Origin of the sequence: Pseudomonas sp. R1-15 (assembly GCF_051132085.1) — a bacterium.
Classification (GTDB): Bacteria; Pseudomonadota; Gammaproteobacteria; order Pseudomonadales; family Pseudomonadaceae; genus Aquipseudomonas.
This window is the reverse complement of record NZ_CP071660.1, coordinates 1,907,672-1,964,739: the sequence shown is the minus strand read 5'-3', so window position 1 is coordinate 1,964,739 and position 57,068 is coordinate 1,907,672. Positions and strand designations below refer to the sequence as shown.

Below are 57,068 nucleotides of genomic sequence, written 5' to 3'. Positions count from 1 at the left end.
TCGGTCCGCAACCCAAGCTGAACCGCCAGCATGGCACTGGCGCCGCCCATGGAGTGGCCGATCACCGCTTGCAACGGCGGCAACTCGGCTGCGGCTTCGAGCATCGCCCTGGCGAACAGCAGCACATTGGCCTCGCGACCCGGCGAGCGACCATGAGCCGGCCCATCCAGCGCCACCACCGTATAACCGGCCTCCACCAGCGCGTTGATCAGTGCCGCGAATTGCGTCGGGCGCCCTTCCCAGCCGTGCATCAGCAGCACCGCCGGTCCTTTGCCCCAGCGCAACGCAGACAGGCCGAAGCGCAAGGTGATGCGCTCGGACGAGGCCAGCAATGGCAGCTCCCAGTCCCGCGGCGGCAGGGCCCGAGGACTCATGAACACCCTGCGCATTTGTTTCGCTACCAGGCGCGGGGCTATCCGGCCAAGCGTGCCATTGACACCACGAATCCAGCTCAACCTGTCCATGCTCATCTCCAGGGCTTGCGCCTTAGCTCAGCGCACCGCCGACTTGGCGGCGCGCAGCAAACGATCCGATAACTCGCCCGGGCCCAACGCCCGGGCCAGGGCCAGGCCGCCGACCATCAAGGCGATGTCGGCCAGGGCTTTGTCCGCATCCTCGGGGCTGGCGGCCAACTGCGCGACCATCAGCTCGATATGCTCACTGAGAACCTCACGAAACGCGTCCGGCAGTCGCCCGAGCTCGCCGACCGAGGCCGGGATCGGGCACGCCTGCTCGGTGGAATCACGATGTTTGCGCGACAGGTAAAACGCCGCGACCAACGCGCGCCGCTCTTCGCCTGTCAGCTCGGCATCCATGTCGGCTATCAGGCCACGGCGGCGATTGAGCAGTTGCTTGAACGCCTCCAGCATCAAGGCGTCCTTGCTTTCGAAGTGGGCATAAAAACCGCCCACCGTCAGCCCTGCCGCGCCCATCACCTCGCCCACGCTCGGCTCGGCCGGCCCGCGCTGGATCAGCGCATCGCTGGCGGCCTTGAGAATGCGTTCACGGGTTTGTGCTTTTTTATCGCTCATCGTTGCCTCCGAATATTACGATTGAAATATTATTCCCATAATAATTTTCCGCAAGCGAAATCTTCACCGCTGGTCGGAAGTATTCATCGAGGATAAGGGAATTGGCTGAACGCCAGACAAACAAAAGGGCCATTCAAGAATTGAATGACCCTTATAAAATCCCGCAGAGCGGGTAATCGTGGCGTCCCCTAGGGGACTCGAACCCCTGTTACCGCCGTGAAAGGGCGGTGTCCTAGGCCACTAGACGAAGGGGACACAAACCTTCTGAACATGATCAGCGCTGAGGACTGATCGCTTCAAGGCCGGTGTGGCCAGACCTCGAAGTGTAAATTGGTGGAGCTAGACGGGATCGAACCGTCGACCTCTTGCATGCCATGCAAGCGCTCTCCCAGCTGAGCTATAGCCCCGGATTTTCGCCTCGCGGCGGAGCGACATCCTGTTGCAACATCGCTTCTGTAAAACTGGCGTCCCCTAGGGGACTCGAACCCCTGTTACCGCCGTGAAAGGGCGGTGTCCTAGGCCACTAGACGAAGGGGACGCAAACCCTTCTAACATCTGATCAACGCTGAGTGTTGATCGCTTCAAGGCCGGTGTGGCCAGGCCTTGAAGTTGTAAATTGGTGGAGCTAGACGGGATCGAACCGTCGACCTCTTGCATGCCATGCAAGCGCTCTCCCAGCTGAGCTATAGCCCCTCATCGCTGAGGACGGGGCGAATCTTAAGGGCGTATCCGAGGGCTGTCAAATTTATTTTCAACAAAATTGAAAATTTTTTGCCGGGATAACAATCACTTACCGACAAACCCCGGAAAACCGGGGTATGCCTTGTTCCATCGACCGCTCAGGCAATCGCGCCCAGCAGTTTTTCCCACTCCTTGTTTTCCTTCTTCGACACGCCACCGAGCAGATCAATGGCCTGGCGCAGACGGAAACGGGTCAGGTCCGGCCCGAGGATTTCCATCGCATCGAGCACCGACACCGAGCTCGCCTGGCCGGTGATCGCGGCAAACATCAGCGGCATCGCATCGCGCAATTTCAGCTCCAGGTGTTCAACCACCGCCTGGATGGTCGCGGTGATGCTGTCCTTTTCCCACTGGCGCAGGCTTTCCAGCTTCCACAGGATCAATTGCATCAACTGCCGCACCTGATCGCCAGAGAGTTTCTTCGATTCGAACAGTTTCACATCCGGGGTCACGCCGCCGGCAAAAAAGAACCCGGCCAATGGCGCGATCTGGCTGAAGGTCTCTACCCTACCCTGCACGTGCGGGGCGATCTTCATCATGTACTCGGGGTTGAACGCCCACTTCTGCACCCGCGCGGCAAACTCTTCCACCGGCAGGTCGCGCAGCCACTGGCCGTTGAGCCAGGACAGCTTCTCGACGTCGAAAATCGGCCCGCCCAGGGAGACGCGGGACAGGTCGAAGTGCTCGACCATCTCCTCCAGCGAGAACTTCTCGCGCTCGTCCGGCATCGACCAGCCCATGCGGCCCAGGTAGTTGAGCATCGCCTCGGGCATGAAGCCCATGCGCTCGTAGAAGGTCACCGAGGTCGGATTCTTGCGCTTGGACAGCTTGCTCTTGTCCGGGTTACGCAGCAGCGGCATGTAGCACAACTGCGGTTGCTCCCACCCGAAGTACTCATAGAGCAGGATCAGTTTCGGTGCCGAGGGCAGCCATTCTTCGCCGCGCAGCACATGGGTGATGCCCATCAGATGGTCGTCGACCACGTTGGCCAGGAAGTACGTCGGCAGGCCGTCGGTCTTCATCAGCACTTGCATGTCCATGCGGTCCCACCGGATCTCGACATCGCCACGCAACATGTCCGGCACCACGCAGACGCCCTCGCTCGGCACCTTCATGCGGATCACATGAGGCTCGCCCGCGGCCAGGCGACGGGCGACTTCTTCCTTCGACAGCAGCAGCGCACGGCCGTCGTAGCGCGGGGTCTCGCCCCGGGCGATTTGCTCGGCGCGCATCTGGTCCAATTCTTCGGCGGTGCAGAAGCAAGGAAACGCGTGGCCCATGTCCACCAACTGCTGGCAGTACTGCTTGTAGATCTCGCCACGCTCGCTCTGGCGGTACGGACCGTGCGGCCCGCCGACGTCCGGACCTTCGCTCCAGTCGATGCCGAGCCAGCGCAGGGCGTCGAATATCTGCTGTTCCGACTCGCGGGTCGAACGCAATTGATCGGTGTCCTCGATCCGCAGGATGAACTCACCGCCGTGCTGCTTGGCAAAGCAATAGTTGAACAAGGCGATGTAAGCGGTGCCGACATGGGGATCGCCAGTAGGCGAAGGCGCGATGCGGGTACGGACGGTGGTCATGGCATGTCTCGGAAAGAATATAAAAGCGAAGATGAAACAGGGGGCGAATGGTAACAGGCGATGGTGGGCGGGCTCCAGTGAGCGCAGGATTTGTGTGGCCAACATTAAGACTGAGCTGCCCCATTCGCGAGCAGGCTCGCTCCCACAATGGACCGCATCCAGTCCAGACGACTTGGTTTCCTGTGGGAGCGAGCCTGCTCGCGAAGAGGCCTGTGAGGACACCTCAATACTCAGACAGTCAGCAACCGCTCACGCAACTTGCCGATCTCGTCACGCAACTGCGCCGCCGCCTCGAATTCCAGGTCCCGAGCCAACTGGTACATCTTCTCTTCCAACTGCCGGATACGCTTGGTGATTTCGCTCGGTGAGCGCAGTTCGGCCTCGTAGCGGGCGCTCTCTTCGGCGGCCTTGGCCATGCCCTTGCGCTTCTTGCTGCGCGAACCGGGCACGGTGGCGCCTTCCATGATGTCGGCGACATCCTTGAACACGCCCTTGGGCGTGATGCCATTGGCCAGGTTGAAAGCGATCTGCTTGTCGCGACGGCGCTCGGTCTCGCCGATGGCGCGCTCCATCGAGCCGGTGATGCGATCGGCATACAGGATCGCCCGGCCGTTGAGGTTACGCGCCGCGCGACCGATGGTCTGGATCAACGAGCGCTCGGAACGCAGGAAACCTTCCTTGTCCGCGTCGAGAATCGCCACCAGCGACACCTCGGGCATGTCCAGGCCTTCACGCAGCAGGTTGATCCCCACCAGTACATCGAAGGTGCCCAGGCGCAGGTCGCGGATGATCTCGACCCGTTCCACCGTATCGATATCCGAGTGCAGGTAACGCACCCGCACGCCGTGGTCGGCGAGGTAGTCGGTGAGGTCTTCGGCCATGCGCTTGGTCAGCGTGGTCACCAGCACCCGCTCCTCCACCGCCACGCGCTTGGTGATCTCCGAGAGCAGGTCATCGACCTGAGTCAGCGCCGGGCGCACCTCGACCTGCGGGTCCACCAGCCCGGTCGGCCGCACCACTTGCTCGACCACCCGCCCGGCATGCTCGGCTTCGTAGTTGCCGGGCGTGGCCGAGACGAAAATCGTCTGCGGGCTCACGCCTTCCCATTCGTCGAAGCGCATCGGCCGGTTATCCAGCGCCGAGGGCAGGCGGAAGCCATATTCCACCAGGGTTTCCTTGCGCGAACGGTCGCCTTTGTACATGGCGCCGACCTGAGGCACGCTGACGTGGGATTCGTCGATCACCAGCAGGGCATCGGCCGGCAAATAGTCATACAACGTGGGCGGCGGCGCACCCGCCGGACGACCCGACAGGTAGCGCGAGTAGTTCTCGATGCCGTTGCAGTATCCCAGCTCCAGGATCATTTCCAGGTCGAACCGGGTCCGCTGCTCCAGACGCTGGGCTTCCACCAGTTTGTTGTTCGAACGCAGGTATTCCAGGCGCTCCTGCAATTCGGCCTTGATGCCCTCGATGGCGCCCAACAGGGTTTCCCGCGGCGTCACGTAGTGGCTCTTGGGGTAGAACGTGAAGCGTGGCAGCTTGCGGATCACTTCGCCGGTCAGCGGATCGAATGCCGAGATGCTCTCCACTTCGTCATCGAACAGCTCGATACGAATCGCTTCCAGGTCCGATTCGGCCGGGTAGATGTCGATCACGTCGCCGCGCACCCGAAACGTCGCCCGAGCAAAGTCCATGTCGTTGCGCGTGTATTGCAGGTCCGCCAGGCGCCGGAGCAAGGCGCGCTGGTCGAGCTTGTCGCCACGATCCACGTGGAGGACCATTTTCAGATAGGTTTCCGGGCTGCCCAGACCGTAGATGCACGACACCGTGGTGACGATGATCGCGTCCTTGCGCTCAAGCAACGCCTTGGTCGCCGACAGCCGCATCTGTTCGATGTGGTCGTTGATCGAGGCGTCCTTCTCGATGAAGGTGTCCGACGAGGGCACATAAGCCTCGGGCTGGTAGTAGTCGTAGTAGGAGACGAAATACTCGACGGCGTTGTTCGGGAAAAACGCCTTGAACTCACCATACAATTGCGCCGCCAGGGTCTTGTTCGGCGCCAGCACCAGGGTCGGCCGCTGCACCTGGGCGATCACGTTGGCGATACTGAACGTCTTGCCCGAGCCGGTCACACCGAGCAAGGTCTGGTGCGCCAGCCCGGCCTCGATGCCTTCCACCATCAGGCGGATGGCTTCCGGCTGGTCGCCGGCGGGCTGGAAGCGAGTGACTAGCTGGAATTCAGACATGACATAACCCCTGGGTTCACTCCCGTCGGCCAGGCGACAGGAACGAGAAAGACCGAAACGACTGACGTCGCCCGAGGAAAAAGCTGGAATGCACACAATGTGGAGGTGATTGCCTTCGCTTTCAAGACGAACGTCCTACACGCCTTGCAGACTTTGACGCTGCGAAGGGACTAACGGTCGAAAAAAATCGAAAATACTTACGCTAAACGCCGAATAGCCTGTCGCCCTGTCCGGTGATGGCCTCTATACTAGCTCCCCGTTTGTGCACCGCTCTAGTGCATTCGGCTGGAGCGCGACACGTCCTCTCACCCTCCATTCAGAGCCGCGCAATAATGAGCCTGTTTTCCGCTGTCGAATTGGCACCACGCGACCCCATCCTGGGCCTCAACGAAGCTTTCAACGCCGACCCCCGTACCAATAAGGTCAACCTGGGCGTGGGTGTTTACTGCAACGAGGAAGGGCGCATTCCGTTGCTGCGCGCCGTGGTCGAAGCCGAGACGATTCGCGTGGCTCAGCACGTTTCCCGCGGTTACCTGCCGATCGACGGCATTGCCGCCTATGACCAGGCAGTCCAGACCCTGCTGTTCGGCAAGGATTCCCCGCTGATCGCATCGGGCCGCGTCATCACCACCCAGGCTGTGGGCGGCACGGGCGCACTGAAGATCGGTGCCGATTTCCTCAAGCAATTGCTGCCGGACGCGGTCGTGGCCATCAGCGACCCAAGCTGGGAAAACCACCGCGCGCTGTTCGAAACCGCCGGTTTCCCGGTGCAGAACTATCGTTACTACGACGCCGCTACCCACGACGTGAACCGCAGCGGCCTGCTGGAAGACCTCAACGCCCTGCCCGACCGTTCGATCGTCGTGCTGCATGCCTGCTGCCACAACCCGACCGGCGTGGACCTGAGCCCGGAAGACTGGAAAAACGTCCTGGCCGTGGTCAAGGCCAAGAACCACGTGCCGTTCCTGGACATGGCCTACCAGGGCTTCGGCAAAGGCATCGACGAAGACGCGGCGGCCGTGCGCCTGTTCGCCGAGTCGGGCCTGACCTTCTTCGCCTCCAGCTCGTTCTCCAAGTCGTTCTCCCTGTACGGCGAGCGTGTCGGCGCGCTGTCGATTGTCAGCGAGTCGAAGGAAGAAAGCACCCGCGTGCTGTCCCAGGTCAAGCGCGTGATCCGCACCAACTACTCCAACCCGCCGACCCACGGCGCCAGTATCGTCGCCGCCGTGCTCAACAGCCCTGAGCTGCGCGCACAGTGGGAAGAAGAGCTGGCCGAAATGCGCCTGCGCATTCGTGGCATGCGTGAGCAGATGGTCGACATGCTGGCCAAGGCCGCGCCGCATCACGACTTCAGCTTCGTCGCCCGCCAGAGCGGGATGTTCTCCTACTCCGGCCTGACCGTTGAACAAGTGACCCGCCTGCGCAACGAGTTCGGCATCTATGCACTGGACACCGGCCGCATCTGCGTGGCCGCGTTGAACCAGAACAACATCGATGCGGTGACCAAGGCCATCGTCCAGGTGATCTGACGCTCGATGAAATGAAAAACGGGAAGCCTTCGAGCTTCCCGTTTTTTTTCGGTTGAATCCGCCCCCCGTGGCGAGGGAGCTTGCTCCCGCTGGGCTGCAGAGCAGCCCCAAAATCAGCCACCGCGGGATATCAGCCTGGTTGGTTGGAACAGCCTGGGGCTGCTTCGCAACCCAGCGGGAGCAAGCTCCCTCGCCACACAAGCGGGCCAGAAAAGGCAGGCCACAAAGCAGCGAACGAAATGCTCGTCAAGCCTACAGCTCCGTCGCCCGCTGGCTCGCCGCATCGTCGTAGATGACATACAACGACTCGGCGACCTGGCTCTTGATCGCCTTGGTACTCTCGAGCCCCAGGACAAAACCCTCGGCCTTGCCACCGGCGCGGTTCAGTTCTTCGGGGGTGCTGGCCTGGGTGATGGCGTCGTACAGTTTTTCAGCGTGAGGCCCCACGCCCTTGGGCAGACTGATCTGGGCGGTGCTCACAGGAACACCTCGGCGCAATCGATTGTGTGAAGTGGTAACAGATGGTTCATGGCGCGTCCCTTGATGTCGGCGAATGGCCGGCAGCGCATCCTGCCACTTCCGGGCGTCCATGGTAGCCCTCTCTCGCCGTCGCGGTAACTGCCAATCGTTGATGGGTCACCGATGGGCTTCAGGCCGCTCCGCCCACAATAGAAGCTTGACTTCTCTTTTCCAATCAGTAACATACGCGCCATTCCGCGATAGCTCAGTTGGTAGAGCAAGTGACTGTTAATCACTGGGTCCCTGGTTCGAGTCCAGGTCGTGGAGCCAGACAGCAATAATCAAAGCCCCTGAATCGAAAGATCCAGGGGCTTTTTTGTGGGCGCTTTTCAGCCAAACGGCGACTGATCGCCGCATACCGCCTGGCTGAGGTCGCTACCGGAACAATAATCTGGCGCCAACCAGGCACTATGGTCTGAATCCTGCTTTATTTTTCGACGACTCAAGCTGTCACGAGCGTGTCATGGCAGTGCCGCAAACTGTCAACGTCCGCCGCCGCAGCTCATAACAACAAGGACGAAGCCATGCCCACACAAAATCCCCACCGCATCGTCGGCCTGTGCACTTCCAGCAAGGTCTACAACGTACTGACCGAGCTCAAGCACCTGGAAGGCCACCGCAGCGCCAAGTTCCTTTCCCTGCTCGCGGAAAACCTGGTTCGCAAGGGCCTGCTCAATGAACAGGAAGTGGTGCACATGCTCGACCTGGTGGTCGATTGAGCGGCATCGATTCCTACTATTGAAGCGGTTGATTTTTCCCCATCCCGCATGAGACGTAAGGTAACCCCATCGACTGATGGAGGTTTCCCATGCCCAAGGTTCAAATCATGTCTGTCATTGGCAGCGCCGTCCCCGCCCCACTTCGGGAGCGCGGACTGTTGGCTTGCTGGTATCTGGTGCAGGACGGCGTCACCGTCAGCGGCCCGCTGACTTCCCTACCCGCCGCCCAGGCCTTGTCGCAACGTATCGGTCCCTACCTGTTGAGTGCCTAGGGCAACTGCACCCGCGGCTTGCCCTCGACGAACAGCGCCCAGCAGGACATGAACAGCGCGGCGATCAGTGGCCCGATGACAAAACCATTGAGGCCGAATACGGCCAGCCCGCCGAGCGTCGAGACCAAGACCATGTAGTCAGGCATCTTGGTGTCCTTGCCGACGAGGATCGGGCGCAGGAAGTTGTCCACCAGGCCGATCACGAAGACCCCGAACAGCGCCAGCACCACGCCCTGCCAGATCGCCCCCGACAGCAGGAAATACACCGCCACTGGCACCCAGACAATGCCCGCCCCCACCGCCGGCAGCAGCGACAGGAAAGCCATCAGCACCGCCCACGGCAACACCGTCGGGATACCCAGGATCCAGAAAATCAGGCCGCCCAGGGCGCCCTGAGTGATCGCCACCAACAGGTTACCCTTCACCGTCGCCCGCACCACCCGGTTGAACTTCAATTGCAGGCGGCGCTTCTGGTGCTCGGCCAGCGGAACGGCCGAGCGCACCTTGCGCACCAGCTCCGCGCCGTCACGCAGGAAAAAGAACAACAGGTAGAGCATCACGAAGAAGCTCACCAGGAACTGGAACGTACCCTGGCCGAAACTGAACGCCTGGGTGGCGAAAAATTCGCTGCCCTGCATGGCGCTCTTGACGATCTTGTCTCGCAAGCCACTCAGGTTGCCCAGGCCGAAGCGGTCAAGCAGATGCTGAAAGAACGGCGGCAACGCCTCCTTGAAACGCGCCAGGTAATCGGCGACGTCCAGCTCGCCACTTTCCAGGCTCTTGTACAGCGCCGCCCCTTCCTGGACGAGCAAGGTACTGATGACGATCACTGGCAAAATGGCGATCACCACGCAAATGCTCATGGTGAACAGTGCCGTGACATTGCGCGGCCAGCCGAACTTGAACTGCAAGCGACGTTGCAGCGGCGCAAAGACGATGCCCAGGATGACAGCCCAGAATACCGCCCCATAAAACGGCAGCAGAATCCAGACGAAGGCAATGCTGACCAGGATCAGCAACAACATCTGCGACTTGTTTTGGAGGTTCTTTCGGTTCATGTGCTATCCATGTCATTGGCAGATAGACGTTAGTCAGCCAGGACTCGCCGGAGTGCCGTCGCGTCTGCCATATGCCGGCATTCGAAGATGAGCATGGCACCTGCATCTTGAGGTCGCGCCCGGGGATGGGCTTATGGTATGGACCGATTCCGAACGCGGTGGATCTGCGGTTCGGGTTGTTGATGCGCGATGCGCGCGAGCTGCCTGCCGGAGATCAAATCGTGGCGAGGGAGCTTGCTCCCGCTCGGCTGCGAAGCAGTCGTAAATCTGCGGATGCGGTGTGTCTGATGCTCCGCATGCGGCAGGTTTGGGGCCGCTTCGCGGCCCAGCGGGAGCAAGCTCCCTCGCCACGACTGCGTTGCATTCTGCTGGAAATCGCTTTCGCGAGCAGGCTCGCTCCCACACGGATCATGTTTGGCTCTGCCCGGCAGAAACTGCCGAAGGCTGCGATCCTCCGCTTCCGATAGGGCCTGGTAGCCCAGGCGAAAACATCTGGATCGAAAGCGAAAGATCGCAGCCTTCGGCAGCTCCTGCTGCGCTTGGATCAGATCCGGAACTGCCCCACCAGTTTGCCCAGGCGCTGCCCCAGATCGGCCAGGCTGCGGGAGGTCTGGGCGCTGAGCTGGGTTTCGTCGGCGACAGTGTCCACCGCCACGGCGATCTGATGCACGCTGCGGTTGATTTCTTCGGCCACCGCGGTCTGCTCCTCGGCGGCGCTGGCGATCTGGGCGTTCATCGAGTTGATGGTGCCGATCAGTTGCGCCATGGTGTCCAGGGAGGCGCCCGCCTCGTTGGCCCGTTCCGAGGTGCCGTCGCCGGCCTCGCTGGAACGGCGCATCGCTTCCACCGCGGCATGCGTACCCGATTGCAGGCGATCGATCATGCCCTGGATTTCCTGGGTGCTTTGCTGGGTCCGGCTGGCGAGGGCGCGGACTTCGTCGGCCACCACCGCAAACCCGCGGCCCGCCTCACCGGCACGCGCAGCCTCGATGGCCGCGTTGAGGGCCAGCAGGTTGGTTTGCTCGGCAATCGAACGGATCACACCGAGTACGCTGACAATCGAGGCCACGTCCTGTTGCAGGCTGTCCAGGGACACGCCGCTGCTGCGGATATCGTTCACCAGCGCATGAATCTGCTGGATGCTGCCGGCCACCACGCGCTTGGCGGACTGGCCTTCTTCATCGGTCTGCTGGGCCGCGACGGCTGCGCCCTGGGCACTGCGGGCGACTTCCTGGGCGGCGGAGGACATTTCGTTGATCGCCGTGGCGACCTGGTCGGTCTCGTGGCGCTGGCGCTCCATGGCCTGCTCGGAACGCTGGGCCTGCTCGGACACTTGCGTCACCAGGCCAGTCAGTTGCGACGTCATGTCGGTGATCTGCCGCACCAGGCCATGGATCTTGTCGACGAAGCGGTTGAAGGAACCGGCCAGTTGGCCCAGTTCGTCCTGGCTGGTAATCGCCAGGCGCCGGGTCAGGTCGCCCTCGCCCGCCGCGATGTCGTCGAGGTTGTCCTTCATCAGGTGCAGCGGACGCAGGATGGTATTGGCGAGCACCAGGCCCACCACCGCGATCACCAGCAGCACCACGGCGGCGATCCCGACGATACTCAGGATCACGCCCTGCAGGCGATCGTGGACCTTGGCTTCCACCAGCGCCACCTGGCCTTCGATGCCGTCGAGGTTGACCGAGCTGCCGACCGCCAGGTCCCACTTGGCCAGGTATTCGGTGTAGCCGAGCTTGGGCACCAGGTCCTTGCTGCCGGGCAGCGGCGAGCTGTATTCCAGGTAATGCGTGCCGTCCTTGGCGACTTTCACCAGGTCACGGTTGACGTAGACACCGTTCGGGTCGCGGTTGTCCTTGAAACTCTTGCCCACGCCGTCGGGGCTGTTGGCCTTGAACAGGCGAATGGTCTCTGAGTCGTAGCCGAAGAAGTAGCCGTCCTTGCCGTAGCTGATGTTCGACAGCAACTTGATCGCCTGGGCGCGCGCCTCGTTATCGCCAGGCGCGGCGGCATCGTAGAGCGGCTTGATGGCGGTAAGGCCGACCGCGACGTAATTCTGCAGCGTGGCCTTGGCTTCACTGAGCAGACGTTCGCGGGTTTGCTGGACTTCCTTGCTGGCCTGTTCCTTCAAGATGAACGCCGTGGTCAGGCTGATGATCACCGCGGACAGCAATACCGGCAGAATTGCCAGGGACAGGACTTTAGCCTTCAGGCTCAGGCGCATGCTGTTCACTCTTGTTGGTTTTATGGCGTGGTTAGCTGGGTTAACGGCAGCGCACGATAAAACTGTAGGACAAGGTGGACAGTCGGTTGGCAGGGTCGCTGGATTCACGGGCTCCATCGCGAGCAGGCTCGCTCCCGCAGGGTTTGGTGGTGTCCACAACTGCTGTGTTCACACCGATCCCCTGTGGGAGCGAGCCTGCTCGCGAAGAAGACAACCCGGTCTCTGAAGCTACAACACCATCGCCGCCACCCAACCAAACGCCAGCAATGGCAGGTTGTAGTGGAGGAAGGTCGGGACCACGGTGTCCCAGATGTGGTGATGCTGGCCGTCGATGTTCAGGCCGGAGGTCGGGCCGAGTGTCGAATCCGAAGCAGGCGAGCCGGCATCGCCCAGGGCGCCGGCGGTGCCGACGATGCAGACGATCGCCAGCGGGCTGAAGCCCAGTTGCAGGCACAGCGGCACAAAAATGGTCGCCAGGATCGGCACCGTGGAAAACGACGAGCCGATCCCCATCGTCACCAGCAGCCCGACCAGCAACATCAACAGCGCACCGATGCCCTTGTTGTGGCCGATCCAGGCCGCCGAGGTTTCCACCAGGCTTTGCACCTCACCGGTGGCCTTCATCACTTCGGCGAAGCCCGAGGCGGCGATCATGATGAAGCCGATCATCGCCATCATCTTCATGCCTTCGGTGAACAGGTCGTCCGTCTCGCGCCAGCGCACCACGCCCGACACCGAGAAAATCAGGAAACCGGCCAGGGCGCCGATGATCATCGAATCGAGCAGGAGCTGGATGGCGAATGCCGCCGCGATTGCCAACCCGGCGACCAACAGGCTGAGCGGGTTGTAGCGCACGGCCACCTGCTCGGCCCTGGCGATCTTTTTCAGATCGTAGACGCGTTTCTTCCGGTAGCTGATAAACGACAGCGCCAGCCCAAAGACCATGCCCAGCGCCGGGATGCCCATCGCATGGGTGACGTTGATGCCACTGACATCGACACCGCTGCGGGCGATGTTGGCGAGCAGGATTTCGTTGAGGAAGATGTTGCCGAAGCCCACCGGCAGGAACATGTAGGGGGTGATCAGGCCGAAAGTGATGACGCAAGCGATCAGCCGACGGTCGAGTTGCAGCTTGGTCAGCACATAAAGCAGTGGCGGCACCAGCAGCGGAATGAAGGCGATGTGGATCGGCAGGATATTCTGCGAGGCCACCGCAACCGTCCCCAGCAGGCCGATCAACAGCCATTTGACGGCCGTGCCGCCGGCCGCGTCCTGGCGGTCGACCATGGCCAGGACCTTGTCGGCCAAGGCATGGGCCATGCCGGACTTGGCAATCGCCACCGCAAAGGCGCCCAGCAGAGCGTAGGACAACGCCACCGTCGCACCGCCGCCAAGGCCCGCGTTGAAGGCCTTGAGTGTTGCCTCGATCCCCAGGCCGCCTACCAAGCCACCCACCAGCGCGCCGATAATCAGCGCGATCACCACATGCACGCGGGACAGGCTGAGTACCAGCATGACGCCAACCGCGGCAATTACTGCATTTATCATCGTTACCTCAAAGCACAGCGATGGAAAGCCACCGGACAAAAAGGTCGCGACTTTGCAGCAAGCGGCGGCAAGCTGCAAGGGTCATGCGGCGGGTTTTGCAGTCACTCGCAGTGTTTGAATCCACCACACTGCCCCTGTGGGAGCGAGCTTGCTCGCGATAGCGTCGGGTCAGTTACGAAAGTGTCGACTGACAAGCCGCTATCGCGAGCAAGCTCGCTCCCACAGGAGATGCAGCCATGGCTTCAGCGCTTGGGCAGCTCAATCATTACTTTCAACCCGCCCCACTCGCTGTCGCCCAACGCCAATGTCCCGCCCCAGGTGTCGACGATGTCGCGCACGATGCCCAGCCCCAGGCCATGGCCATCGGTCTGCTCATCCAGGCGCGTGCCGCGGCTGAAGACCTGGTCGCGGCGATCCGGCGGGATGCCGGGGCCATCGTCTTCCACTGCCAGGTGAAAACCCACGAGCGTCTCGCTCACGGTCAGGCGCACTTCGGCGTCGGCCCATTTGCAGGCGTTGTCCAGCAGGTTGCCCAGCAGTTCCAGCAGGTCTTCGCGATCCCAAGGCAGGTGCAAGCCGGGCGGCGCGACATAAGCCAGGTGCAGATGCTCGCCATGGATCATGTTCAGCGTCGCCAACAAACCCGGCAGTTCGGCGTCGCAATCCAAGTGCGCGCCGGGCAAGGCATCGCCGGACAGGCGGGCACGGTTGAGTTCGCGGTTCAGGCGTTGGCGAACCTGCTCCAGTTGATCCAGCAGCAACTTGCGCAACTCGGGATAAGGGTCGAGCTTCTCGTTCGACGCCAGGCTTTGCAGCACCGCCAGAGGTGTCTTCAAGGCATGGCCAAGGTTGCCCAGGGCGTTGCGCGAACGCTTGAGGCTGTCTTCGGTATGGGCCAGCAAATGGTTGATCTGCGCCACCAGCGGCTCCAGTTCCCTGGGCACTTGTTCGTCGAGTTGTGAACGCTGGCCGCGTTGCAGCTGGGCAATCTGCTCCCGGGCCTTCTCCAACGGCCGCAAGGCGCGCTGCACCGTGAGCCGTTGCAACAGCAGGATCAGCAGCAACCCCGCCAAGCCGAGGCCAAGGCCGACCTGCTGCATCCGCAGGAAGCTGTCGCGCACCGGCGTGTAGTCCTGCGCCACGCTGATGGAAATCGCCTGGCCCAGGCGCCGGTAGTCCGTGCGCAGCACCAGCAGTTTCTGGCCTTCGGGGCCCAGTTGCAGGTTGCTGTGCAGCCCCGGATGGTCGAGCCGCGGCAGTTCCTGGTCCCAGAGGGAACGGGAGCGCCAATGCTCGTCGGCAAAATCGATGCGAAAATAATGCCCGGAGAACGGTCGCAGGTAAGCCGGCGACAAGCGCCGCTCGTCCAGTTGCAACCCTTGCGGGCCGCGGACCAGGGCCACCAGCAGGTTCTCGCTGTCATTGCGCAACCCCGCTTCGAGGTAGCGCTGCAAACCCAACTCGAACAACCACAGGCTGGTCTGTGCGAGGACCAGGCCGACCACCACCATCACACCGATCAGGCCCAGGCTCAGGCGCCGCTGGATGGATCTCACTGCGCCTGTCCGCCGAACAGGTAGCCCTGGCCGCGACGGGTTTCGATCACGCTGCGTCCGAGCTTGCGGCGCAGGTGATTGACGTGGACCTCCAGCACATTCGAATCGCGCTCGGTTTCACCGTCATAAAGATGCTCGGCGAGGTGGCTTTTGGAAAGGATCTGCTCGGGGTGGAGCATGAAATAGCGCAACAGCCTGAATTCGGCGGCGGTCAGCTGGATCTCGGCGCCGTCGCGAATCACGCATTGCCGGCCTTCGTCGAGGTGCAACCCCGCCGCTTGCAGCGTCGGCTGGTTGACCTGGCCGTGGGAGCGACGCAGCAGCGCCTGGATGCGCAGGTGCAGCTCTTCAGGGTGAAAGGGTTTGGTCAGGTAATCATCGGCGCCCGCCTTGAGCCCTTCGATGCGCTCGGCCCACGAGCCACGCGCGGTGAGGATCAGTACCGGGGTGGTCAAGCCGCCAGAGCGCCATTGCGCCAGCACCTCGAGCCCCGGCACCCCCGGCAGCCCAAGATCGAGAATGATCAGGTCGTAGGGCTCGCTGCTGCCCTGATACACCGCGTCGCGCCCGTCGGCGAGCCAATCGACCGCGTAGCCCTGCCGGGCGAGCCCGGCCATCAGTTCGTCGGCCAGGGGAACATGGTCTTCCACCAGTAGCAGGCGCATCAGTCTTCCTTATCTTTGAGTAGGCGGCCGGTCGCGGCCTCCAGGTCCAGTTCGCGCACGACGCCGTCGGTGTCCAGCAGCTCGACTTCGTAGATGTAGACGCCGTGCTTTTCTTCCAGCTCGGCTTCCAGCAACTTGGCACCGGGATGGCGGTCCAGGGCCTGTTGCAGCAGGTGTTCCAAGGGCAGGATCACGCCCTGCTGACGCAGTTGCAGGGCCTCGTCCTGGTCCAGGTCGCGGGCCACGGCCACCGAACAGCACACCAGCAGCGCCAGCGCCCAACGGTTGCGGGCGCGCAGATTAAACTTCATTACGTATCCTGATGATTCTTGAGCACCTCGCCAGTGACGGCGTCGAGTTCCAGATCCCACTCGATGCCCTTGGCATCACGCAGATCCACTTTGTACCGGTACTTGCCGTATTCCTCTTCCAGCTCGGTATCGGTCACCGTGGCGCCAGTGTGTTTGGCCAGGGCAGCGGCGTTGAGCTGATCAAAAGGCAGGATGGTACCAGCGTCCAGTAATTTTTGGGCTTCAGTGGCATCGAGATCCCTGGCTTGAGCCGGACCTGTACCGATGACCATGAGCGCCGCGATGAAAAAGGCAGTGAGGCGGTTCACGGGTTATCTCCTTTTTATAATCTTCAGTGGGGAACTGTATCGGGACGAACTTAACTGAAACTGAATTGCCATCATTGAACCCGGATCAATGTGGGGGCGCGCTTGCTCGCGATAGCGGTTTGTCAGTTGACATCGAGGTGGCTGCACTGACGCCTTCGCGAGCAGGCTCGCTCCCACAGGGTTCTGTGTCGCTATAATCAGCCGCTTGCACGTATTCGAGACCGGTATGACCGCCATTCACATCAAGTTCCCCGCACTGACCGTCAAGGCCGGCCCTCGCGCCTTCAAGCGCATCCGCCAGGCGGGCCTTCAGGCCGCCGATGTCGGCATCCTGCCGGGTGCCGCCGGAGGGCCGAAGGCCTTGGGTATCCAGGGGCTGGACCTGGCGCTGTTCGGTGAATGGCTGCCCGCCGCGCCGCGGGAGCGCTCGCTGATCGGTGCATCGGTCGGCTCCTGGCGCTTCGCCAGCGCCTGTCTGCCGGACGCCGCCGAGGGCATTCGCCGCCTGGGCATCCTGTACAACGAACAGAGCTTCGCCAAAGGCGTGACCATGGCCGGGGTCAGCCAGAGCTCGCAGCGCATGCTCGACGACCTGCTTGAAGGTCGCGACCTGACGATCCTCGACAATCCGCATTACCGGCTCAACATCATGGTAGTCAAGAGTCATGGCCTGTTGGCGCAGGACCATCGCGGCCGGCTGGGCCTGGGGCTGTCCTCGGTGATCGCCGACAACCTGCGCGGCCGGGCGCGGCTGTCGCGGCATTTCGAAAGGCTGATCATCCACGACCCGCGCCTGGCTCCCCCGCTCCATCCGCTGACGGACTTCCCCTCGCGCTTCGTGCCGCTGGAGGCCGGCAACCTGCGCCAGGCACTGCTGGCGTCGGGCTCGATCCCGATGATCATGGAAGGCGTGCGCGACCTGCCCGGCGCCGGCGCGGGCACCTACCGCGATGGCGGCCTGCTGGACTACCACCTTGACCTGCCCTATAGCGGCGAGGACATCGTGCTCTATCCGCACTTCACCGATCGGGTCATTCCCGGCTGGTTCGACAAAGGCCTGCCATGGCGCCGAGGCGATACCTCGCGCTTGCAGGATGTGCTGCTGCTGGCGCCGTCCCGCGAATACCTGGCTCGCCTGCCCTACGGCAAACTGCCGGACCGCAACGACTTCAAGCGTTTCATGGGCGATGACCCGGCCCGCCGCAAATACTGGCGCACCGCAATGGACGAAAGCCGCCGCCTCGGCGACGAGTTCCTCGAACTGACCGCCAACGGTGGCCTGGGCGAGCGTTTGCTGACCCTTTAGTCAGCACGCTCGCGCAACGCGGTGATAACTATGAGACAGCCCGGATGGAGTGCTTGCCTGAATGCGCATAAAAAGACCAAAATAAAGCACTTTTAAAGGAGCCATCTTCATGCAAATCGTCTTGGCTGATGTGGCCGTCAGCGTATCGGAACTGAAGAAAAATCCGTCCGCGGTCCTGAGTGGCGCGAACGGCTCACCTGTGGCCGTGCTGAACCATAACCGCGTGATGGGCTACATGGTACCGGCGGAGGTCTACGAAGCGATGATAGAGCGCCTGGACGAGTTGGAGCTGGCCCAAGTGGTCAAAGCGCGGATCGAGGCCAACGAACCGCGGGTACGCGTATCGCTCGATGACCTTATTGGCGAGGCTGAGGCTGATATCGCCAATGGGCGTTGAATATGGAGTCGAATGGGACCCGAAGGCTCTGAAAGAACTGCGAAAACTGGACGGTGCGGTCCGTCTGCAGCTTTTGAAAAAACTCCAGGAGCGACAAGGGCACCCTCGCGTACCGGGCGATGCTCTTCACGGGATGAAGGATTGTTACAAGATCAAGTTACGCGGGGCTGGGTATCGACTCGTGTATCGCATAGAGGAGGAGCGGATCGTCATTCTGGTAATAGCGGTTGGCAAGCGAGAGCGCAGCGGCGTCTACGCTTCAGCCAAGACCCGCTAGGACAGCCAGGTTTGCTGACCCTTTAGTCAGCACGCTCGCGCAACGCGGGGATCAAACTGATAAACTGCGCCGCCTGCCTTGCGACCGCCATTTAAAGAGCCAAATCTGTGGAAATTTTCAAAGAGTTTACCTTCGAATCCGCCCACCGCCTGCCCCACGTGCCGGAAGGCCACAAGTGTGGGCGCCTGCATGGTCATTCGTTCAAGGTGGCGATCCACCTCAGCGGCGACATCGACCCGCACACCGGCTGGATTCGCGACTTCTCGGAAATCAAGGCGATCTTCAAGCCGCTCTACGAGCGCCTGGACCACAACTACCTCAACGACATCCCCGGTCTGGAAAACCCCACAAGCGAAGTCCTGGCCAAGTGGATCTGGAACGAGTTGAAGCCGCTGCTGCCGGAACTCAGCGCCATCCGCATCCACGAGACCTGCACCAGCGGCTGTATCTACCACGGCGAATGAGGGGTAAGGATGACCAGTGGATCCCCATCGAGCGCGGCCGGGCGTTGCACAAGATGATCCCGGGGGCGCTGTTCCATCCTGTACCGAATGCCGGGCATCTGGTCCAGGAGGACGCGCCGGAAGCGATCGTCGCGGCGGTGATGCGGTTCTTGCCGCTGCACTCGCCTGCCTGAGGACCCCCTGCAACTTTTGTGGGAGCGAGCCTGCTCGCGAAAGCGTCCGATCAGTCACATAGCCATCGACTGATATACCGCATTCGCGAGCAGGCTCGCTCCCACAAGGTACTTCTGAGTAACACGATCCGTGTTCCAACTTGAACCACCCCTGCACCGCTTTTGCGCCTCGAAGCCCACCCGATCCACCCGTTGGCTATAAATAACCGGCAATCACTCGTTTGGCACGGCCGCTGCACGCTTGCGACATTCCCTCCTCCGCAAGGACCGCCACATGACTCAGAACGATCCCGGTAACGACTATCCTTTGAGCGAAGTCCCGATGCATGCCCGCAAGGGCCTGGCCTCCACCGCCATGGTGCTGCTGGGTTTCACTTTTTTCACCGCGACCATGTTCGCCGGCGGCAAGTTGGGCGTGGCGTTCGGTTTCGCCGAGATGCTCGGCGTGATTGTCATCGGCAACCTGCTGCTGGGGCTGTACGCGGCGAGCCTGGGTTACATCGCGTTCAAGAGCGGGCTCAATTCGGTGTTGATGGGCCGCTTCTGTTTTGGCGAGGTGGGCAGCAAGCTCAGCGACTTGATCCTGGGCTTCACCCAGATCGGCTGGTACGCCTGGGGCACGGCCACTGCGGCGGTGGTGCTGGGTAAGTATTTCGAATTGAGCCAGGGCACCGTTCTGGGGTTGATGGTGCTGTTCGGGCTGGGCTTCTGCGCCACGGCCTACATCGGCTATCGCGGACTGGAAATCCTCTCGTACGTCGCCGTGCCGGCGATGATGCTGTTGCTGATGCTCTCGATGTGGGTCGCCACGCAGCAGGTTGGTGGCCTCGATGGTCTGCTCGCGGTAGTGCCCACCGGCAGCCTCGACTGGTCGACCGCGATCACGCTGGTGTTCGGCACGTTCGTCAGCGGCGCCACCCAGGCGACCAACTGGACGCGCTTTTCCCGTTCGGCAAAGATCGCGGTGCTGGCCAGCCTGATCGGTTTTTTTCTCGGCAATGGCCTGATGGTGCTGATCGGCGCCTACGGAGCCATCGTCTACCAGCAGCCCGATGTGGTCGAAGTGTTGCTGCTGCAAGGTTTCGCCATGGCGGCGATGGCGATGCTTCTGCTCAACATCTGGAGCACCCAGGACAACACGATCTACAATTTTGCCGTGGCCGGCTGCAACCTGCTGCGCACCCGCCGACGCAAGACCGTCACGCTGGCCGGCGCGGTGATCGGCACGCTGCTGGCGCTGCTGGGCATGTACGATTTGCTGGTGCCGTACCTGATCCTGCTCGGCACCGTGATCCCACCGATTGGCGGGGTGATCATGGCCGACTTCTTCTTCCGCTGGCGTGGCCGCTATCCGCGCCTGGCCGCGGCGCAACTGCCGGCCTTCAACTGGCCCGGGCTGTGTGCTTACGGCGTCGGCACGGTGGCCGCCTTCAATTCACCCTGGGTCGCGCCGCTGGTAGGAATCGCCACCGGCGCGCTAACGTATGTGCTATTGATCGGCGTGATGGGTATTCGCACCGCTGACGCGCCCCTACAAGACCTATAAAGGACTCGCTTGATGCACATCATCAACGCCCGCCTGCGCAACCGCGAAGGCTTGCATGAACTGCACCTGGAAAACGGCCTGATCGCCAGCATCGCCCGCCAGACCGAGGCCCCCAGCCTGGGCCCCGAAGACCTCGACGCCGGCGGCAACCTGGTGGTGCCGCCCTTCGTCGAGCCGCACATCCACCTGGACGCCACCCTGACTGCCGGCGAACCGCGCTGGAACATGAGCGGTACGCTGTTCGAAGGTATCGAGTGCTGGGGCGAACGCAAGGCCACCATCACCCACGAAGACACCAAAACCCGCGCCAGGAAGACGCTCCAGGCCCTCGCCGCCCATGGCATCCAGCACGTGCGCACCCACGTCGACGTGACCGACCCGACGCTCACCGCGCTCAAGGCAATGCTGGAAGTGCGCGAGGAAAGCCGTCATCTGGTCGACATGCAGATCGTCGCGTTTCCCCAGGAGGGCATCGAGTCCTACCGCAGCGGTCGCGAACTGATGGAAGAAGCCATCCGCATGGGCGCCGACGTGGTGGGCGGCATTCCGCATTTCGAGTACACCCGCGATCAAGGCGTCAGCTCGGTGAAATTCCTCATGGACCTGGCCGAGCGCACCGGTTGCCTGGTGGATGTGCATTGCGACGAAACCGACGATCCGCACTCGCGCTTCCTCGAGGTACTCGCCGAAGAGGCCCGCAGCCGCGATATGGGCGCGCGGGTCACCGCCAGCCACACCACGGCCATGGGCTCCTACGACAACGCCTACTGCGCCAAGCTGTTCCGCCTGCTCGGGCACTCGGGCATCAGCTTTGTATCGTGCCCCACCGAAAGCATTCACCTGCAAGGGCGCTTCGACAACTTTCCCAAACGCCGTGGCGTCACCCGGGTCAATGAACTGCTCGAAGCCGGGATGAACGTCTGCTTCGGCCAGGACTCGATCGTCGACCCGTGGTATCCGTTGGGCAATGGCAACATCCTGCGCGTACTCGAAGCCGGGCTGCACATCTGCCATATGCTCGGCTACCGCAACCTGCAAAGCGCTTTGGACCTGGTCACTGACAACAGCGCCAAGGCCATGGCCCTGGGCGAACGCTACGGACTCGAACCCGGACGCCCGGCGAACCTGCTGATCCTCTCTGCCGACAGCGACTACGAAGTGATCCGCAGCCAGGGCCTGCCGCTTTACTCGATTCGCAATGGTGAAGTGTTGATGAAGCGGCAGATGCCGGTGGTGGAGTTTGGGCCGCAACGGGGTTGATTCCTGCTCGCAATAGCGGTGGTTCGGTACAGCAAGGTTGGACTTGCCGCCGTCTTCGCGAGAAGCTCGCTCCCACAGGGTTCTGTGCCGTACACAAATTTCGTGGCCGCAGCCGATTAAGTTGTAAGAGCGAACTTGCTCGCGATGGCGGAAATCGCCGCGCCGCACAACATCCGAAAGCCCCTACGGGACAAGCCGCGCCGTGCCAAACAGGCTGACCCGTACCAACTCACCCTCTCGCTCTTGCAACAGGATTGGCGCAGTACCGCCGGGCATCATGACGCTCACCGTCCCGGCCTGCACCCAGCCCACCCGCCACGCGGCACACGCGACGGCGCTGGCGCTGGTGCCGGAGGACGCGGTTGGGCCTTCGCCCCGCTCGAACACCCGGGCGGCGATCTGTCCGTCGGCGGCGCGCCAGGCCCATTGCAGGTTGACCCCCGCCGGACAAGGCATCCCCGCCCCGCCAGGCGCCGCATAGGCAATGCCGGTCAGGCTTTGCGACAGCGCCTCGGCGCGCATCTGCGCAAGACCTGGCAACGCCTCCACGTCATCCACCAGCGTTACGCAATGAGGATTGCCGATGCGCACGAACTGGCTGTTGCCCCACGCCGGATTCAAGCCATGCAGCGCAGGCACCCGGCTTACCGCGCATTGGTTGAAGGTCACCGCTGCTACACCTTGAGCGCCCACGGCAGCGGGCCCGAACAGCGGTGTCCCCAGGTCCAGCCAGAAGCCTGGGACGCCGCCCAGTTCAGCGGCGCGAACCGATGTCCGCAGCGGTGAGATACCGTCGGGTTTGTCGTGGTGAACCTGCAGTACGCAATCGTCATCGCCCACCAGCAACCCCCGCTCTTGCAGCGCCAGGGAAAAAATCGTCAGGCCATTGCCGCTACGCTCGGCCAGCGTCCCGTCGGTATTGACGATCAGCAGGTCGAAGGGCGGCGTGTCCTGGAACGGGCCGACCAGCAGCCCATCACTGCGATGAGCCTTGGCATCCGGCGGCGCCTCCCCCGGCGCCCAGGCGCAGAAGGCCTGCACGGCGGCGCTGGCCCAGGATTGGCGTAACGAGGCCGCCTCGGCGGCGGACGACGGCAGCCCGATGCCCAGGGCACGCACCTGCTGCGGTGAGACGACTCCGTAAAGGTTGCCGCGTGCGTTGTAGAACTGCGTCATGCATCAGGTCCGAACAGGCCAGGAAGAACCGTTACTTTATGCCGGCAAGCCCGGCAGGAGCAAAGCCTGCTCCAGACGGGAACATCGGGCCGGCACCTTGGGGTCGCGGTGCGGTCAGTGGATATGCAAGCATAGGCCCCTGCCTGCATCACCGCACCGCACCAAAGCCAAGGACGTTTCATGACTGCCATAACACCCCCGCCCACTTTTGTTCCCGGACGCCTGGAACAGATGTCCACCCGCATCGCCTATCTCATCGCTGGAATCGGCATTGCCGCCTGGGCGCCGCTGGTGCCTTACGCCAAGGCGCGGGCGAACCTGGATGAAGGGACCCTCGGCTTGCTGCTGTTATGCCTTGGGGTCGGGTCGATCCTGGCGATGCCGATCTCCGGTGCGCTGGCGACGCGGTTCGGCTGCCGTCGGGTACTCAGTGGCGGTACGATCCTGATCTGCCTGGCGTTGCCGCTGCTGGCATCGATGAGTTCCTTGCCTTGGTTGGTGGCGGCATTGTTCGTGTTTGGCGCCGGGCTCGGCACCGTCGATTCGACCGTCAACCTGCAAGCGGTGATCGTCGAGCGCGCCAGCGGCAAGACCATGATGTCGGGTTTCCACGGCATGTTCAGCCTCGGCGGAATCATCGGCGCGGCCGGTGTGAGCGCCCTGCTCGGCCTCGGGCTTTCGCCGCTGGCGGCAACCCTGCTGGTCAACGCGGTCCTGCTGGTGGCGTTGTTCAAGGCCGCACCGCACCTGTTGCCCTACGGCAGTGAAAGCTCGGGACCGGCGTTTGCCATTCCGCATGGCGTGGTGCTGTTCATCGGCATCCTGTGCTTTATCGTGTTCCTGGCCGAAGGCGCGGTACTGGACTGGAGCGCGGTGTTCCTGACCACCGAGCGTGCGGTGGATACCGCCTACGCCGGGTTGGGATATGCCGCGTTTGCGCTGACCATGACCGTCGGCCGGTTGACAGGCGATTCGGTGGTGCATCGCCTGGGTGCCAAGCGCGTGATCATCTACGGCGGCTCGATCGCCGCGGCGGGTTTTTTCCTGGCGACCCTCGCACCGATGTGGCAAGCGGCGCTGCTGGGGTATGCGCTGGTCGGCGCCGGGTGTTCGAACATCGTGCCAGTGCTGTACACCGCCGTCGGCAAACAGACCCTGATGCCCGAAGCCATCGCCGTGCCGGCCATCACCACGATCGGTTATGCCGGCATCCTCGCGGGGCCGGCACTGATCGGCTTTGTCGCCCATGGCAGCAGCCTGGCCATTGCGTTCGGATTGATTGCGCTGTCGCTGGTGGCGGTGGCGGGCAGCGGGAAAGTGTTGAAGGTCTAAAGCCCTGCAGATTCCCCGTGGCGAGGGAGCTCGCTCCCGCTCGGCTGCGAAGCAGTCGTAACCCGGCGGACGCGGAGTAATTGATGCTCCGCGTTCGACAGGTTTTGGGGCCGCTTCGCGACCCAGCGGGAGCAAGCTCCCTCGCCACGGGAATGTATTTGAGCCTTGGGACTGAGTTTCAGGCCGCTGGGTACTTGATCAAAACCCCACGCTCGCCTGCACGAAAAACGTACGCGGCGCGCCGACGTAGATACCCGAGTTGTTGTCGCTGGAACGCGTGTAGTACTGATGATCGAACAGGTTCTTCACCCCCGCGCCGAGTTTCAGGTTCGACAGCTGCGAGCCGAAATCATAGCCACCCCGAACGTTCCAGAGCATATAGCCCGGCATGTCGCCATACTGCCCATCGGCGGTGCCGTCGGTGATGTAATTGTCGCTGAAGCTGCCATCGGGGTTCACGCTGTTGCCCGGTGAACGTTGCCCGGACTGGGCAAAGCCATCGAGGTTGTAAGTCCAGCGATTGACTTCGTAGCGCAGGCCCACGGTGGCAATCTGGCGGGAATAGAACGGCAGGTCACGGCCCTTGAAGCTCGGGATGTCCCCTTCATAGGTGGCGCGGGTATAGGTGAAACCAGCGCTGGCGGTCAGGCCGTCGAGGCGCGGGTCCAACGCGGCCATGTCGTAGTGCACCGACGCTTCCAGCCCCTGATGCTTGGTGGCGCCCATGTTGGTCCAGCCCACATCGTTGCTGATGTATTGCAATTCGTCGTCGAAGTCGATGTAGAACAGCGTCACTTCCCCGCCCCACACGTCATCGTTGTAGCGCGTACCGATCTCGTAGGTCTTGGCCTTTTCCGGGCTCAGGCCATTGGCGGTGTTGTTGCCGTCGCCGCCCTGGCCGAGTTGAAAATACTGCAGGCTGCCGAACGAGGTCTCGTAGTTGGCGAACAGCTTCCAGGCGTCGGACAGGTGGTACATCACGCTCAAGGCCGGCAACGGTTCGTTGCTGTCGATGCTGCGGCGCTTTTCCTGCACCGGGCGGCCGGCGGTGTCGAGCACCGGGCGGTCGTGCCATTCGGTGCTGATGCTTTCGAAGCGGATGCCCGGAGTGATGGTCCATTTGCCCACGCCGATCTTGTCGTCGATGTAGACCGCATGGGCTTCGGTACCACCGGTCCGGTCCTGATAGACGTGACCGTCGGCGCCCGGACGCACCACCGGTTCGTTGTTGCGCAGCGCCAGGCGGCTGGCCTCCTCGTGCATGCCTTCCTTGAGGTAGCGATAACCGACGCTGGCCTCCTGGGTGGTCGGCCCCAGGTCGAACACATGGGACACCCGCGGCTCGATGCCGAAGGTGTAATAGCTACGCGGGTAGGACACCAGGTTGCGCTGGTCCCGCGAGGCGATGGTGCTGCCGCGGAAGCTGTCGGAGTAATAGGTCAGCACTTCGGCCTGGGTGCGCTCGCCGATTTCGCGGATCCACTTGAACGACACGTCCTTGCGGCGGCCGCTGAAACTGTCCCAGTCGCGATCGGACTGGTACGGGTCGGCGTCGTACTGTGCCTGGGTCAGGCCGCCGGGCATGTCGGCCTCGGCGTCGTAGTAGTGGAAGTTAAGCGAGAAATCATCAACGTCGGTCGGTGCCCAGTGGGTCTTGAGGATCACGTCGTCGATGTCGTTATCGTTGTTGCTCTTGCGATATCCGTTGCCGTTGACGCCCGAATACAGCAGCGCCACGCCCAGCCCGTTATCGGCGGTACCGCCCAGGAACGCCGTGTCGATGTGCTTCCAGCCGCCGCGCTGGGAAGTCTCCAGGGTGCTGCCGATTTCCCCGGTGGCTTTTTCCGGGATGGCGCGAGTCACGAAGTTGATCACGCCGCCGACGTTCTGCGGTCCGTAGCGCACCGAGCCGGCACCGCGTACCACGTCGATGCTGTCCAGGTTGCCCGACGAGATCGGTGCCATCGACAGTTGCGGCTGGCCGTACGGCGCGAAGGCCGCCGGTACGCCGTCAATCAGTACCGTGGAGCGCGGCGACAGGCGCGAGGTCAGGCCGCGCACGCCGACGTTCAGGGCGATGTCGCTGCCACCGGTGCCGTTGGCGTCTTGCACCTGCACGCCCGGGACCCGCCGCAAGACATCGCCGACGTTCATGGCGCCCTGCTCGACCATCGCTTCGCGGCGGATCACCGTCCGCGCGCCGGCGTGGTTCTGTACCACTTCGGCGTTGGCGTCGCCAAGCCAGTCGCCGACCACCTGGATCTCGGTTGCGCCCAACTCCAGTGGGCCATCGGTAGACGCAGAAGGAGCCGGCAGCACAGTCACCGAGCCGTCATCGATCTGGTATTGCAAACCGCTGCCCTTGAGCAATTGACCCAGGGCCACCTCGGGAGACAGGTTGCCCTGCACCGCCGGTGCTTGTTTGCCGGCCACCAGCTCCGGGCTGAAGAACACCTGCAACGAGGTCTGCTGGCCAAGCTGGCTCAGCGCCTGACCCAAGGGTTGCGCCTGGATGTGGATCGCCGTGACGGTCTGGTCGGCAAAAGCCTCGGGCAACGCGGCGCTGACCGCCAGGGTCAGGGCCAGCGGTAGCCAACGGGTGGAGGTACGTTTGTTGTTCTTGGCGGAAGTTTTCACGTCGAACCTTGTCCTGTCGAATCGCAAGAATACGCGTCTGTTAATGCAAACCAGTTGCAGTTGGACAAGAAGACGAAGAACTCGAAAAAAACCTGAATCTATTTCGCAATTATTTCCTGGCTGCCGTCGTCAAGTGTGCGCACGGCCACCGGCAGGATGTTCGGCAAGGCCTTGAGCAGCGCCTCGGGATTGTCCGAACGGAACACACTGGTCAGGCGCAGGTTGCCCACCGCGGCACTGGCAACCCGCAGGGGCTTGGCGCGATAACGGGAGACCTCCTCGACGACGTCATTCAACGGCGCGTTGTTGAACACCAGCTTGCCGTTGCGCCACGCGGTGAGTTCATCGGCGTTGATCGGGTACGGTGACGCGACCTTGCCTTGAGCATCGATCCGGGTACCCAGGCCGGCCGTGAGACTGATGGGGAAATCACGCCCTTGGACCTTGACGCTACCCTCCTCCACCGCCACCCGGGTGCTGCCGGCATCGCGGCGCACGTCGAAGCGCGTCCCGGTCACCGTCACCTGGCCGTTGCCCGCGTCAACGGTGAACGGGCGCGCGGCATCATGCTCGACCCTGAACAGCGCCTCCCCCTCGACCAGCTCTACCCGACGTTGGCGATGTTCGAAGACAACACGCACATGGCTGCGGATGTTGAGATCGATCAGCGAGCCATCCGGCAGCGCGACATGCCGACGCTCACCGAGGGCAGTGGCGAACTCGCTGCGGTAATCGCTCGACGCACCGAGGCCGCTGAACAGCCCCAGCCCGACCGCCACAGCCACCAATCCGGCGGCCACCGCGTAGCGCAGCAAAGGCCTGCGTCTCGGGCGTTCGGCGGGCCGCTCGCACAAGGCTTGCAAGCGCTCCATGGACAGCAGGTCCGTTGCGCTCCAGATCCCTTGCAACAGTTGAATTTCATCGCGGTGGTTGGGGTGTTCGCCCAGCCAGGCCTCGAAGCGCTGGCGCTCGTCGAGGCTCATGACCGGGTCCTGCAGGCGCACGAACCATTGCGCCGCCTCGTCGCGAACCCTGCTCTGCCCGCACGGGCAGTCACGGCTATCCATCATGGAAGGGTCCTGTGGCTCGGGTGGAAAAGGACGACCGCTCATTGATCCGGTCCGTCGAGGCGATCACGCAGATGGCGCAGGGTGCGGATCATATACTTTTCCACCATGTTTTTTGACAGGCCCAGGCGCTCGGCGATTTCCGCCTGGGTCAGGCCTTCGATCTTCTGCCAGACAAACACCGTGCGGCAATGGGCCGGCAGCTCGGCAAGCGCCCGTTCGATGGAGTCCGCCAGCTGGATCGCGTGCATGTAGTGCTCCGGGTCGCCCGCAAACGAATAACCAGGGTCAAGCGCCGCTTCCTCCATGGCGCCCCGTCGATCTTCACGCCGATAGCCGTCCACTGCAATATTGCGCGCTGTCTGGTGCAAATAGGCCCGTGGCTGCTCGACCTGCGCCGAATCGGACTCGAGCACGCGCACGAAGGCGTCGTGGGCCAGGTCCTCGGCCTGCTCGCGGTTGCGCAGGCGGCGGGTCCAGGTGCCGATCAACTCTTCGTAATGCTCGAAAAAGCCGGGTCTGCGAGGCAGCTTGGGAATCATCGCGGCGTGCTGTGGGGACGGGGCACGAATAGTAATCGTTCTTATTAATTGGAAGCAAATGCCGTCCGGCCACCTGGGCAGAAAAAATACAATGTGGGAGCGAGCTTGCTCGCGATAGCGGTACATCAGTCAACATTTATGTTGAAGGTCAGTCCGCTATCGCGAGCAAGCTCGCTCCCACAAGGTTCGACACTGCCTCTGGGATTGCCTAGAACCGGCACACCGCCGCCGCCCCCGTATCGGTCGGCATGACATGCTCAGGCGGCACGACGATGACCTCGCCGCCCTGCCGGGTCACGGCCAGGATCAATTCGTCCAGCACGTCAGGCGCCTGTTCATCGCCGGTCTCGTCAATGATCAAGCGGCCCTTGTCTGCGTCGAGCTGGCCGGGCACCTGGCGCTCCGCCTCCACCAGCAACAGCGCAATGCGGCTTTCCCAGGCGGCCTTGGCGATCTCGGCGAGGTTGTCCAGCGCCCGTCCCTGGCCGACCGCGACACCATAACGATTGAGGCTGTCGACAACCCGGTCCGAGTGGCTGTGGGCCATGACCTTGGAGCACTGGACGCGCAACTCCTCCACGCTCAGCCTCGAAGGGTCTCCATCGATGCCCTGGGCCAACAACTGCGAGTTATGGCTGACCGCGCGAAACACCGCCTGGTTTTCCGGCAGGGCCACGAGGATCATCGGCAAGCCCGAAGGCTGCGAGTAATGTTCCAGGATGGCTTTGTCCACGGCGCGAAAAAAACGCTCGCGGTCGAGGTTGATTTCGTCCTGCTTACCGCCGCCGGCGGATTCATGCATCATCGGATCGCCGCGCTCACTGCTGCGGCTGAAGCCGTTGGGAAAACCCTGCTGGTCACCTGAAGTCAGTTCATCGCCGAGCGCCTCGTTCTGGTTGCGCGGCACCTCGTCGGCCAGCTCGACTTTTTCCAGTTGTTGGGAGGAGCCCTCGTACAACCACACCTCGTTACGGGTCAGGCACAGCACCTGATAACGTTCGGTCGACTGGACCAGACGCAACAATGGCTTCAGATAAGGATGGCTGTTGGCGAATGCGCATTCCGGCAGGCGCTGGTTCACCGCGATGACCTTGAAGTAGTCACGGGCGCCGAATACGGCGATGCCGTCCCGATTGGAGTTCCAGAAATCCTGGTCGTCCACCAGCGCATGAAAAGGCTCAAGCAACGGCGCGCAATCGACGCCCGGGTGCTGTTGTTCCAGTTGCGTCTGCAGTTCGCGCACCAGGTTCCTGTAGCGGATCGGGTCCTGGCTGCGTTCGGGGAATGTACGGTGGGTAGGCATATACAACGAAAGGCTCGGCTGTTCGTCGAACGCCAGAAGCTCGGCCAATACCTGCCGGCTGAAGGGTTGATGAGCGGTCATGATCGTCTCCTTTTATTCTTTGCCACGAGCCTCTTGGTTTGCGAGGAAATCTTCCTCCAGCATGGCGTCCACCAATTCCGGTGGCGCTTCATCCACCGGAGCGGTCACGCGCCCCATGGATTCGACGGCGGGGTTGAGCTTGCCAACCTGATGATCGAGCGCATGCAGCATTTTCTCGGCGGCGCCCTCGACCGCCAGCTCCAGGCTTTCGGCCTTGTGGCTTACGGAGATGGCCGCAACGCCTTGCAGACGCGCCTCGATCTGGCAGCGTTTGTCAGCGGCGCCGCCCTTCTGGGCGTTCTCGTCGCTGACGTGGATTTCAACCCGGGCCAACTGGTCTTCGAAACGCTGTAGCGCGTCCACCACCGTACTGCCGACCCACTCCTGCAATCGGACACTGCCTTCGATATGGTTGCTGTTGACTTGAACTTGCATGATCGACTCCTCTGACAAAGGCGGCTTTGGGCCGCCTATTGTGGGTAGAAGAAAAGTGATCGGGCTTAGTTCCCGGCACGGGATGACTGGCGTTTGGCACGCAGCAACTGGCGCACCGTCAAGCCCACCGCCAGCGTGCCGCAAACGATCAAGGTCCAGCCCAGCGCCTGGAACCAGGCGGCGAGCATCAGCGCAGCACCGATCAGCACGTAGTAGAACAGGCCGAACAGCGCGCCGGCCGTGCCCAGGCAATCCTTGTAATGTACGAGCGCCGCCCCCAGAACGTTGGGGATCGCCATGCCGAACGCCAGCACCACCAGCAACATCGGTGCGACAAAGCTGCCGCTGTCGAGCAGGCCTTGCACACCCGAACCGCCCACCAGCAGGACGATCGCCGCCAGGGCCGACAATTGTTTGCCGTCGAATCCGCGTGCCAGCAGGCGCTTGTTGAGCCAGGCGCCCAAACCTGAACCCAACGCCAGAACCACTCCGCTGTAACCGAACATGGCGGGACTCAAGCCGAGCCGTTCGAACTGGAACGGTGCGAGGTTGTAGTAGCTGAACAGCGCCACGTTGAACGCAGCCACCAGCCATGCCGAACGCCAGATGGCCGGGTCCACCAGCATGCGCCAGAGGATTTTCAACAGCGGCGGTGGAGGCAGTCGGACCGGCAAGGTTTCGGGCAAGGCACACACGCACCACAGCAGCAGGACCAACGACAGCAGCAGGAGTGCACCGAGTACGCCTTGATACCCGAAGAGCTCCACCAGGCCCGCGCCGCTGAACAGACCGATAGCCGGACTGGCCGCCAGTGCGATACCGATGATCGAGAAGACCTGGCCCAGTTCGGCGCCTTGGAAGCGGTCACGCAAAACCGTTTGGGTCACCACCGAACCGACTGCGGCGCCGAACGCGGCCAAGGCCTGAAAGGCCAGCAACGCGTCAAAGCTGGAGGCGTTCAAACCGAGCACGGTCGCAGCCCCGTACAACGCGAGGCCGGCCAGCATGACGGGCCGACGGCCCGCGCGATCACAGAGGCGGCCCCATACCACCACTCCGAGAGCGAACCCCAGGAAAAACACCGACAGCGTCTGCGCCGCCATTTGGGCGCTGACGGCAAAGGCCTGGCTGATGTCTGCCAATGCAGGGCTGTAAAGGGTCTGGGCGATCTGGGGAAACATGACCAGGGCGATCGCCAGATGAAGCAGAGGACGGGATGTCATGGAAAATGCTCGCTGAAAGAATGGCGAGCAGTCTATAAACGCTATGGCTGTCGTATTATCCAGGGCCTGACAATAAATCGCTGAAATCGGACAAACTCATGGCTTGGCTCGACGCTCACGCCCGCTTCGACCCCGATCGCCATCACGCGCCGGTCGTTGGCATCGCCGCAACGCTGGGTCATCACGATTCTGGCTTGCACGCTCACCGGCGTGGGCAATTGCTGTTCACCTTTCAGGGCTGCACGCGCATCACCTTGCAGCGGCAGCTTTGCCTGCTGCCTCCCTCAAGAGCGGCCTGGATTCCACCGGGCACGCCCCACCGCGCAGTGATGCAACAGAGCGTGGAGTATCGATCGATCTACCTGACGCCGGCTCTGTGCGCCGATCTACCTTCGCAAGTACGCATCATCGAGGTATCGCCACTGCTGCGCGCCGTACTTGAACCAATCGCCCACGCTGCGTTTGACAGCGACTGGATGCAGGGCCGCAACGCGCATCTGCTGGGCCTGTGCCTGGAGGAAATCCGCCAGGCGGCGCCACAACCGATGCTGCTGCCGCTGCCTCAAGACAAGCGCCTGGCGCCGCTGCTCAAGACTCTGGAACAACTGCCACCGGCGCTGGCTGTGCTGGAGCAGCAGATCGGCGCGAGTGGCCGGACCATCGGGCGAATCCTGCAACGGGAAACCGGCATGAGCTATCAGCAGTGGCGTCAGCAATGGCGCTTGATGCGTGCCATTGAGCTGCTCGCCACCGGTCGCAGCCTGAGCTATTGCGCTTTCGAACTGGGCTTTGCCAGCGACAGCGTCTTTATCGCTTTCTTCAAGCTCATGACCGGTCTCACGCCCAAGAACTACCTGAGGTAAGCAGGGCTCGAATCAAACCTCGGGCATTTTCCGAAAGCCCACCGCCAGCCGATTCCAGCCGTTGATGGCGTTGATCGCCACGGTCAGGTCGACCATCTCCTTGGGCGTGAAATGCTCGCTCAGCAGCGCGTAGTCCGCGTCCGGCGCATGGGTCTCGCTCAGGCGTGTCAGCGCTTCGGTCCAGGCCAACGCGGCGCGTTCACGGCCGGTAAAGAACGGTGCTTCGCGCCAGGCGGTCACCGCGTACAGGCGCCGCTCGGTCTCGCCGTCCTTGCGCGCATCGGCGGTGTGCATGTCGATGCAGAATGCGCAGCCGTTGATCTGCGAAGAACGCAGCTTGACCAGCTCCAGCAGGGACTTTTCCAGGCCCAGTTTCGACACCGTGTTTTGCAGCGTCAGCATGGCTTTGTAGGCGTCGGGGGAAGCGGTATAAAAATCGATACGCGGTTGCATGGTGAACTCCTGAAACAATGAGGTGTGGCGCTACGTTAGCCCTGCCCTGGCGCCGGACAAATAGCCAATTGTTGGGAAGTTCGGGTGGCCAATGGTCGGGAAATCAAAGAATGCCTTCGTGGCGAGGGGGCTTGCTCCCGCTCGGCTGCGCAGCAGTCGTAAACCGGCTGGCACGGTTTACCCGCTGCACCGAGGTGTCTGGTTTTGGGGCCGCTGCGCAGCCCAGCGGGAGCAAGCTCCCTCGCCACAGGTACTCAGGCGCGGCTGCGCAACCATTGCAGAAAACGCTTCTTGGCCACCGGCTTGGGCACGTCGCGAGTCAGGTTCTGGGCCAGGTGCATACGCACGTCCAGAAGGTTTTTCATCGCGTCGTTGATATCGCGACGGGCTTCGAGGCAGGGCTTGAGGTAGCTGTTCTCGATGCGATACAGGGTGCAGAAGGTCTTGGCGGAGAAGTTCGCCAGTGCGGCTTGTTCGGCGACGATTCCGGCTTCGCCAATGACTTCCCCCGGTCCCATGCGCCCGCCCTCCAGCGGCTGGCCGTTACGCATGAGCGTCACGCTGACCACCCCGGACTCGATGATGAACAGATGATCGCTGACCTCCCCGGCCGCCAGGATCACGTCGCCGGCGCGGAAGGTTTGCAGGGTCATGTTCTGGCTGAAGGTGTCTTTTTCATCCTGGCGCAGGGTCGAGAAAATGTTCGAGCTCTCCAGCAATGCCCGAGGCCGCGACACCACCGCGGGAGCCGCGCTTTCACTGGTAGATAGCAGGCTCACGCCGGACGCCTGCAAATGCCGGAACGCCAGGTCGAACAACTGGTTGCGCACCCCGCGCTTCTGGCCCATCGACGCAACGAACCCACTGATCTCGTATTCCGCCCCGCCACTGCCGGTGCTTTTCAGCGCCACGCAGGGCTCCGGGCTGGGCAGCAACGCACGGCAGCCGACCATCGCCCGCTCCAGTGCGTCGATTACCGTTTGCGGCCGTGCGTGAGGGCTCACCTGGATGCTGATCGACAAGCCATGGACATCGCTGGGTCGGCTGAAATTGATGATCTTGGCTTTTGCCGCCAGCGAGTTGGGGATCACCGCCATGCTCCCCTGGGAGGTCTGCAGCCGTGTAGCCCGCCAATCGATGTCTGTGACCCGGCCTTCGGTGCCGTCGATGGAAATCCAGTCATCGACCTGATAGGGCTTGGTGGTATTGAGCACGATGCCGGAGAAAACATCGCTGAGGGTGCTCTGCAACGCCAGGCCGACGATGATTGCCATCGCGCCGGACGTCGCCAGCACGCCTTTGACCGGCAGGTCGAGCACATACGCCAACGCGGCGATGACCGCGACCAGGAAAATCACCGCACCGAGCAGGTCCTGCAATAGCCGCCCGGTATGGCCGACCCGTTGCATCATCACTGCACCGATCATCACCGTCAGGGTGCGCGCGGCGAACAACCACCAGCCGATCTGCAAGCCGGTCGCCGCGAGGTGCCGGGGCACGTCGTCGACCCACTGGGCTTTTTCCATGGGATTGAGGCCTTCGTTGAACAGCAGCACGCTGAACAACGAAAAGATCAGCAGCCGTACACCGATTTTCCAGTAGGTCCGGTCGGCGCTGACCAGCCGCCACAACACCAGATCGAGCACAAGCAGTGCCAGGGCACAGAGCAGCGGGTGGTCGGTGAACAGAGACAGCATCGGGACAGCTCCAGGAAGGCCATTGGCGAAGATTGGCACAGAATGGACGCTCTGTAGAGATCACCCACAGTGGCAAACATAAAACCCAGGTACACCGCAGTCCCCATGTGGGAGCGAGCCTGCTCGCGAAGAGGCCTGTCCAATCGACAACTTTTTCGATTGTGATACCGCTTTCGCGAGCAGGCTCGCTCCCACAGGTGAGGTCTACAGGGCTATGCGACCACTTCAGCCCTGCATCCGGCCGAAGCGCCCGGAATGGAAATCCTCGAAAGCCTGGAGGATTTCCTGCTGGCTGTTCATCACGAACGGGCCATGGCCGACGATGGGTTCATCGATGGGCTCGCCACTGAGCAACAGGACCACCGCGTCATGATCGGCTTGCAGGCTCAATTGGTCGCCGGCCCGTTCGAACAGGGCCAGTTGCCCTTGCTCGACGCGTTCACGGCCGTTGACCTGGACGGTACCGCGCAGCACTACCAATGCGGTGTTGTAACCGTCATGCACGGCCACGGTCAGGTGCTTCCCGGCGTTCAGGCGGATATCCCAGACGTCGATTGGGGTAAAGGTTTTCGCCGGGCCTTGATGCCCTTCGAAGGACCCGGCAATCAGGCGCAAGCTACCGGCTCCGTCCTCCAGTGCGATCTGTGGGATGTCGCCCTTGAGAATGGTCTGGTAGCCGGCCGGCGCCATCTTGTCCTTGGCGGGCAAGTTGACCCACAGCTGGACCATTTCCATGAACCCGCCCTGCCGGGCGAAGGCTTCGGAGTGGAACTCTTCGTGAATGATGCCGGACGCAGCGGTCATCCATTGCACGTCACCGGGGCCGATCCTGCCGCCGCTGCCAGTCGAATCGCGATGTTCCAGTTCGCCCTGGTAGACGATGGTCACGGTTTCGAAACCACGATGAGGGTGCTGGCCTACGCCGCGTCGCTCGGTGGTCGGTGCAAATTCGCTGGGGGCCGCATGATCGAGCAGCAGGAACGGGCTGACATGTTTGCCCAGGTTGTCGTAGGAAAACAGCGTGCGAACCGGAAAGCCGTCGCCGACCCAATGAGGCCGCGGACTGGTATAGACGCCGGTGATGTTTTTCATGCTGAGTCTCCAATCGGGTGTTGCCATTCGATGGAACAGCTTAAAACCGCACCCCTTGATGCGCTAGACTGCAAAAATCGGCCGTAGCGTTCCATCAGGAGAACGATCATCGAAGACCTCAACACCCTGTACTACTTCACCCAAGTGGTCGAACACGGCGGCTTCGCCCCCGCTGGCCGGGCGCTGGACATGCCCAAGTCCAAGCTCAGCCGGCGTATCGCCCAGTTGGAGGAGCGCCTGGGCGTCAGGCTGATCCATCGCACCAGCCGGCATTGTTCGTTGACGGAAATCGGCCAGGCCTATTACCAGCGCTGCCTGGCCATGCGGGTCGAGGCTGAAAGCGCCGCCGAAGTGATCGAACGCAACCGCTCAGAACCCCAGGGACTGGTGCGCATCAGTTGCCCGACGGCGCTGCTCAACAGCTGGGTCGGACCGATGCTGACCCGCTACATGGTCAAGTACCCGCGGGTGGAGCTGTTCATCGAGAGCACCAACCGCCGCGTCGACCTGCTCCACGAAGGGTTCGATATCGCGTTGCGGGTCCGTTTCCCCCCGTTGGAAAACACTGACATGGTCATGAAGGTGCTGAGCAACAGCACCCAGTGCCTGGTGGGAAGCCCGGTCTATCGTGAAGGCCTGTCGTCCCCCGCCTCGCCGGCGGACCTCAATGGCCTGCCGAGCGTCCACTGGGGTTCGGCGCAACGTGAATACCAATGGGAGCTGTTCGGCCCGGACGGCACCCGCGCGCTGATCCGCCACGCACCGCGCATGGTCACCGACGACCTGCTGGCCTTGCGTCATGCGGTGCTGGCGGGCATCGGCATCGCTCACCTGCCCACAGTCGTGGTACGCGAGGACCTGGCGGCCGGACGCCTGGTGGAACTGGTGCCGGGCTGGACACCGAAATGCGGGATCGTCCATGCGATATTCGCCTCACGCCGTGGCTTGCTGCCCTCGGTGCGAACCCTGATCGACTTCCTCGCCGAGGAGTTCAGCCAGAGCGACATGGCCTAGCGCATGCGGCAAGGCGCTCCCCACGGTGCCCTACAAGTGATTGCGCTTGGCGAAATCCGACAGGCCCACCAGGGTTTTCAAGCCAAGCTTTTCCAGCAGGCGGGTCTTGTAGGTGCTGACCGTCTTGGGGCTCAGGAACAAAGCTTCGGCGACGTCCTTGCCGCGCATGCCCATGGCCAGCATCCGCAGGATTGACAACTCGCGGATCGAGAGACTCTCCAGCGCCTGCTGTTCGGTGCGCTGCTGGAAATCCAGGCGGACGGACATCTGTGGGAAATAGGAATAACCGGACTTCAATGCATGAATGGCCTTGGTCAATTCCTTCAGGTCGCTTCTCTTGGTGACAAACCCTCGGGCCCCCGCCGAGATACAGCGATTGCAGAAATGCTGGGCATCCTGGGAGGTAAACACCAGCACCCCGCATGACGGGAACTCGGCCATGATCCAGCTCAACAGTTCAAGGCCGTCGAAACCGTTCATTACCAAATCCAGGATTACCAGGTCGGGTATGCCTTCCTTGATCAAGGCCCTGGCTTGCGCCACGTTGCTGGCATCGCGGACCTGCGCAGCCCCTTCATTCTGGCAAATGAGCCGCAACGCTCCTCGAATGACAGGGTGGTCGTCCACGATCAACATGTCTTTCACGGCAACTCCCTGGGTAATTACAAATGACATTGGTGCCAGACGGCATCGAACTCTTGCACAAGCGGTGGGCAGGATTCACCTGTCAGATCTGACAGGTGCGACCAGTGGTCATTGGCCCGGCGACAACCACCTCGTCAAGAGCGCGCCCGCTCGCTGATACGCGCTCCCTCGACACGAGCCATCAGGCAGGCCAGTGCAACAGGATCGGGCAACGCGGCCTGGCTCAGTTGCACGTGAGACCGGCGCCCACCTACCTGCGGCGACACGCCAGCCTGTGGCATGTTGTAGATCAACCCGTGAAGCACCTGGGGGTTGTCGACCAGGAAATCGGCTAACTCCACTCCGCCACTTGCCAGTCGGGCATTGGCGACGATCACGTCGAACGGCTCGCTGCCATACTCCACCAGCAGCAACAATTCCTCCATGTCGTTCACCGGCGCAATCCGGAAATAACCCCGCTGGTTGAACAGGCGCTCAAGCTTCATTCGATGAAAATGCTCTGAATCGGCGATCATGATACGTAATGCTTTGTTCGGCATGACGGGCATCCAATGGCAACGCGACGGGTAAGGCGGCCCATGAACGTCAGGAGGCGTCAGGCTAGAGAAAGCTTCCAAAGGACGCTGTAGGAAAAATCTTAAAAACCGGGTAAATGGCGCCCATGGCGCCGTCCTGCGGTCAATATCCCCTCACGCCGGTCAGGAACCACTTCAACCTGGCTAGAGCGACGAAGCACGCAGCCGCCCGGTCAAATGTTCGAGCGCCTGCTGCAAGTCGCCCACCGCATCGGCCAACGACGACGCATCCCGGCCCCTGCAAGCGTCTTCCAGGGCATCGCACGCGCTAACCAGACCTTGCGCCCTGACCATCCGCGCCCCGCCCTTGATCCGATGCGCCAGGTCGGCGAGTCCGGGCAGATCATGCCGGGCGGACAAGCGCAGCAACTGCGCGGTGTCTTCGGTATTGCAGGTGACCAGTTCGCTGATCAGGCTGTTCAGCGCCTCCGTATCGCCGCCGGTCAACTGCGCCAGGCCGTCCAGGTCAAAATCATCCGTGGGCGCCTCGGCCTCCGTTCCAGGAAACCCTGCGGCCGGTTCCGGAAAAACCTGCGCCAGACGCGCACCGAGGACTTCGAGACCGATGGGCTTGAACAGGCAGTCGTTCATTCCCGCGTCGATGCAACGCTGCTTTTCTTCTGGCTGGGCATTGGCGGTGAACCCCAGTATCAATATCGGCGACAGGCCTCGCGCGCGCTCCTCTTCACGAATGGCTCGGGTCAATGCGTAGCCATCCATCAGGGGCATGTTGCAGTCGGTAATGACCATGTCGAAGCGCCCGGCGCGCCACGCTTGCAGGCCTTGCACACCCTCCGCAGCCTCCTCCACGCGATGGCCCAGGTAACTCAGTTGCTGGCACAGCAGCAGGCGATTGGCCGGATAGTCATCGACCACCAGAATGGCCAGCGCCCGCATCGGCAACGGCGCCTTGCCCTCGACAAGTGGGGCCTGGAGCAAGGCGTCGAGCAGCGGCAGATCCAGCCGGATCTCGACCTGCGTGCCCTCCCCCGGCAGGCTGCTCATCGTCAGGGTGCCGCCCATCATTTCGCACAAGGTCCGGCTGATGACCAACCCCAGCCCGGAACCGCCGCGGGTAGACTCGCGGTTGTCGCCGACCTGGGTGAACGGCTGGAACAGCCGCTGCTGGTCTTCAAGGGAAATCCCGCTGCCGGTGTCTTCCACCCGCAAGCGAACAGCAAGTCGCTCGTCTTCGCTGCCGGGGACGACCTCGGCGATCAAGCGCACCAAGCCCTGATCGGTGAACTTGATCGCGTTGCTGAGCAGGTTCGACAGCACCTGCTTGAAGTGCAACGGATCGATCAGCACGTCGCGGTCGAGCTCATCGTTCAGCGCCAATTGCAGGCCCAGGTGTTTCTGCCGGGCCAGGCCTTCGAAAACCCGCGCCACCGACTCGACCAGCTCCCGCAGGTTGGCGCGCTCCGGCGCCAGCGACATCCGCCCGGACTCGATACGGGCAACATCGAGGATGTCGCCGATCAACGCCAGCAAGCCATGGGCAGCGCCCGAAGCGACCTCGATGGCCTCCCGATCGACAATGCCTTCTTCGGCCTTTTTCAGCGCCATTTCGAGCATGCCGATCACCGCGTTCATCGGCGTGCGGATCTCGTGGCTCATGGTCGCCAGGAACGTGGTCTTGGCCCGGTTGGCGTCATCCGAACCGTCCTTGGCAATGCGCAATTGTTCGAGCAGGTGCTGGCGTTCGCTGACGTCGATCCAGCCGCCGATCATGCCGCTGACTGCGCCGTCGCTGCCGCGATACGGCAGCATCCATTGATAGATGGTCAGCACCTCGCCGTTGGCCACAGTCAGGCGGCGGTCCTGGACCCGTGGCAAGCCCTCCTCCATGACCCTTAGATAGTCATGGTGGTAGAGCCGCGCTTCGACCGGATCCCCCGGCGCGCTTTCGAGCAGGGTCTTGCCGACAACGCTCTGCCGTTCGGCACCGAATACCTCCAGGTAGCCGCTGTTGCACAACACTAGCCGCGCCTCGCGATCACGGACATAGATCGGATGCGGCGTACCATCGATCAATACCCGCATGAATTCCAGCTGGTCGTTGAGGGCGACTTCGGCCTGCCGACGCTTGCGTATCAGGTGGCGCAGATAGCCGATCCAGCCCAGCGCCAGGAGCAACAGCAGTGCAGCGATGGCGAAGCCCTGGAGGACAGTGGCGCGGTGGCGCAGCCAATAACTGTCTTCCACAACGATTTCCGTACGCCAGCGGTTGGTCAGTTCGTCCATTTCCTCAGGGGCAATGCTGAGCAGCGCCTTGTCCAGGATCGAGTGCAACTGCGGCGCGTCCCGGCGAGTGCCCAAGGCGATCAGCGCCGGCTCGGTGCCGACGGTGCAGGTGATCTGCAGCGTGTCGCGGTACTGACGGGAGATCATGTAGCTGGCACTGAGCAGCGGGCTGATCGCCGCGTCCACCGCGCCGGAAGCCACCATGGCCAGGGCATCGGCGGCGTTTTGCGCCGGCACCAGTTGGACGTCGGGAAATTGCTGCAGCAGGTAATCGCGCAGCACATTGCCGCGCACCAGCGCCAGGCGCTTGCCGGCCATCTGCTCCGGCGTGACGGGGGCCTGGGTATCCAGGGCGGCCACGAGCACGTAGGGATTGCTCAAATAAGGTCGGGTGGAACTCAGTTCATCGGCGTAGTCGGAACCCGGTGGGAACGCCGCCACGACGTCGGCCTCGCCGCCCTTAACCTGCGCGATCAGATCCTCAAGCGACTCACCGTGCCGGATATCGAATTTCAGCCCAGTGCGCAGGCTGATTTTCGCCAGCACATCGGCACTGATACCGCGAAAGTGCCCCTGCTGATCAATGAACGTCAGCGGCATGAAATGATCATTGATCACCACCCTGATCCGCGGATGCGTGTCCAGCCAGCGCTGCTCGTTGACACTGAAATGCAGGCGCTGATGCCCGGGCATGCTTGCGCCCCCGGCACTCCAGCGGCGCAGGATCGCCATGCGCTCGGTGTCGGGAATGGCTTGCAAGGCGCTGTTGATGATCCGCAGCAGGCGCGTATTGTCACGCGCCAGGGCAAACGCGAACGGCTGCACTTCCAAGCGTGAAAAATCGGCCAACTGGACGTTATTCAGGTAGTTCTTGGTGATCAGGTAATGGGCACTGATCGAGTCCCCCAGATAGACGTCGGCCTGGCCGAAAGCCACGGCACCGATAGCGCTCAGGGTCGACGGGTACAGCTGCAGCGAAGCCTTGGGGTAAAAAGCCTTGACCGCCTCAGGGGGCAGATAGTGATAGAGCATCGCCACCCGCTTGCCCGCCAGGTCCGGCGCGAGCTTGCGATTGTCACCGGCACGGGTCACCAGGGTCGGCTGGTCATCGGCGTAGGCCTGGGACATCGCCAGTTCCGGGTCGCCAGCCTCGAAGCCATTGGCGCTGCCGAGCATGTCGATTGCACCGCCGCGCAGGGCCTGCAGCGCCTCGGCCCGCGACGGGTACCGGCGCACCTGCACATCGACCTGCAACAACTGACCGAGCAACCCGGCGTAATCGGCGGTCAGGCCTTCGTATTCACGGCCATTGCCGGTGATACCGAACGGCGCATAATCCGGCGCCGAGGCGCCCAGCAGCAACGAGCCCTTGTCGCGCAGCCAGGCCTGGTCGGCTGCGTCCAGTGACACCGAATAACCGCTCACGGTGGAACGCCCAAGCACCTGCAGCGACTCGGGCGCAGCGACGGTCTCCGGCGCCATGCTCAATAAACCCAGCCACAACGCCGCCAGGCTCATGCGTGAAAACACAATCATCGGATCAGAGGGTTTCGCCTGGCCTTGGCAGAGTTGGCGCGGGAGCGCCACCGAACCTGGGTGAAAATAAGGTTCTGCCTGCCAAAGCAAGGGAACAGCGAACCGTCAGCGTGCCTGTCGCAAAATACAGCAAGCGTGACTGGAGTGTAGGAAGTTTCTGAAGAATTTCCTGATGTGTTATCGAGTAATAACATCGCTCAGGCGCAGACGGCGATCCGTGGTATTGCGCTCAAGCGCAGCCCGGGATCGCCGCCTGCCGGCAGACCTTATGCCGTGGCCAGCAATCGTTCCCGTACCGATTGGCCCAGGCCGCGTTCCTTGCCGTGCTCATAGAGCGAGCCGGCGATTTCGTCGGCGCGCACCGGCAGGATCGACAGCAAGGTATCGCTCAAACCATGGCTGGCCTGACAAAAGCCCTGCATGTAGATGGCGGCCTTGCAGCGCTCATCGGTGATCAGTTTGTAGTTGCGATCCACCTCGAAATCGCCGAGGTATTGCGCCAGCGGCTCCAGCAAGGTGCGGTGCATCTGGCGCTCGTAGCCGGTGGCGAGCACCACCGCGTCATAGCGCCGGTTTGTCAGCTCGCCGGTGGCGTTGTTGCGCATGGCCAACTCCACGCCATTCTCCGTGGCCGTGGCTTTTTCGATCGTGGTCAGGGTACGGAACGCATGGCGGGCGATGCCCGAGACTTTCTGGCGATAGAAAATCCCGTAGATGCGTTCGATGAGGTCAATGTCCACCACCGAATAATTGGTGTTGTGGTATTCATTGACCAGCCGCTCGCGCTCGCTGTGCGGTTGCTGGAACACCAGGTCGGTGAACTCCGGCGAAAACACTTCGTTGACGAACGGGCTGTCGTCGGCCGGCTTGAGGGCCGAGCCGCGCAGGATCATGTCGACCTGCGCCGATGGGAAGCTGTCGTTGAGGTCGATGAAGGCTTCGGCTGCGCTCTGGCCGCCGCCGATGATCGCGATTTTCATTGGCTGGCCGCTCACGCACGGTTGGGTTGTCATGCGCTCCAGATACTGCGAGTGATGGAACACCCGCGCATCTTCCCTGAACCCTTTGAACGCCTCGGGGATGCGCGGCGTGCCGCCAGCGCTGACCACCACCGAACGCGTGGTGCGCACACACTCCTCGCCCCGTCCGTTGCGGGAAATCACTCGTAGCGCTTCAACCTGCTGGTTGTGCAGCACCGGCTCGATGCGCAGCACCTCTTCGCCGTAGCGGCTCTGGCCGGCGAACTGCGCCGCCACCCAGCGCAGGTAGTCGTTGTACTCCATGCGACACGGGTAGAAAGTGCCGAGGTTGATGAAATCCACCAGGCGGCCATGGTGCTTGAGGTAATTGACGAACGAGTACGGGCTGGTCGGGTTGCGCAGCGTCACCAGATCCTTGAGGAAGGAAATCTGCAATTCGCTCTGGGTCACCAGTGTATTGCCGTGCCAGCGGTAGTCGGCCTGTTTGTCGAGGAACAACACATCCAGTTCGCCCTGGACCGGGCCACGTTCCTGGAGCGCGATGGCCAGCGCCAGGTTCGAAGGGCCGAAGCCGATGCCGATCAAATCGTGAACGGTGGGCGCTGCAATTGCCTGTGTCATGTCCAGTGTCCTCTGGAGAAGCCCCTCAACAGGGCGCGAAAGCCTGGGTGACTTGAGCGGCCCGCACTAGGCCGTCAGTCGTCTGTTGAGAGGAACGAGGACAATGAAGGAAAATTTACCACCGAGAATCAGCGAGGGTGAATCAGGACGCGTCCCACTGCCGTACGCGAATACGACAATGCTTCATGGCATTGACGATGTGTTTCTCCACCAGCGCCCTGGAAATACCCAGGCGCCTGGCGATCTGCGAGTGAGACAGCCCTTCGAGTTTGCGCAGCAGGAAACTCTCGCGGCACAGCGGCGGCAACTCGGCCAGGGCCCGTTGCAGCATGTCCAGGCGCTGGCCGTGGTCCAGGCTGGTATGGGGCGATGGGGTGAAGAACCGTTCTTCGCTGTCGAGCACATCGAGGGATTCGACCTGGCGCAGGGTGTTGCGCCGATGCCCGTCGATCACCAGGTTCAGCGCGGTGCGATAAAGGAACGCCCGGGGCTGCTCGATGGGGGTTTCGCTGGCGCGCTCCAGGACCCGCACGTAGGCGTCATGCACCACATCTTCGGCCGCCTGGCGGTTGCCTAGCCTGGCGTTGAGGAAACACACCAGTTCGCGATAGTAGTTTTCCAACATGACTCCCGTGCGCAGCGACTGCGACAGCTATCCCTGTGCCACTCGGCATGCCTGAAAAAGGCATGGCAGGATAGTGGCAGGCTCAATCGCGTAATTTATAGTAATTCTCATATAGATTTAAAGCGTTGGTTTGTATCAAGGCCGATTCGTTCATCTGATTGGGCGTCTGAAACCGCTTCTGTGGCGAGGGGAGCTTGCTCCCGCTGGGGCGCGAAGCGGCCCCAAACCTGAGTGCACAATTTTTATCCGGTTGCCTGCCTTGGGCCTGCTGCGCAGACCAGCGGGAGCAAGCTCCCTCGCCACGGGGTTCAACTGTTACCCAGTAGTTCCCCCGCTAAATTCCCGCCCGGAACGCTCGTTTACCAGAACAGCCCCCGTCCCTGCTGCCCTTGCGACGGACCCGATATCACCGGCCGGAACCCTGCATGAAACGTCCCCGCCTCACCCGCCCCGCCTGGCTCCTGACTTTCGCCCTGCTACCGGCCGTGGCCTTCGCCGCGTGGCAAGCGGTTACGCCGGACCACGGCCCCGTCGCCACCGCGGCCGTCACCCGTGGCGATATCGAAAACAGCGTCACCGCCCTCGGCACCTTGCAACCGCGGCGTTATGTAGACGTCGGCGCCCAGGCCTCCGGGCAGATCCAGAAGATCCATGTCGAAGCCGGCGACGAGGTTCGCGAAGGTCAGTTGCTGGTGGAAATCGACCCGTCCACGCAGAAAGCCCGGCTCGACGCCGGACGTTTTTCCATCGAAAACCTCAAGGCGCAACTCCAGGAACAACGCGCCCAGCACGACCTGGCGCAACAGAAATTCCGCCGTCAACAACAGCTCAAGGCCGGCGGAGCTACTCGCGAAGAGGATGTGCAGACGGCGCAGGCCGAGGTGCGGGCGACCCAGGCGCGCATCGACATGTTTCAGGCGCAGATCCGCCAGGCCCAGGCCAATCTGCGCAGCGACGAGGCCGAATTGGGCTATACCCGGATCTACGCGCCGATGAACGGCACCGTGGTTGCCGTCGGCGCACGGGAAGGCCAGACCCTCAACGCCCAGCAGCAAACCCCGCTGATCCTGCGCATCGCCCGGCTGTCACCGATGACGGTCTGGGCCGAAGTCTCGGAAGCCGACATCGGCCACGTCAAGCCGGGCATGACCGCCTACTTCACCACCCTGGCCGGCGGCAACCGGCGCTGGAGCAGCACCGTGCGACAGATCCTGCCGGTGCCGCCGCGTCCGCTGGAAGCCAGCCAGGGCGGCAGCCCCTCCGGTGGCCGCAGCGGCAGCGAACGGGTGGTGCTGTACACCGTTCTGCTGGACGTGGACAACGCCGACCGCGCCCTGATGACAGACATGACCGCCCAGGTATTTTTCGTCGCTGCCCAGGCCAAGGACGTGTTGACCGTGCCCATCGCCGCGTTGCAGGACGCAAGCCAGGTGCGGGTGCTGGCCGACAATGGCGACATCCAGCCAAGGACCGTTCGCACCGGCGTCAGCGACCGCTTGCGCACGCAGATCCTCGACGGCCTGAGCGAAGGCGATCGCGTGCTGATCGGCCCGGCCAGCGGCAGCGGAGGCTGAATGAGTACGCCCCTGATCGAACTGCGGGACATTCGCAAGGCCTACGGCGGTGGCGACAGCCCACGGGTGGAAGTGCTGCGGGGTATCGACCTGTCGATTCACGCCGGGGAGTTCCTGGCGATCGTCGGGGCGTCCGGCTCCGGCAAATCGACGCTGATGAACATCCTCGGCTGCCTCGACCGTCCCACCAGCGGCGAGTACCGCTTTGCCGGTGAGAACGTCGCCCGACTGGGCAGCGACGAACTGGCCTGGCTGCGCCGGGAGGCGTTCGGGTTCGTGTTCCAGGGCTACCACCTGATCCCGTCCGGCACAGCCCAGGAAAACGTCGAGATGCCGGCCATCTATGCCGGCACCTCGGCCGCCGAGCGTCATGCCCGGGCCAGCGCCCTGCTCGAACGCCTGGGCCTGGCGAGCCGCACCGGCAATCGTCCCCACCAGCTGTCCGGCGGGCAGCAACAGCGAGTGTCGATTGCCCGGGCCTTGATGAACGGCGGGCACATCATCCTTGCCGACGAACCCACCGGCGCGCTCGACAGCCAGAGCGGCATCGAAGTCATGGCGCTGCTCGACGAACTGGCGAGCCAGGGCCACGTGGTGATCCTGATCACCCACGACCGCAAAGTGGCGGCCCGGGCCAAACGCATCATCGAAATCCGCGATGGGCTGATCATCAGCGACAGCGCCACCACCACAGCCAGCGCACCACAAGCCAACCCCAAGGCGTTGCAGGCGGTGGATCTGCGCCAGCGCCTGAGCGCCGGCAGCGAGCACAACGGCGCCTGGAAAGGCGAACTGGTGGACGCCGTCCAGGCCGCTTGGCGAGTCATGTGGATCAACCGTTTTCGCACCGCCCTGACCTTGCTCGGCATCGTCATCGGCGTGGCCTCGGTGGTGGTGATGCTGGCGGTGGGCGAAGGCAGCAAGCGCCAGGTCATGGCCCAGATGGGTGCCTTCGGCTCCAACATCATCTACCTCAACGGCACCGCGCCCAACCCACGCGCCGCCAAGGGCATCATCAGCGAACAGGACATCGCCGCCCTCGCAGCCCTGCCCGAAGTACAGCGCATCATGCCGGTCAATGGCAACAACGCCAACGTGCGTTTCGGCAACCTCGACCACACCAGCTACGTGGGCGGCAACGACACCAATTTCCCGACCATTTTCAACTGGCCGGTGGCCCAGGGCAGCTACTTCAGTGACGCTGATGAACGCAGCGCGGCGGCCGTGGCGGTGATCGGCCACAAGGTCCGGCAGAAGCTGCTCAAGGACGTCGCCGATCCCATCGGCCGCTACATCCTGATCGAAAACGTGCCGTTTCAGGTGGTCGGTGTACTCGCCGAAAAAGGCGCCAGCTCGGGGGATTCGGACGCCGACAACCGCATCGCCGTGCCCTACTCCGCCGCCAGCGTGCGTCTGTTCGGCAGCCGTCATCCTGAATACGTGGTGATCGCCGCTCGCGACGCGGCCAAGGTCAAGGAGGCCGAGCAGGCCGTTTCCCGTACCTTGCTGCGACTGCACAACGGCAAGCAGGATTTCGAGCTGACCAACAACGCCGCGATGATCCAGGCCGAGGCCCGCACCCAGGGCACGCTGTCGTTGATGCTCGGGGCCATTGCGGCAATCTCGCTGCTGGTGGGCGGCATCGGCGTGATGAACATCATGCTCATGACAGTGCGCGAGCGGACCCGGGAAATCGGCATCCGCATGGCCACCGGTGCCCGCCAGCGCGACATCCTGCGCCAGTTCCTGACCGAAGCGGTGATGCTCTCGGTGGTCGGTGGATTGGCCGGCATCGGCCTGGCCCTGCTGGTGGGCGGCGCGTTGCTGCTGGGCAAGATCGCCGTGGCGTTCGAATGGCTGGCGGTGTTTGGCGCCTTCGGTTGTGCGCTGGTCACCGGCGTCGTCTTCGGTTTCATGCCGGCCCGCAAGGCCGCTCGCCTCGACCCGGTCGCGGCCCTTACCAGTGAATGAACCCTTCTCTATGAAAGCGCACCTGACTCTCCTGGCCGCCAGCCTGCTTCTGGCGGCCTGCGGCACACCTTTGTCGACACCCGACAGCGGCATCGAGCCGCCCTCGGCCTGGCAAACTGTCGATACGCCCAGTGCTCATGTCGATAACCAACAATGGTGGAAGCAGTTCGGCAGCCCGCAACTTGATCGTTTGATCGAACAGGCGCGCCAAGGCAGCTTCGACCTCGCGGCCGCCATGGCCCGGGTTCGTCAGGCCCAGGCCAGCGCGGTGATCGCCGGCGCGCCGTTGCTGCCGGAAATCAGCGCCGGGCTCAACGGCAATCGCCAGGAGCTGCTGCGGGGCAAGGGCTACAGCCAGTTGGACGTGGATCGGAACAACCGCACCATCGACTACTACGATGCCCATCTCAGCGCCAGTTATGAAGTGGATTTCTGGGGCGGCAAGCGGGCGGCGCGGGACAGTGCGCTGAGCGCGTTGTCGGCCAGCCGGTTTGACCGGGCGACCGTGGAATTGACCTTGCTCAGCGCTGTCGCCAACAGCTACACCCAGGCCTTGTCGCTGCGCGAACAGCAGCGCATCGCCGAACTGAACCTGGCCAATGCGCAAAACGTGCTCGACCTGGTGCAGACCCGCTACGACGCCGGCAGCGCCACGGCGCTGGAACTGTCCCAGCAAAAAAGCCTGGTGGCGACGCAGCGGCGCCGATTGCCCCAGGTGCAACAACAGGCGCGGGAGGCGTTGATCACCCTCGCGGCGTTGCTGGGCCAGCCGGTGCAATCGCTCAAGCTCGACGATGAAACCTTCGACGCCTTGCACTGGCCCGCCATCGACGCGGGCGTACCCAGTGACCTGCTGCGCCGGCGCCCCGACATCGCCGCCGCCGAAGCACGCCTCGCCGCCGCCCAGGCCGACATCAGCGTGGCCCGCGCCGCCCTGCTACCCTCGGTCACCCTGGGCCTGAGCCTGGCCACCGGCGCCGACATTGCCGACCAGTTGCTGCGCAACAACGTCTACAACCTCAGCGCCGGCCTGGCCGCGCCGATCTTCAACAACGGTCGCCTGCGGGCCGAACGGGACAGGGCCACCGCGCGCCAGGAAGAACTGCTGGAAACCTACCGCGCCGCGATCATCAACGGTTTCGCCGACGTCGAAAAAGCCCTGAACGGCATCCAGGGCCTGGACCAGCAACGACAATGGCAGAGCGAAGAACTGCACCAGGCGCAAACCGCTTTCGACATCGCCCAGAGCCGCTACCAGGCCGGCGCAGAAGACTTGCTCACCGTACTCGAAACCCAACGCACGCTGTACGCCGCCCAGGACATGAACGTGCAATTGCGCCTGGCACGAGTGCAGGCGAGCGTGGCGTTGTACAAGGCGCTGGGTGGGGGTTGGCGGGTGATGTAAGTAAAGCCAAGTGAGATCGAGAACCGCGGCCAGCTATCCTGTCAGGAATTCACAGAGTCCGGATTAACGCCGCGGCGTGCTCACGAAATACAGCAAAAGCCTCATCGAAGCTTGGGCGGACGGAGCCAAAAATCAGCGGTATCAGCCTAGCGTCATACTGGCCACGAATCACCGCGTCCGAGTTTATTTGATTCAAGGCGCCCTGCATAACCTTCCCAGGGTCGGCGGCGAACGGAGGGAACTGCCGACCAAATTCAGCAGCATCGAACTCGACCAGCTTTTTGAAACCGTGGGCGGCTCGTTCGCTGACAGCAGGATCGCCAACGCTTATGCAATAGACATCATAGATATGACGTACCAATGTATCGTCCCATGGCTGAATCATGGCCCCGCCTTGGTGTTGAGCATAACGTCGAAGAAATGAAATGACTTTTTCCGCGAGTGTTTCTTCAACCGCCACGCACGGAATGGTTCCCAGGTGTCCAGGCCTTGCGGCGAGTCTTTCCACCAGGTGTTCCAACGGTCGCCGAGTCACTTCAAATTGGGGAGTTCGTGCGGTCAGTTCGAGGCTCAGATAAGGCCGCAAACTGGCATCATGAGGATATCGGGGAGCATATTGCCAACGACTGGAGAAATATCGGTTTTCATTGCGGGCGATACGCGCGTCCATGGTTTCTTCGAAGCCAAGCTTAGCGAGGACCTGGCAGACCTCAGCCTTCAGTTGGCTGAGGTGTCGCTTTTGAGCCGAAGCACTGAACGTGTTCGACTCATCCCATACGATCTTCAAGTCAACGTCTTCTGACATGCGCTCGATCAATCGATAAGCCTTGGACAGGCTCGTCCCACCACAAAACACCAGTCGAATGCCTGGGAACTGCATTTCCATCAGGCGCTGCAAGGCATCTGTTACGTGGATGTCTTTTTCCAGGATGCTGGCAGTAAGAAAACCGACGTCAACCTCAGCCAGTACCGCGTCAATTAATTCGACCTGCTCAGGCGTGATGGTTTTCATAGACTACGTAACGCCCACCAAAACCGAGCTTGCGATTGATACGGCGTAAGCCTGTGTCAAAAACAATGCCGGCGGGTAGCTGCAAACTGTCGCTGGCATTGTATTCACGCAATGCGCGCCCTGCCGTGATCTTCACGCCAAGCTTTTGCAGAGCCAGGGGCGCAAGAACTTCAAGCGGACGTATCGGGATCGGCTTGCCGGTGAGGATACTGGTTTTAGCTTTTGCAAAGACACCAATGCCAAGTCTGACCAACACACCGCTAGCGACCAGATGACGCAATGCTCGAGATACTTGCGCGGGGCTGCCGAACTTGGAAAATTCAGAGCGCAGAAACACGTCATCCTTTCGCAAGGCGATTGATCTCCTGATACGCTCCTCGATAACCATGCCTCACCTCAAACAGCACCTAGGTACAAAAACAAAATAACTATATGTTTTCTATAGGTTTTTTAATACGAACCGTGCTCATACTTGCTCAGTATAGATCAGCATCAGGATTACAGGCCAATTCATTCGGCTTTGGTTCTGTTTATCCGGCCATGTAAGCCGTCCGAGCGAGGCTACGTTGCCTTGCGTCATTGCCTACAACTACGCCAGAATCCGCCGGCTTGTGCGCCTGCCACTCTGTCGATAACTTGTACCTCGTCACTGCCCATCAGTGATCGGGTCTGCAAGCCCGGCGAAATACCAGGCGCATTGCCACAAGCCAATCGACATATCCGTGTCGCTCAATGGCGGCTGTGTGCGGGAGACCTTCGGGTCTGCCGGGTTCCTGGTTTCCCGGTCTTGCAGACCCGCGCATAGCTGCCACCCATCATCTGCAAGTGATGTTCGGCATAACCATGAGCTGCACAATGTTCAAAGCTACCCCTAATCCCCCTGAAGAATCCCCCAGCCCCTTATTCACCGTTACACCAGACGCCGACATGGAATGCCTGCTGGCCAATCTCAGCGAAACCCTCGCCTCGGCGAATGCGATGGCCAGCGACCTTGCCTTCGCCCTGGAAGGCTCGCGACGGCATTTCGCGTTGGGGATCCAGCAGATGATCGAACTCGGTGAGCTCCTGGCAAACCGCGCCCTGGACATCGCCGCACAGCGCTAGCATCTCAAGCCAAGTGAAACCCGTGGCGAGGGAGCTTGCTCTCGCTCGGTTGCGCAGCGACCGCAAAATTCTGGGGCTGCTGCGCCCGAAGCGTCGGACCGGCCCAGCGGGAGCAAGCTCCCTCGCCACGGGGGATTCGTCTCCTCCAAATTGTGTTCGGCTTCGGTTCTGTTTATCCGGCCATGTGAGACGTCCGAGTGAGGCTACGTTGCCTTGCGTCATTGCCTACAACTACGCCAGAATCCGCCGACTTGTGCGCTTGGCTCGTGGCTTTTACTGTTTCCGGGTCGCTGATTTCAGTGATCGGGTTTGGTAGCCCGCGAGTCAACTAGGCGCAAGCGCCACCTTCTGCAGATGCTGTCTTGGCATCTGTTTCATGGTGGCCGTGCGCAGGGCGTCTTCGGGCGCGCCGGGTTCCTAGTGCTCCGGTCTACCAACCCGCGTACGGCCGCCCCCCAATCGTTTGGTAGCGATGGTGTCGGCTCCTGAAAATGCATACTAGGAGTTACATCATGTTCAAGCACACCCCCAATCCCCCCGAAGAATCCCCCAGCCCGTTATTCACCGTCGCACCAGACGCGGACATCGAATGCCTGCTCGCCAACCTCAGCGAAACCCTCGCCTCGGCGAACGCGATGGCCAGCGACCTTGCCTTCGCCCTGGAAGGCTCGCGACGGCATTTGGCGTTGGGGATCCAGCAGATGATCGAGCTCGGTGAGCTCCTGGCAAACCGCGCCCTGGACATTGCCGCGCCGCGCTAGCCACCTCAAGCCAAGTGAAACCCGTGGCGAGGGAGCTTGCTCCCTCGCCACAAGGTGTCGCGCAAAGGAAAAGTCAAACCGGCTTGGACTTCAGATTACGCGCGTACCACGGCCGTTGCGGCACGCGGCGCAACAGTCTGGAGAGCTTATCGTCATCGCTGCCGAAGGTAATGCGCAGCGCCAGTTTCATGGTTTCCGGGTCCATTTCCACCGAGCGGCCGACCTGCAGCCCCGGCGTGGTGCTGCAACCATGGGTGTCCGGGCCCAGCCAGGGGTCGGCGATTTCCACCCAGCGGCCCGGGGCGAACCAGGGCACGCCGTTGACTTGCAGCCGGCTGACTTCGCCCGGATGGAAACGCTCGTGGGCGCGGAACCAGTCTTCGAGGCGATCGTCGATCCAGCCGTGGAAGGCCCAGAACACCGGGCTCACGTGAGACGAAAACGGATCGCCCAGAAAATCGTTCTCCGGTTCGAACCAGCGCTGGGCGAAGTCCGCCTGATCACGGGCGAACGGCACCGGATGGCCGTTGGACGGATCACGCGGCACCGAGGCCCAGCGCATGTGCAGCCAGTCGTGCAGGCCCAGTTCCACCTCGGAACCGAACTGGCCCAAGGTCAGCTTCGACAGGTAGCGTGGATCGCGATAGCGCGACTCCCAGACCTGGAAATTGCTGTGGTAGGTCTCGGCGGTCTTGATGTCGCTGACCCATTGAGCGTACTGCTCGTCGCCACGGGCCAGCCAGGTCGGCGGCAGCGCCGTGCCGTCGACGTTATCGAAATACCGGGCAAAGCCCAGGCGATCACGTTCCAGCTCCGGTTGCGGCAAGGGGAAACGCGGCCACGACGGTAACGGCTGGAACGAACGCGCCGTGCCGAGCATGTGCCGATGCATGAAAAAGAAATCCACCCCCGAGCCGTTGCGATCCTTGCGCGGCCCACGGGCGTCACGCTCGTTGTCTCGCGGCCCGGGCTGCCAGCCAAGGCCGCGCAGGGCGTTGCGCTTGTCTTCGTCGAGGGTGTGCCATTTGTCCCGCGAGGCGTGCCAGAGCTGGTGAAACAGGCGGTGCTCGGGCGACACCAGCCAGGCCAGGAGCTTCGGGCTCAGCGGTATGCGCTCCCTGGCTTCGGGAAAGCGCTGCTTGACGGCGATGAACTGGCTGTCGAGTTCCGGCTGTGCCAGCGGGCGGTCCAGGCGCAACACCCGACCACTGAGGGTGGCGGTGCCAGCATTGCCGAAACCGGCCCAGACTTCGTCCAGGGTCATGATGAACTCGTAGTCCGGCGCGTCATGTTCGCTGCCGATCAGTCGCCAACTCAACTGCTTCGGGTCGCTGCCGGCCAGGTCGCCCAAGACCCGATAACGCGGTTCGCCCCCGGCACGCAGGCGTTCGGCGGTGTCCAGGCAGCCCACCAGGCCACGGCCCTTGTGGGCGATGTCGAGAAACACTTGCAGGCCGTCGCCGGGCAAACCGTCGAGACCGGCATCGCGACCGGTGAAACGGATCGTCCAGATACCCCGCAGCGTGTTGGCCCGGCGCTGGCCCGCCACATCCGCCACATCGAACGACGCCTCGCCGGGAGTAATGGTGGGGTCCGGCCGGGTCAGTTCACGGTGCCCGTAATACACCGCAGGCACGGCGGCACCGGTCAGCGCCAGGCCTGCCATGAACCATCGTCGAGAAATCGTCATTGCCTTACCTGTGTTCGCCCTCGCACGGGCTTTATCCAAGCTAGGACGATGGCTGGGCGGACAAATTTATAGCGAGCTGCGAGGGCCTCATCGCGAGCAAGCTCGCTCCCACAATGGGTCTGGGTACATTCGCAGAAGATAGGTTGGTTTCACGGCCGCCTTCGCGAGCAGGCTCGCTCCCACAGGTGGATTGCATTTCAATGTGGGAGCGAGCTTGCTCGCGAAGAGGCCCTCGAGGGCGCCTAAATTTCCCCGCTGACCACTCGTTCCCCCCAGATAGCAAAGGCCCCCGCGCCTGTCCTTCCAAGGCGAACCAGACTGAGATCGGCAATGACCACACCACGTTCGAAAAAGGCTCTTTTCACCGGCGTATCCCTGGCCCTGGCGCTGGTCGTTGGTGGTGGGCTCGCGGCCTGGGACCATTGGTGGCGGGACAATCCCGGCTACCCGGTCAAGGTGATGAAAGAAGCCCGGGAGCTGCACGAGCGCCTGTTGTCCTTCGACAGTCACATCACCGTGCCGCTGGATTTTGGCACCGCCGGCAATGAAGCGGACAAGGACGGCAACGGCCAATTCGACCTGGTGAAAGCCAATCGCGGTCACCTCTCCGGCGCAGCGCTGACCATATTCGGCTGGCCCGAACTGTGGAACGGCCCCAACGCGCCGCACAAGCCCACCGCCGGCTTCGTCGAGGAAGCGCGCAACCAGCAGGAAGTGCGCTACAAGATCATCACCGGCATGGTCCGGGATTTCCCCAACCAGGTCGCCATCGCCTACACCCCGGATGATTTTCGCCGCCTGCACGGCGAAGGCAAGTTCGCGATTTTCATCAGCATGCTCAATGCCTATCCCCTCGGCCACGACCTGAGCCTGCTGGACCTATGGACGGCGCGGGGCATGCGCATGTTCGGCTTCAGCTACATCGGCAACAACGACTGGGCCGATTCTTCGCGACCGCTGCCGTTCTTCAACGATTCGCCCGACGCCCTTGGCGGCCTCTCGGACATTGGCAAGCAAGCGGTGAAACGCCTGAATGACCTGGGCGTGATCATTGACGTATCGCAAATGTCGACCCTGGCCCTGGAGCAAGTCGCACAACTGAGCCGCACCCCATTGGTGGCTTCTCACTCGGCGCCACGGGCCATGGTGGACATCCCGCGCAACCTCAGCGACAAGGAAATGCAGCTGATCAAGGCCAGCGGCGGCGTGGTGCAGATTGTCGGTTTCCCCCAGTACCTGCGGCCGCTGACGCAAAAGACCCAGGACAAACTCAACGACCTGCGCGAGCGCTTCGACCTGCCGCCGCTGCCCAACCTGGCGATGGCGCTGATGCCCGGCGATCCGATCATCGCCGCGTGGCCGGAACAGCGATTCGGCGAATACGCCGGCCAGCTCTACGCCATTCTCGAAGAGGAACCCAAGGCCAGCCTCAAGGACCTGGGCGATGCCATCGACTATGCCGTGCGCAAGATCGGTATCGACCACGTCGGCATCAGCTCGGACTTCAACGAAGGCGGCGGCGTTAAAGGCTGGGAAGACGTCGGCGACATCCGCAACGTGACCGCCGAACTGCTGACGCGCGGCTACTCCGAAGCCGACATCGCCAAGCTTTGGGGCGGCAACTTCCTGCGCGTCTGGGACCAGGTGCAGAAAGCCGCCCAGCCAGCGATTGCCGCGACGCAGAAGGCGGCCCAGCGATGAACGAACGCCGTACCTTTCTCAAGCAAGCCGGGATCCTGACGGCCGGCCTGCCGTTTGCCGCCAGCCTGCCGTCCATCGCCGCTGCAGATCCATTGTCGCCGCTGCCCCGGGACAAATGGGCGCAACTGCGCTCGTTGTTCAACCAAGACCCGGACTACCTGCATTTCTCCAATTTCCTCATCACCACTCACCCGCGTCCGGTGCGCGAGGCCATCGAACGCCACCGCGCCGCCCTCGATAAAAACCCGGGGTTGTTGATGGACTGGGACCTGGGCGTCACCGAAGAGCGCGAGGAAAACGTGCGGACCTGGGCCGGGCGCTACCTGCAAGCGACACCGAAACAGATCGCCCTGACCGGCAGCACCACCGAAGGCCTGGCGATGATTTATGGCGGCGTCCATGTACGGCCCGAACAGGAAATCCTCACCACCGCCCATGAACACTATGCCACCCACACCATCCTCGACTTGCGCAAGCAACGGGACGGCACCCGGGTGCGCAAGATCAAGCTGTTCGAAAACGCCCGCGACGCCAGCGAGGCGCAAATCCTCGCGGCCATCGACCGCAACATCCGCCCCGAGACCCGCGTACTGGGCATGACCTGGGTGCACTCGGGCAGCGGCGTGAAGCTGCCGATCGGCAAGATCGGCGCCCTGGTGGACAAGCACAACCAGGGCCGCGGCGATGAGCAGCGGATCGTGTATGTGGTGGACGGCGTGCACGGTTTTGGTGTCGAAGACCTGAATTTCCCGCAGATGAATTGCGACTTCTTCATCGCCGGCACCCACAAATGGATGTTCGGCCCCCGGGGCACCGGCGTGGTGTGCAGCCGCAGCGAAGAAGTCAGGTACGTCACGCCGATCATCCCGACCTTCTCCGAGGCGACGGCGTTTTCCACCACCATGACCCCGGGCGGTTACCACGCCTTCGAGCATCGCTGGGCGGCGGACGAGGCCTTCAAGCTGCATCTGCAACTGGGCAAGGCCGAGGTGCAGGCGCGCATTCACGCGCTGAACAGCTACCTGAAGAAACAACTGCTGGCGCTGCCGCAGATCGAGCTGGTCACGCCGCCGAGCCCGGAGCTGTCGGCCGGCTTCACCTTCTTCCGGGTCAAGAATCGCAAAAGCGATGAGATCGCTGCCTACCTGATGCAAAACCGCGTCATCGCCGACGCCGTGCACCGCGATGCCGGGCCGGTGATCCGCACCGCGCCGGGGCTGCTCAACACCGAAGTGGAAATCGACCGCTTCATGGCGCTGTTGAGCAAAACACTCTGATGACTGATCGAGAGCAATCGATGAACCGATTTTTATTGAAGACGCTTCCGGCATTGGCCCTCACCGCCCTGCTGCCCTCCAATGCCCAGGCCTCGCAACCGGGCCAGGTATTTCGCGACTGCAAGGACTGCCCGGAAATGGTCGTGCTGCCCACCGGCACCTTCCAGATGGGCACGCCGGACAACGAGATCGGCCGCGAGCCCGACGAAGGCCCGATGCACCCGGTGACGTTCGACAAGCCGGTGGCAATCAGCCGCTTCCAGGTGCTCAAAGGCGAGTGGTTCGCCTACCTGCGCGACAGCGGCTACGTGATGCCTGACGGCGACAAGCGCCCCGGCCGCGCGTGCCAGGCCGGCATCCCGGATTACCAGGGCAGCGATCCGCGCAAGCAATACACCGACCGGCACCCGGCGGTATGCATGGATTTCGCCGAGGCCAGCGCCTACGTGGCGTGGCTGTCGAAAAAAACCGGCAAGCCGTATCGGTTGGTCAGCGAGTCCCTGCGCGAATACGCAGCGCGCGGCGGCAGCGATGGCCCGTTTCCCTTCCCGTTCGATGAAGGCAAGGACTACAGCATCGCCCAGCACGCCAATACCTACGGCGCCGCCGATGGCTACAACTTCACCGCGCCGGCCGGCAGCTTCGCGCCCAATGCCTTCGGCGTATACGACATGCACGGCAACGTCTACGAATGGACCGCCG

At 62.5% G+C, this 57,068-nt stretch carries 48 protein-coding genes, 5 tRNA genes and 3 pseudogenes (2 of these 56 running past the window's edge); 22 read left to right on the top strand and 34 right to left on the bottom strand.

Features of this window, described 5'->3' with window-relative positions:
* The 8 genes from J3P97_RS08885 to uvrB all read right to left on the bottom strand — a co-directional run.
* Positions 1-464, bottom strand: the 5' portion of a protein-coding gene (locus J3P97_RS08885; protein WP_434569220.1) for an alpha/beta fold hydrolase. 370 nt of this gene lie to the left of the window's left edge; 464 of the gene's 834 nt are visible here — the first part of the coding sequence; its start codon is at positions 462-464; the stop codon falls past the left edge of the window.
* A gap of 27 nt (positions 465-491) precedes the next feature.
* Entirely contained in the window at positions 492-1,031 is a 540-nt protein-coding gene (locus J3P97_RS08880; RefSeq protein ID WP_305495839.1) for a TetR/AcrR family transcriptional regulator, read from the bottom strand.
* 179 nt (positions 1,032-1,210) lie between these two features.
* Positions 1,211-1,286: transfer RNA gene (locus tag J3P97_RS08875), tRNA-Glu, on the bottom strand.
* 76 nt (positions 1,287-1,362) lie between these two features.
* Positions 1,363-1,438 (bottom strand) — tRNA-Ala (locus J3P97_RS08870).
* A 55-nt stretch (positions 1,439-1,493) separates the two neighbouring features.
* Positions 1,494-1,569: transfer RNA gene (locus J3P97_RS08865), tRNA-Glu, on the bottom strand.
* A 79-nt stretch (positions 1,570-1,648) separates the two neighbouring features.
* A tRNA-Ala gene (locus J3P97_RS08860) sits at positions 1,649-1,724 on the bottom strand.
* Between the two features lie 146 nt (positions 1,725-1,870).
* Positions 1,871-3,352, bottom strand: coding sequence for a glutamate--tRNA ligase (gltX, locus tag J3P97_RS08855; protein ID WP_434673942.1), 1,482 nt, complete (start codon positions 3,350-3,352; stop codon positions 1,871-1,873).
* A 230-nt stretch (positions 3,353-3,582) separates the two neighbouring features.
* The gene (uvrB, locus tag J3P97_RS08850) at positions 3,583-5,598 is read right to left on the bottom strand and encodes an excinuclease ABC subunit UvrB (protein ID WP_434569222.1); all 2,016 of its coding nucleotides are present in this window, start codon (positions 5,596-5,598) and stop codon (positions 3,583-3,585) included.
* 332 nt (positions 5,599-5,930) lie between these two features.
* Between uvrB and J3P97_RS08845 the strand changes: the two genes are divergently transcribed.
* Positions 5,931-7,127 carry an amino acid aminotransferase gene (locus J3P97_RS08845; protein WP_305495843.1) on the top strand — a complete coding sequence of 399 codons (1,197 nt, stop codon included), beginning with the start codon at positions 5,931-5,933 and terminating at the stop codon, positions 7,125-7,127.
* A gap of 252 nt (positions 7,128-7,379) precedes the next feature.
* Here the strand turns inward: J3P97_RS08845 and J3P97_RS08840 are convergent, their stop codons facing one another.
* Positions 7,380-7,607: a hypothetical protein gene (locus J3P97_RS08840; protein WP_305495845.1), complete on the bottom strand. Its 228-nt coding sequence runs from the start codon at positions 7,605-7,607 to the stop codon at positions 7,380-7,382.
* Between the two features lie 233 nt (positions 7,608-7,840).
* Here J3P97_RS08840 and J3P97_RS08835 point away from each other — a divergent pair.
* From J3P97_RS08835 to J3P97_RS08825, 3 genes are all read left to right on the top strand, one after another.
* Positions 7,841-7,916, top strand: a tRNA-Asn gene (locus J3P97_RS08835).
* A gap of 254 nt (positions 7,917-8,170) precedes the next feature.
* Positions 8,171-8,365: a hypothetical protein gene (locus J3P97_RS08830; RefSeq protein WP_305495847.1), complete on the top strand. Its 195-nt coding sequence runs from the start codon at positions 8,171-8,173 to the stop codon at positions 8,363-8,365.
* 89 nt (positions 8,366-8,454) lie between these two features.
* Positions 8,455-8,637, top strand: coding sequence for a hypothetical protein (locus J3P97_RS08825; protein ID WP_305495849.1), 183 nt, complete (start codon positions 8,455-8,457; stop codon positions 8,635-8,637).
* Here J3P97_RS08825 and J3P97_RS08820 read toward each other — a convergent pair.
* The 7 genes from J3P97_RS08820 to J3P97_RS08790 form a co-directional block, all read right to left on the bottom strand.
* Positions 8,634-9,695: an AI-2E family transporter gene (locus J3P97_RS08820; protein WP_434603471.1), complete on the bottom strand. Its 1,062-nt coding sequence runs from the start codon at positions 9,693-9,695 to the stop codon at positions 8,634-8,636. The genes J3P97_RS08825 and J3P97_RS08820 overlap by 4 nt on opposite strands.
* Positions 9,696-10,239: 544 nt before the next feature.
* Complete coding sequence (locus J3P97_RS08815; protein ID WP_305495854.1) at positions 10,240-11,919, bottom strand: methyl-accepting chemotaxis protein; 1,680 nt, start codon at positions 11,917-11,919, stop codon at positions 10,240-10,242.
* Positions 11,920-12,147: 228 nt separating this feature from the next.
* Complete coding sequence (locus J3P97_RS08810; RefSeq protein WP_434674522.1) at positions 12,148-13,464, bottom strand: Na+/H+ antiporter family protein; 1,317 nt, start codon at positions 13,462-13,464, stop codon at positions 12,148-12,150.
* A 245-nt stretch (positions 13,465-13,709) separates the two neighbouring features.
* Complete coding sequence (locus tag J3P97_RS08805) at positions 13,710-15,023, bottom strand: ATP-binding protein (RefSeq protein WP_434569224.1); 1,314 nt, start codon at positions 15,021-15,023, stop codon at positions 13,710-13,712.
* Positions 15,020-15,688, bottom strand: coding sequence for a response regulator transcription factor (locus J3P97_RS08800; protein WP_434603467.1), 669 nt, complete (start codon positions 15,686-15,688; stop codon positions 15,020-15,022). Before J3P97_RS08800 ends, J3P97_RS08805 begins: the two co-directional genes overlap by 4 nt.
* Positions 15,688-15,999: a PepSY domain-containing protein gene (locus tag J3P97_RS08795; protein ID WP_434673941.1), complete on the bottom strand. Its 312-nt coding sequence runs from the start codon at positions 15,997-15,999 to the stop codon at positions 15,688-15,690. The genes J3P97_RS08800 and J3P97_RS08795 overlap by 1 nt, the downstream gene beginning before the upstream one ends.
* Positions 15,999-16,307 carry a PepSY domain-containing protein gene (locus tag J3P97_RS08790; RefSeq protein ID WP_434569227.1) on the bottom strand — a complete coding sequence of 103 codons (309 nt, stop codon included), beginning with the start codon at positions 16,305-16,307 and terminating at the stop codon, positions 15,999-16,001. Before J3P97_RS08790 ends, J3P97_RS08795 begins: the two co-directional genes overlap by 1 nt.
* Before the next feature lie 226 nt (positions 16,308-16,533).
* On the opposite strand from J3P97_RS08790, the gene J3P97_RS08785 reads away from it, so the two are divergent.
* The 7 genes and pseudogenes from J3P97_RS08785 (at position 16,534) to codA (ending at position 21,730) form a co-directional block, all read left to right on the top strand.
* Positions 16,534-17,613 (top strand): patatin-like phospholipase family protein, encoded by a 1,080-nt coding sequence (locus J3P97_RS08785; protein WP_434673940.1) that lies wholly within the window; start codon positions 16,534-16,536, stop codon positions 17,611-17,613.
* Positions 17,614-17,722: 109 nt separating this feature from the next.
* Entirely contained in the window at positions 17,723-18,010 is a 288-nt protein-coding gene (locus J3P97_RS08780; protein ID WP_434603463.1) for a type II toxin-antitoxin system Phd/YefM family antitoxin, read from the top strand.
* Entirely contained in the window at positions 18,000-18,287 is a 288-nt protein-coding gene (locus tag J3P97_RS08775; RefSeq protein ID WP_434603461.1) for a type II toxin-antitoxin system RelE family toxin, read from the top strand. Before J3P97_RS08780 ends, J3P97_RS08775 begins: the two co-directional genes overlap by 11 nt.
* A gap of 107 nt (positions 18,288-18,394) precedes the next feature.
* Complete coding sequence (queD, locus tag J3P97_RS08770; protein ID WP_025212792.1) at positions 18,395-18,751, top strand: 6-carboxytetrahydropterin synthase QueD; 357 nt, start codon at positions 18,395-18,397, stop codon at positions 18,749-18,751.
* A 2-nt stretch (positions 18,752-18,753) separates the two neighbouring features.
* Positions 18,754-18,924, top strand: a pseudogene (locus J3P97_RS08765) (alpha/beta fold hydrolase); the annotation flags it as partial.
* Between the two features lie 274 nt (positions 18,925-19,198).
* On the top strand, positions 19,199-20,470 hold the full coding sequence (gene codB / locus J3P97_RS08760) for a cytosine permease (RefSeq protein WP_434673939.1): 1,272 nt from the start codon (positions 19,199-19,201) through the stop codon (positions 20,468-20,470).
* Positions 20,471-20,482: 12 nt separating this feature from the next.
* A complete protein-coding gene (gene codA / locus J3P97_RS08755; protein WP_434603455.1) occupies positions 20,483-21,730 on the top strand; it encodes a cytosine deaminase in 1,248 nt (415 codons plus the stop codon).
* A 183-nt stretch (positions 21,731-21,913) separates the two neighbouring features.
* Here codA and J3P97_RS08750 read toward each other — a convergent pair whose 3' ends face one another.
* Positions 21,914-22,906 carry a diaminopimelate epimerase gene (locus J3P97_RS08750; RefSeq protein ID WP_434673938.1) on the bottom strand — a complete coding sequence of 331 codons (993 nt, stop codon included), beginning with the start codon at positions 22,904-22,906 and terminating at the stop codon, positions 21,914-21,916.
* Between the two features lie 180 nt (positions 22,907-23,086).
* Between J3P97_RS08750 and J3P97_RS08745 the strand changes: the two genes are divergently transcribed.
* A complete protein-coding gene (locus J3P97_RS08745; RefSeq protein ID WP_434673937.1) occupies positions 23,087-24,238 on the top strand; it encodes an MFS transporter in 1,152 nt (383 codons plus the stop codon).
* 198 nt (positions 24,239-24,436) lie between these two features.
* On the opposite strand, the gene J3P97_RS08740 is transcribed toward J3P97_RS08745, so the two are convergent.
* From J3P97_RS08740 to J3P97_RS08715, 6 genes are all read right to left on the bottom strand, one after another.
* Positions 24,437-26,875, bottom strand: a complete 2,439-nt coding sequence (locus J3P97_RS08740) for a TonB-dependent siderophore receptor (protein WP_434673936.1) — start codon at positions 26,873-26,875, stop codon at positions 24,437-24,439.
* 98 nt (positions 26,876-26,973) lie between these two features.
* Entirely contained in the window at positions 26,974-27,945 is a 972-nt protein-coding gene (locus J3P97_RS08735; protein ID WP_434673935.1) for a FecR family protein, read from the bottom strand.
* Between the two features lie 38 nt (positions 27,946-27,983).
* Positions 27,984-28,484 (bottom strand): sigma-70 family RNA polymerase sigma factor, encoded by a 501-nt coding sequence (locus tag J3P97_RS08730; protein ID WP_434569236.1) that lies wholly within the window; start codon positions 28,482-28,484, stop codon positions 27,984-27,986.
* A gap of 208 nt (positions 28,485-28,692) precedes the next feature.
* Positions 28,693-29,868 carry a hypothetical protein gene (locus J3P97_RS08725; protein ID WP_434673934.1) on the bottom strand — a complete coding sequence of 392 codons (1,176 nt, stop codon included), beginning with the start codon at positions 29,866-29,868 and terminating at the stop codon, positions 28,693-28,695.
* Positions 29,869-29,880: 12 nt separating this feature from the next.
* Entirely contained in the window at positions 29,881-30,303 is a 423-nt protein-coding gene (locus J3P97_RS08720; RefSeq protein WP_434569238.1) for an HPF/RaiA family ribosome-associated protein, read from the bottom strand.
* Between the two features lie 65 nt (positions 30,304-30,368).
* Positions 30,369-31,526, bottom strand: coding sequence for an MFS transporter (locus J3P97_RS08715; RefSeq protein ID WP_434673933.1), 1,158 nt, complete (start codon positions 31,524-31,526; stop codon positions 30,369-30,371).
* 98 nt (positions 31,527-31,624) lie between these two features.
* On the opposite strand from J3P97_RS08715, the gene J3P97_RS08710 reads away from it, so the two are divergent.
* Positions 31,625-32,389, top strand: coding sequence for an AraC family transcriptional regulator (locus J3P97_RS08710; RefSeq protein WP_434673932.1), 765 nt, complete (start codon positions 31,625-31,627; stop codon positions 32,387-32,389).
* Positions 32,390-32,401: 12 nt separating this feature from the next.
* Here J3P97_RS08710 and J3P97_RS08705 read toward each other — a convergent pair whose 3' ends face one another.
* The 3 genes from J3P97_RS08705 to J3P97_RS08695 form a co-directional block, all read right to left on the bottom strand.
* Positions 32,402-32,842 (bottom strand): carboxymuconolactone decarboxylase family protein, encoded by a 441-nt coding sequence (locus J3P97_RS08705; protein WP_434603441.1) that lies wholly within the window; start codon positions 32,840-32,842, stop codon positions 32,402-32,404.
* A 254-nt stretch (positions 32,843-33,096) separates the two neighbouring features.
* Positions 33,097-34,539, bottom strand: a complete 1,443-nt coding sequence (locus J3P97_RS08700; protein WP_434673931.1) for a mechanosensitive ion channel domain-containing protein — start codon at positions 34,537-34,539, stop codon at positions 33,097-33,099.
* Positions 34,540-34,764: 225 nt separating this feature from the next.
* Entirely contained in the window at positions 34,765-35,631 is an 867-nt protein-coding gene (locus tag J3P97_RS08695) for a pirin family protein (RefSeq protein ID WP_434673930.1), read from the bottom strand.
* Positions 35,632-35,739: 108 nt separating this feature from the next.
* On the opposite strand from J3P97_RS08695, the gene J3P97_RS08690 reads away from it, so the two are divergent.
* Positions 35,740-36,645, top strand: coding sequence for a LysR family transcriptional regulator (locus J3P97_RS08690; RefSeq protein ID WP_305501314.1), 906 nt, complete (start codon positions 35,740-35,742; stop codon positions 36,643-36,645).
* Between the two features lie 30 nt (positions 36,646-36,675).
* Here J3P97_RS08690 and J3P97_RS08685 read toward each other — a convergent pair whose 3' ends face one another.
* From J3P97_RS08685 to J3P97_RS08665, 5 genes are all read right to left on the bottom strand, one after another.
* Entirely contained in the window at positions 36,676-37,290 is a 615-nt protein-coding gene (locus tag J3P97_RS08685; RefSeq protein WP_434673929.1) for a response regulator, read from the bottom strand.
* 134 nt (positions 37,291-37,424) lie between these two features.
* A complete protein-coding gene (locus J3P97_RS08680) occupies positions 37,425-37,829 on the bottom strand; it encodes a hypothetical protein (protein ID WP_434673928.1) in 405 nt (134 codons plus the stop codon).
* A gap of 180 nt (positions 37,830-38,009) precedes the next feature.
* On the bottom strand, positions 38,010-41,645 hold the full coding sequence (locus J3P97_RS08675; protein ID WP_434673927.1) for a transporter substrate-binding domain-containing protein: 3,636 nt from the start codon (positions 41,643-41,645) through the stop codon (positions 38,010-38,012).
* A gap of 266 nt (positions 41,646-41,911) precedes the next feature.
* Complete coding sequence (locus J3P97_RS08670; RefSeq protein WP_434673926.1) at positions 41,912-43,246, bottom strand: lysine N(6)-hydroxylase/L-ornithine N(5)-oxygenase family protein; 1,335 nt, start codon at positions 43,244-43,246, stop codon at positions 41,912-41,914.
* A 142-nt stretch (positions 43,247-43,388) separates the two neighbouring features.
* Positions 43,389-43,871, bottom strand: a complete 483-nt coding sequence (locus tag J3P97_RS08665; RefSeq protein WP_434673925.1) for a sigma-70 family RNA polymerase sigma factor — start codon at positions 43,869-43,871, stop codon at positions 43,389-43,391.
* Positions 43,872-44,296: 425 nt separating this feature from the next.
* Between J3P97_RS08665 and J3P97_RS08660 the strand changes: the two genes are divergently transcribed.
* The 3 genes from J3P97_RS08660 to J3P97_RS08650 are packed head-to-tail and all read left to right on the top strand — an operon-like array spanning position 44,297 to position 48,821.
* Entirely contained in the window at positions 44,297-45,445 is a 1,149-nt protein-coding gene (locus tag J3P97_RS08660; RefSeq protein ID WP_434603427.1) for an efflux RND transporter periplasmic adaptor subunit, read from the top strand.
* A complete protein-coding gene (locus tag J3P97_RS08655) occupies positions 45,446-47,416 on the top strand; it encodes a MacB family efflux pump subunit (protein ID WP_434673924.1) in 1,971 nt (656 codons plus the stop codon).
* 10 nt (positions 47,417-47,426) lie between these two features.
* A complete protein-coding gene (locus J3P97_RS08650; protein ID WP_434673923.1) occupies positions 47,427-48,821 on the top strand; it encodes an efflux transporter outer membrane subunit in 1,395 nt (464 codons plus the stop codon).
* Positions 48,822-48,870: 49 nt separating this feature from the next.
* Here the strand turns inward: J3P97_RS08650 and J3P97_RS08645 are convergent, their stop codons facing one another.
* Together J3P97_RS08645 and J3P97_RS08640 are read right to left on the bottom strand one after the other, a co-directional pair.
* The gene (locus tag J3P97_RS08645; protein ID WP_434673922.1) at positions 48,871-49,833 is read right to left on the bottom strand and encodes a nucleotidyl transferase AbiEii/AbiGii toxin family protein; all 963 of its coding nucleotides are present in this window, start codon (positions 49,831-49,833) and stop codon (positions 48,871-48,873) included.
* Entirely contained in the window at positions 49,814-50,221 is a 408-nt protein-coding gene (locus tag J3P97_RS08640; RefSeq protein WP_434569251.1) for a DUF6088 family protein, read from the bottom strand. The genes J3P97_RS08645 and J3P97_RS08640 overlap by 20 nt, the downstream gene beginning before the upstream one ends.
* A 509-nt stretch (positions 50,222-50,730) precedes the next feature.
* Here J3P97_RS08640 and J3P97_RS08635 point away from each other — a divergent pair.
* Positions 50,731-50,937 (top strand): annotated as a pseudogene (locus tag J3P97_RS08635) (DUF6124 family protein); the annotation flags it as partial.
* Between the two features lie 554 nt (positions 50,938-51,491).
* A pseudogene (locus J3P97_RS08630) lies at positions 51,492-51,698 on the top strand (DUF6124 family protein); the annotation flags it as partial.
* A 73-nt stretch (positions 51,699-51,771) separates the two neighbouring features.
* Here the strand turns inward: J3P97_RS08630 and pvdP are convergent.
* Positions 51,772-53,388, bottom strand: coding sequence for a pyoverdine maturation tyrosinase PvdP (gene pvdP, locus J3P97_RS08625; RefSeq protein ID WP_434673921.1), 1,617 nt, complete (start codon positions 53,386-53,388; stop codon positions 51,772-51,774).
* Between the two features lie 330 nt (positions 53,389-53,718).
* Between pvdP and pvdM the strand changes: the two genes are divergently transcribed.
* The 3 genes in view from pvdM to J3P97_RS08610 are tightly spaced (at most 20 nt apart) and all read left to right on the top strand, a layout consistent with a single transcriptional unit that may run on beyond the window.
* A complete protein-coding gene (gene pvdM, locus J3P97_RS08620) occupies positions 53,719-55,089 on the top strand; it encodes a pyoverdine-tailoring dipeptidase-like protein PvdM (protein WP_434673920.1) in 1,371 nt (456 codons plus the stop codon).
* Positions 55,086-56,366 carry a pyoverdine-tailoring periplasmic protein PvdN gene (gene pvdN / locus J3P97_RS08615; protein WP_434673919.1) on the top strand — a complete coding sequence of 427 codons (1,281 nt, stop codon included), beginning with the start codon at positions 55,086-55,088 and terminating at the stop codon, positions 56,364-56,366. The genes pvdM and pvdN overlap by 4 nt, the downstream gene beginning before the upstream one ends.
* Positions 56,367-56,386: 20 nt before the next feature.
* Positions 56,387-57,068, top strand: partial view of a formylglycine-generating enzyme family protein gene (locus J3P97_RS08610; protein ID WP_434673918.1) — the 5' portion only. The gene runs 194 nt beyond the window's last position; 682 of the gene's 876 nt are visible here — the first part of the coding sequence; it begins with the start codon at positions 56,387-56,389; the stop codon falls past the right edge of the window.

Excerpts from the sequence above, each read along its gene's own strand:
- J3P97_RS08880 (WP_305495839.1), bottom strand. The coding sequence starts at position 1,031 with ATGAGCGATAAAAAAGCACAAACCCGTGAACGCATTCTCAAGGCCGCC.
- gltX (WP_434673942.1), bottom strand. The coding sequence starts at position 3,352 with ATGACCACCGTCCGTACCCGCATCGCGCCTTCGCCTACTGGCGATCCC.
- uvrB (WP_434569222.1), bottom strand. The coding sequence starts at position 5,598 with ATGTCTGAATTCCAGCTAGTCACTCGCTTCCAGCCCGCCGGCGACCAG.
- J3P97_RS08845 (WP_305495843.1), top strand. The coding sequence starts at position 5,931 with ATGAGCCTGTTTTCCGCTGTCGAATTGGCACCACGCGACCCCATCCTG.
- J3P97_RS08830 (WP_305495847.1), top strand. The coding sequence starts at position 8,171 with ATGCCCACACAAAATCCCCACCGCATCGTCGGCCTGTGCACTTCCAGC.
- J3P97_RS08825 (WP_305495849.1), top strand. The coding sequence starts at position 8,455 with ATGCCCAAGGTTCAAATCATGTCTGTCATTGGCAGCGCCGTCCCCGCC.
- J3P97_RS08820 (WP_434603471.1), bottom strand. The coding sequence starts at position 9,695 with ATGAACCGAAAGAACCTCCAAAACAAGTCGCAGATGTTGTTGCTGATC.
- J3P97_RS08815 (WP_305495854.1), bottom strand. The coding sequence starts at position 11,919 with ATGCGCCTGAGCCTGAAGGCTAAAGTCCTGTCCCTGGCAATTCTGCCG.
- J3P97_RS08800 (WP_434603467.1), bottom strand. The coding sequence starts at position 15,688 with ATGCGCCTGCTACTGGTGGAAGACCATGTTCCCCTGGCCGACGAACTG.
- J3P97_RS08795 (WP_434673941.1), bottom strand. The coding sequence starts at position 15,999 with ATGAAGTTTAATCTGCGCGCCCGCAACCGTTGGGCGCTGGCGCTGCTG.
- J3P97_RS08785 (WP_434673940.1), top strand. The coding sequence starts at position 16,534 with ATGACCGCCATTCACATCAAGTTCCCCGCACTGACCGTCAAGGCCGGC.
- J3P97_RS08780 (WP_434603463.1), top strand. The coding sequence starts at position 17,723 with ATGCAAATCGTCTTGGCTGATGTGGCCGTCAGCGTATCGGAACTGAAG.
- J3P97_RS08775 (WP_434603461.1), top strand. The coding sequence starts at position 18,000 with ATGGGCGTTGAATATGGAGTCGAATGGGACCCGAAGGCTCTGAAAGAA.
- codB (WP_434673939.1), top strand. The coding sequence starts at position 19,199 with ATGACTCAGAACGATCCCGGTAACGACTATCCTTTGAGCGAAGTCCCG.
- codA (WP_434603455.1), top strand. The coding sequence starts at position 20,483 with ATGCACATCATCAACGCCCGCCTGCGCAACCGCGAAGGCTTGCATGAA.
- J3P97_RS08750 (WP_434673938.1), bottom strand. The coding sequence starts at position 22,906 with ATGACGCAGTTCTACAACGCACGCGGCAACCTTTACGGAGTCGTCTCA.
- J3P97_RS08745 (WP_434673937.1), top strand. The coding sequence starts at position 23,087 with ATGACTGCCATAACACCCCCGCCCACTTTTGTTCCCGGACGCCTGGAA.
- J3P97_RS08735 (WP_434673935.1), bottom strand. The coding sequence starts at position 27,945 with ATGATGGATAGCCGTGACTGCCCGTGCGGGCAGAGCAGGGTTCGCGAC.
- J3P97_RS08730 (WP_434569236.1), bottom strand. The coding sequence starts at position 28,484 with ATGATTCCCAAGCTGCCTCGCAGACCCGGCTTTTTCGAGCATTACGAA.
- J3P97_RS08725 (WP_434673934.1), bottom strand. The coding sequence starts at position 29,868 with ATGACCGCTCATCAACCCTTCAGCCGGCAGGTATTGGCCGAGCTTCTG.
- J3P97_RS08720 (WP_434569238.1), bottom strand. The coding sequence starts at position 30,303 with ATGCAAGTTCAAGTCAACAGCAACCATATCGAAGGCAGTGTCCGATTG.
- J3P97_RS08715 (WP_434673933.1), bottom strand. The coding sequence starts at position 31,526 with ATGACATCCCGTCCTCTGCTTCATCTGGCGATCGCCCTGGTCATGTTT.
- J3P97_RS08710 (WP_434673932.1), top strand. The coding sequence starts at position 31,625 with ATGGCTTGGCTCGACGCTCACGCCCGCTTCGACCCCGATCGCCATCAC.
- J3P97_RS08705 (WP_434603441.1), bottom strand. The coding sequence starts at position 32,842 with ATGCAACCGCGTATCGATTTTTATACCGCTTCCCCCGACGCCTACAAA.
- J3P97_RS08700 (WP_434673931.1), bottom strand. The coding sequence starts at position 34,539 with ATGCTGTCTCTGTTCACCGACCACCCGCTGCTCTGTGCCCTGGCACTG.
- J3P97_RS08695 (WP_434673930.1), bottom strand. The coding sequence starts at position 35,631 with ATGAAAAACATCACCGGCGTCTATACCAGTCCGCGGCCTCATTGGGTC.
- J3P97_RS08680 (WP_434673928.1), bottom strand. The coding sequence starts at position 37,829 with ATGCCGAACAAAGCATTACGTATCATGATCGCCGATTCAGAGCATTTT.
- J3P97_RS08675 (WP_434673927.1), bottom strand. The coding sequence starts at position 41,645 with ATGATTGTGTTTTCACGCATGAGCCTGGCGGCGTTGTGGCTGGGTTTA.
- J3P97_RS08670 (WP_434673926.1), bottom strand. The coding sequence starts at position 43,246 with ATGACACAGGCAATTGCAGCGCCCACCGTTCACGATTTGATCGGCATC.
- J3P97_RS08665 (WP_434673925.1), bottom strand. The coding sequence starts at position 43,871 with ATGTTGGAAAACTACTATCGCGAACTGGTGTGTTTCCTCAACGCCAGG.
- J3P97_RS08660 (WP_434603427.1), top strand. The coding sequence starts at position 44,297 with ATGAAACGTCCCCGCCTCACCCGCCCCGCCTGGCTCCTGACTTTCGCC.
- J3P97_RS08655 (WP_434673924.1), top strand. The coding sequence starts at position 45,446 with ATGAGTACGCCCCTGATCGAACTGCGGGACATTCGCAAGGCCTACGGC.
- J3P97_RS08650 (WP_434673923.1), top strand. The coding sequence starts at position 47,427 with ATGAAAGCGCACCTGACTCTCCTGGCCGCCAGCCTGCTTCTGGCGGCC.
- J3P97_RS08645 (WP_434673922.1), bottom strand. The coding sequence starts at position 49,833 with ATGAAAACCATCACGCCTGAGCAGGTCGAATTAATTGACGCGGTACTG.
- J3P97_RS08640 (WP_434569251.1), bottom strand. The coding sequence starts at position 50,221 with ATGGTTATCGAGGAGCGTATCAGGAGATCAATCGCCTTGCGAAAGGAT.
- pvdP (WP_434673921.1), bottom strand. The coding sequence starts at position 53,388 with ATGACGATTTCTCGACGATGGTTCATGGCAGGCCTGGCGCTGACCGGT.
- pvdM (WP_434673920.1), top strand. The coding sequence starts at position 53,719 with ATGACCACACCACGTTCGAAAAAGGCTCTTTTCACCGGCGTATCCCTG.
- pvdN (WP_434673919.1), top strand. The coding sequence starts at position 55,086 with ATGAACGAACGCCGTACCTTTCTCAAGCAAGCCGGGATCCTGACGGCC.